The organism is Rhizobium mesosinicum (assembly GCF_019511345.1).
GTDB lineage: Bacteria > Pseudomonadota > Alphaproteobacteria > Rhizobiales > Rhizobiaceae > Rhizobium > Rhizobium mesosinicum.
Genome location: NZ_JAEUAK010000012.1, coordinates 1 through 57,671 on the forward strand (window position 1 = coordinate 1; position 57,671 = coordinate 57,671).

49 protein-coding genes and 2 pseudogenes (1 of these 51 running past the window's edge) are annotated in these 57,671 nt (G+C 61.2%); 32 read left to right on the forward strand and 19 right to left on the reverse strand.

What is annotated here, in order from left to right; translation table 11 throughout:
- A partial coding sequence (locus JNB85_RS24995) for an RNase H family protein (protein WP_220337017.1) occupies positions 1–411 on the forward strand: 411 nt, incomplete at its 5' end.
- Between the two features lie 35 nt (positions 412–446).
- On the opposite strand, the gene JNB85_RS25000 is transcribed toward JNB85_RS24995, so the two are convergent.
- Positions 447–2,759, reverse strand: a complete 2,313-nt coding sequence (locus JNB85_RS25000; protein ID WP_220337018.1) for an NADP-dependent malic enzyme — start codon at positions 2,757–2,759, stop codon at positions 447–449.
- 294 nt (positions 2,760–3,053) lie between these two features.
- Between JNB85_RS25000 and JNB85_RS25005 the strand changes: the two genes are divergently transcribed.
- Positions 3,054–3,866, forward strand: coding sequence for a UDP-2,3-diacylglucosamine diphosphatase (locus tag JNB85_RS25005; RefSeq protein ID WP_220337020.1), 813 nt, complete (start codon positions 3,054–3,056; stop codon positions 3,864–3,866).
- Positions 3,867–4,038: 172 nt separating this feature from the next.
- On the forward strand, positions 4,039–5,259 hold the full coding sequence (locus JNB85_RS25010; protein WP_220337022.1) for an MFS transporter: 1,221 nt from the start codon (positions 4,039–4,041) through the stop codon (positions 5,257–5,259).
- Here JNB85_RS25010 and dgcA read toward each other — a convergent pair.
- Positions 5,211–6,194 carry an N-acetyl-D-Glu racemase DgcA gene (gene dgcA / locus JNB85_RS25015; protein ID WP_220337024.1) on the reverse strand — a complete coding sequence of 328 codons (984 nt, stop codon included), beginning with the start codon at positions 6,192–6,194 and terminating at the stop codon, positions 5,211–5,213. The genes JNB85_RS25010 and dgcA overlap by 49 nt on opposite strands.
- A gap of 101 nt (positions 6,195–6,295) precedes the next feature.
- Here dgcA and JNB85_RS25020 point away from each other — a divergent pair, with 101 nt between their 5' ends.
- From JNB85_RS25020 to JNB85_RS25035, 4 genes are all read left to right on the forward strand, one after another.
- Positions 6,296–7,465, forward strand: a complete 1,170-nt coding sequence (locus JNB85_RS25020; RefSeq protein WP_220337027.1) for an ABC transporter permease — start codon at positions 6,296–6,298, stop codon at positions 7,463–7,465.
- A gap of 1 nt (position 7,466) precedes the next feature.
- A complete protein-coding gene (locus tag JNB85_RS25025) occupies positions 7,467–8,315 on the forward strand; it encodes an ABC transporter ATP-binding protein (protein ID WP_220337028.1) in 849 nt (282 codons plus the stop codon).
- Positions 8,316–8,324: 9 nt separating this feature from the next.
- Positions 8,325–9,695, forward strand: a complete 1,371-nt coding sequence (locus JNB85_RS25030; protein WP_220337029.1) for an MlaD family protein — start codon at positions 8,325–8,327, stop codon at positions 9,693–9,695.
- Between the two features lie 77 nt (positions 9,696–9,772).
- A complete protein-coding gene (locus JNB85_RS25035) occupies positions 9,773–10,387 on the forward strand; it encodes an ABC-type transport auxiliary lipoprotein family protein (RefSeq protein ID WP_220337030.1) in 615 nt (204 codons plus the stop codon).
- A gap of 63 nt (positions 10,388–10,450) precedes the next feature.
- On the opposite strand, the gene JNB85_RS25040 is transcribed toward JNB85_RS25035, so the two are convergent.
- Together JNB85_RS25040 and JNB85_RS25045 are read right to left on the reverse strand one after the other, a co-directional pair.
- Complete coding sequence (locus JNB85_RS25040) at positions 10,451–11,317, reverse strand: D-alanyl-D-alanine carboxypeptidase family protein (RefSeq protein WP_220337033.1); 867 nt, start codon at positions 11,315–11,317, stop codon at positions 10,451–10,453.
- Between the two features lie 209 nt (positions 11,318–11,526).
- Positions 11,527–18,492: an apolipoprotein A-IV repeat region-like domain-containing protein gene (locus JNB85_RS25045; protein WP_220337034.1), complete on the reverse strand. Its 6,966-nt coding sequence runs from the start codon at positions 18,490–18,492 to the stop codon at positions 11,527–11,529.
- A gap of 464 nt (positions 18,493–18,956) precedes the next feature.
- On the opposite strand from JNB85_RS25045, the gene JNB85_RS25050 reads away from it, so the two are divergent.
- Positions 18,957–19,328: an Hpt domain-containing protein gene (locus tag JNB85_RS25050; RefSeq protein WP_220337036.1), complete on the forward strand. Its 372-nt coding sequence runs from the start codon at positions 18,957–18,959 to the stop codon at positions 19,326–19,328.
- Between the two features lie 201 nt (positions 19,329–19,529).
- Complete coding sequence (locus JNB85_RS25055; RefSeq protein ID WP_183746765.1) at positions 19,530–19,850, forward strand: 2Fe-2S iron-sulfur cluster-binding protein; 321 nt, start codon at positions 19,530–19,532, stop codon at positions 19,848–19,850.
- Positions 19,851–20,253: 403 nt separating this feature from the next.
- Here the strand turns inward: JNB85_RS25055 and JNB85_RS25060 are convergent, their stop codons facing one another.
- Positions 20,254–20,883, reverse strand: a complete 630-nt coding sequence (locus JNB85_RS25060) for a DUF922 domain-containing Zn-dependent protease (protein WP_220337038.1) — start codon at positions 20,881–20,883, stop codon at positions 20,254–20,256.
- 312 nt (positions 20,884–21,195) lie between these two features.
- Between JNB85_RS25060 and folP the strand changes: the two genes are divergently transcribed.
- The 5 genes from folP (at position 21,196) to JNB85_RS25085 (ending at position 24,169) form a co-directional block, all read left to right on the forward strand.
- Positions 21,196–22,089, forward strand: coding sequence for a dihydropteroate synthase (gene folP, locus JNB85_RS25065; RefSeq protein WP_220337040.1), 894 nt, complete (start codon positions 21,196–21,198; stop codon positions 22,087–22,089).
- Between the two features lie 70 nt (positions 22,090–22,159).
- Complete coding sequence (gene folB, locus JNB85_RS25070; RefSeq protein WP_220337042.1) at positions 22,160–22,528, forward strand: dihydroneopterin aldolase; 369 nt, start codon at positions 22,160–22,162, stop codon at positions 22,526–22,528.
- A complete protein-coding gene (folK, locus tag JNB85_RS25075; RefSeq protein WP_220337044.1) occupies positions 22,509–23,048 on the forward strand; it encodes a 2-amino-4-hydroxy-6-hydroxymethyldihydropteridine diphosphokinase in 540 nt (179 codons plus the stop codon). Before folB ends, folK begins: the two co-directional genes overlap by 20 nt.
- A 175-nt stretch (positions 23,049–23,223) precedes the next feature.
- Positions 23,224–23,718, forward strand: a complete 495-nt coding sequence (locus JNB85_RS25080) for a hypothetical protein (RefSeq protein ID WP_220337046.1) — start codon at positions 23,224–23,226, stop codon at positions 23,716–23,718.
- Positions 23,719–23,725: 7 nt separating this feature from the next.
- On the forward strand, positions 23,726–24,169 hold the full coding sequence (locus JNB85_RS25085; RefSeq protein ID WP_220337048.1) for a DUF421 domain-containing protein: 444 nt from the start codon (positions 23,726–23,728) through the stop codon (positions 24,167–24,169).
- Between the two features lie 10 nt (positions 24,170–24,179).
- On the opposite strand, the gene JNB85_RS25090 is transcribed toward JNB85_RS25085, so the two are convergent.
- The 4 genes and pseudogenes from JNB85_RS25090 to JNB85_RS25105 all read right to left on the reverse strand — a co-directional run bounded on the left by JNB85_RS25090 (position 24,180) and on the right by JNB85_RS25105 (position 27,028).
- Positions 24,180–24,755, reverse strand: coding sequence for a cysteine hydrolase family protein (locus tag JNB85_RS25090; protein ID WP_220337050.1), 576 nt, complete (start codon positions 24,753–24,755; stop codon positions 24,180–24,182).
- Between the two features lie 21 nt (positions 24,756–24,776).
- Positions 24,777–24,992 (reverse strand): annotated as a pseudogene (locus tag JNB85_RS25095) (hypothetical protein); the annotation flags it as partial.
- Between the two features lie 54 nt (positions 24,993–25,046).
- The gene (locus tag JNB85_RS25100; RefSeq protein ID WP_220337051.1) at positions 25,047–25,847 is read right to left on the reverse strand and encodes an SDR family NAD(P)-dependent oxidoreductase; all 801 of its coding nucleotides are present in this window, start codon (positions 25,845–25,847) and stop codon (positions 25,047–25,049) included.
- Between the two features lie 11 nt (positions 25,848–25,858).
- Positions 25,859–27,028, reverse strand: a complete 1,170-nt coding sequence (locus JNB85_RS25105; protein WP_220337053.1) for a zinc-dependent alcohol dehydrogenase — start codon at positions 27,026–27,028, stop codon at positions 25,859–25,861.
- A gap of 162 nt (positions 27,029–27,190) precedes the next feature.
- Between JNB85_RS25105 and JNB85_RS25110 the strand changes: the two genes are divergently transcribed.
- Positions 27,191–27,367, forward strand: coding sequence for a hypothetical protein (locus JNB85_RS25110; RefSeq protein WP_220337055.1), 177 nt, complete (start codon positions 27,191–27,193; stop codon positions 27,365–27,367).
- Positions 27,368–27,450: 83 nt separating this feature from the next.
- Here the strand turns inward: JNB85_RS25110 and JNB85_RS25115 are convergent.
- Both JNB85_RS25115 and JNB85_RS25120 read right to left on the reverse strand, forming a co-directional pair.
- Positions 27,451–27,706 (reverse strand): annotated as a pseudogene (locus tag JNB85_RS25115) (NADPH-dependent oxidoreductase); the annotation flags it as partial.
- Positions 27,707–27,811: 105 nt separating this feature from the next.
- Positions 27,812–28,363 carry a PEP/pyruvate-binding domain-containing protein gene (locus JNB85_RS25120; protein WP_220337056.1) on the reverse strand — a complete coding sequence of 184 codons (552 nt, stop codon included), beginning with the start codon at positions 28,361–28,363 and terminating at the stop codon, positions 27,812–27,814.
- A gap of 9 nt (positions 28,364–28,372) precedes the next feature.
- Here JNB85_RS25120 and JNB85_RS25125 point away from each other — a divergent pair, with 9 nt between their 5' ends.
- Entirely contained in the window at positions 28,373–28,510 is a 138-nt protein-coding gene (locus JNB85_RS25125; protein WP_220337057.1) for a hypothetical protein, read from the forward strand.
- A 62-nt stretch (positions 28,511–28,572) separates the two neighbouring features.
- On the opposite strand, the gene JNB85_RS25130 is transcribed toward JNB85_RS25125, so the two are convergent.
- From JNB85_RS25130 to JNB85_RS25140, 3 genes are all read right to left on the reverse strand, one after another.
- Complete coding sequence (locus JNB85_RS25130; RefSeq protein WP_220337058.1) at positions 28,573–29,652, reverse strand: YcjF family protein; 1,080 nt, start codon at positions 29,650–29,652, stop codon at positions 28,573–28,575.
- Complete coding sequence (locus tag JNB85_RS25135; RefSeq protein ID WP_220337059.1) at positions 29,649–31,124, reverse strand: YcjX family GTP-binding protein; 1,476 nt, start codon at positions 31,122–31,124, stop codon at positions 29,649–29,651. The genes JNB85_RS25130 and JNB85_RS25135 overlap by 4 nt, the downstream gene beginning before the upstream one ends.
- Before the next feature lie 86 nt (positions 31,125–31,210).
- Positions 31,211–31,705 carry a SixA phosphatase family protein gene (locus JNB85_RS25140; RefSeq protein WP_220337060.1) on the reverse strand — a complete coding sequence of 165 codons (495 nt, stop codon included), beginning with the start codon at positions 31,703–31,705 and terminating at the stop codon, positions 31,211–31,213.
- Positions 31,706–31,982: 277 nt separating this feature from the next.
- On the opposite strand from JNB85_RS25140, the gene dksA reads away from it, so the two are divergent.
- Positions 31,983–32,402 carry an RNA polymerase-binding protein DksA gene (gene dksA, locus JNB85_RS25145; protein ID WP_007826301.1) on the forward strand — a complete coding sequence of 140 codons (420 nt, stop codon included), beginning with the start codon at positions 31,983–31,985 and terminating at the stop codon, positions 32,400–32,402.
- Positions 32,403–32,528: 126 nt separating this feature from the next.
- On the opposite strand, the gene JNB85_RS25150 is transcribed toward dksA, so the two are convergent.
- Positions 32,529–33,617, reverse strand: a complete 1,089-nt coding sequence (locus JNB85_RS25150) for a flagellar biosynthetic protein FliO (RefSeq protein WP_220337062.1) — start codon at positions 33,615–33,617, stop codon at positions 32,529–32,531.
- A 286-nt stretch (positions 33,618–33,903) separates the two neighbouring features.
- On the opposite strand from JNB85_RS25150, the gene cckA reads away from it, so the two are divergent.
- A complete protein-coding gene (gene cckA, locus JNB85_RS25155) occupies positions 33,904–36,507 on the forward strand; it encodes a cell cycle histidine kinase CckA (protein WP_220337063.1) in 2,604 nt (867 codons plus the stop codon).
- A 323-nt stretch (positions 36,508–36,830) separates the two neighbouring features.
- Here cckA and JNB85_RS25160 read toward each other — a convergent pair whose 3' ends face one another.
- Both JNB85_RS25160 and JNB85_RS25165 read right to left on the reverse strand, forming a co-directional pair.
- A complete protein-coding gene (locus JNB85_RS25160; protein ID WP_220337066.1) occupies positions 36,831–37,757 on the reverse strand; it encodes a pseudouridine-5'-phosphate glycosidase in 927 nt (308 codons plus the stop codon).
- Between the two features lie 30 nt (positions 37,758–37,787).
- Positions 37,788–38,732, reverse strand: coding sequence for a carbohydrate kinase family protein (locus tag JNB85_RS25165; protein WP_220337068.1), 945 nt, complete (start codon positions 38,730–38,732; stop codon positions 37,788–37,790).
- Between the two features lie 229 nt (positions 38,733–38,961).
- On the opposite strand from JNB85_RS25165, the gene recA reads away from it, so the two are divergent.
- From recA to JNB85_RS25180, 3 genes are all read left to right on the forward strand, one after another.
- The gene (recA, locus tag JNB85_RS25170) at positions 38,962–40,050 is read left to right on the forward strand and encodes a recombinase RecA (RefSeq protein ID WP_183746827.1); all 1,089 of its coding nucleotides are present in this window, start codon (positions 38,962–38,964) and stop codon (positions 40,048–40,050) included.
- A gap of 156 nt (positions 40,051–40,206) precedes the next feature.
- Positions 40,207–42,861: an alanine--tRNA ligase gene (gene alaS, locus JNB85_RS25175; protein ID WP_220337070.1), complete on the forward strand. Its 2,655-nt coding sequence runs from the start codon at positions 40,207–40,209 to the stop codon at positions 42,859–42,861.
- A 194-nt stretch (positions 42,862–43,055) separates the two neighbouring features.
- On the forward strand, positions 43,056–43,907 hold the full coding sequence (locus JNB85_RS25180; protein WP_220337071.1) for an AraC family transcriptional regulator: 852 nt from the start codon (positions 43,056–43,058) through the stop codon (positions 43,905–43,907).
- A gap of 7 nt (positions 43,908–43,914) precedes the next feature.
- Here JNB85_RS25180 and JNB85_RS25185 read toward each other — a convergent pair whose 3' ends face one another.
- Together JNB85_RS25185 and JNB85_RS25190 are read right to left on the reverse strand one after the other, a co-directional pair.
- Entirely contained in the window at positions 43,915–44,544 is a 630-nt protein-coding gene (locus JNB85_RS25185) for a glutathione S-transferase family protein (RefSeq protein ID WP_220337074.1), read from the reverse strand.
- A 251-nt stretch (positions 44,545–44,795) separates the two neighbouring features.
- Positions 44,796–46,007 (reverse strand): NADP-dependent isocitrate dehydrogenase, encoded by a 1,212-nt coding sequence (locus JNB85_RS25190; RefSeq protein WP_220337076.1) that lies wholly within the window; start codon positions 46,005–46,007, stop codon positions 44,796–44,798.
- Between the two features lie 191 nt (positions 46,008–46,198).
- On the opposite strand from JNB85_RS25190, the gene JNB85_RS25195 reads away from it, so the two are divergent.
- The 11 genes from JNB85_RS25195 to JNB85_RS25245 all read left to right on the forward strand — a co-directional run.
- On the forward strand, positions 46,199–46,741 hold the full coding sequence (locus JNB85_RS25195) for a hypothetical protein (RefSeq protein WP_220337079.1): 543 nt from the start codon (positions 46,199–46,201) through the stop codon (positions 46,739–46,741).
- A gap of 111 nt (positions 46,742–46,852) precedes the next feature.
- Positions 46,853–48,889, forward strand: coding sequence for an FUSC family protein (locus JNB85_RS25200; RefSeq protein WP_220337081.1), 2,037 nt, complete (start codon positions 46,853–46,855; stop codon positions 48,887–48,889).
- 18 nt (positions 48,890–48,907) lie between these two features.
- Positions 48,908–49,738 (forward strand): RNA methyltransferase, encoded by an 831-nt coding sequence (locus JNB85_RS25205; protein ID WP_220337082.1) that lies wholly within the window; start codon positions 48,908–48,910, stop codon positions 49,736–49,738.
- Positions 49,719–50,522, forward strand: a complete 804-nt coding sequence (gene murI / locus JNB85_RS25210; RefSeq protein ID WP_220337084.1) for a glutamate racemase — start codon at positions 49,719–49,721, stop codon at positions 50,520–50,522. The genes JNB85_RS25205 and murI overlap by 20 nt, the downstream gene beginning before the upstream one ends.
- A 96-nt stretch (positions 50,523–50,618) precedes the next feature.
- Positions 50,619–51,794, forward strand: a complete 1,176-nt coding sequence (locus JNB85_RS25215; RefSeq protein ID WP_220337086.1) for an MFS transporter — start codon at positions 50,619–50,621, stop codon at positions 51,792–51,794.
- A 108-nt stretch (positions 51,795–51,902) separates the two neighbouring features.
- Positions 51,903–53,417, forward strand: a complete 1,515-nt coding sequence (locus tag JNB85_RS25220) for an ATP-binding protein (RefSeq protein ID WP_220337088.1) — start codon at positions 51,903–51,905, stop codon at positions 53,415–53,417.
- Between the two features lie 227 nt (positions 53,418–53,644).
- On the forward strand, positions 53,645–54,262 hold the full coding sequence (gene rpsD / locus JNB85_RS25225) for a 30S ribosomal protein S4 (protein ID WP_183746862.1): 618 nt from the start codon (positions 53,645–53,647) through the stop codon (positions 54,260–54,262).
- A 70-nt stretch (positions 54,263–54,332) separates the two neighbouring features.
- On the forward strand, positions 54,333–55,262 hold the full coding sequence (locus JNB85_RS25230) for a glutaminase (protein ID WP_220337090.1): 930 nt from the start codon (positions 54,333–54,335) through the stop codon (positions 55,260–55,262).
- A 59-nt stretch (positions 55,263–55,321) separates the two neighbouring features.
- Positions 55,322–56,188, forward strand: a complete 867-nt coding sequence (gene ttcA, locus JNB85_RS25235; RefSeq protein WP_220337092.1) for a tRNA 2-thiocytidine(32) synthetase TtcA — start codon at positions 55,322–55,324, stop codon at positions 56,186–56,188.
- A gap of 44 nt (positions 56,189–56,232) precedes the next feature.
- Positions 56,233–57,063 carry an inositol monophosphatase family protein gene (locus JNB85_RS25240; RefSeq protein WP_220337094.1) on the forward strand — a complete coding sequence of 277 codons (831 nt, stop codon included), beginning with the start codon at positions 56,233–56,235 and terminating at the stop codon, positions 57,061–57,063.
- Between the two features lie 17 nt (positions 57,064–57,080).
- On the forward strand, positions 57,081–57,671 hold the 5' portion of the coding sequence (locus JNB85_RS25245; RefSeq protein ID WP_220337096.1) for an inositol monophosphatase family protein. 234 nt of this gene lie beyond the right edge of the window; 591 of the gene's 825 nt are visible here — the first part of the coding sequence; its start codon is at positions 57,081–57,083; its stop codon lies beyond the right edge, outside the window.

Genomic DNA, 57,671 nt, shown 5'->3' on the forward strand with positions numbered 1-57,671 from the left:
GCGTTCGTCGCCTACCGCGACGGTGTGGAAACCGCGTCCGGCTTCGGCAGCGTTGAGGATGCCGCCAATAATGCGATGGAACTGACCGCCGTGCTCGAGGCTGCAATCTGGATCAGCCGCACGGCACCGGGCGTAGCAGCAGTCATCTGGTCCGATTCCGTCTACGCGGTCGAAGGCTGCAACAGCTGGCGACCTATCTGGAGGAACAATGGCTGGAAGAAAGGCAACCGAGGTGGCAAGGCCAGAAACCGGGCAATATCAGATGCGGAACTCTGGAAAGCCGTTGATGGCGAACTGTCCAAGAATCCCCTGATAAGCATTGCCTGGTGCAAGGGCCATTCCGGCATCGAAGGGAACGAACGGGCGGATGAGCTGTCGGATCAGGGACGCCGAACAATACGGCGCGCCTGATATTCCAGTGCCAACGGTCTCGCTTCGCAAACTGCTCAGGCCGGCTGCGATGCCTCGACGACAGCAAGCGCCGCCATGTTGACGACACCGCGCGAGGTAACAGATGGCGCCAGGATATGGGCGGGCATCGCCGTGCCGAGCAGGATCGGGCCGACATGCAGGCCGTCGGTCATCGACTTGACGACGCCGAGCGTGATATTGGCCGCATCGAGGTTCGGGAAGACCAGCAGGTTGGCTTCGTCATGCAGCGTGGTGTGCGGCATGACGCGGCGGCGCAGCTCATCGGAGATCGCGCTTTCACCATGCATTTCGCCGTCGACTTCGAGATTGGGAGCAGCTTCGCGCACCAGCTGCAGCGCATTGCGCATCTTGGTGGCGCTTTCGGATTCGCGCGAGCCGAAGTTCGAATGCGAGACGAGAGCGGCGCGCGGCGTGATGCCGAAGCGTTTGATTTCCTCAGCTGCCAGAACCGTCGCCTCGGCGATTTCTTCGGCCGTCGGGTTGAAGGTCACGTAGGTGTCGGTGAAGAAGGTCGCGCCGCGTTGCGAGATCAACAGGCTAAGAGCCGAGAAATCGCGCACGTTCGCGCGCTTGCCGATAATCTGGCGCACATCCCGCAGGTGCTTCTCGTAACGGCCTTCGAGGCCGCAGATCAGTGCGTCGGCCTCGCCGCGCTTGAGCGCCAGCGCACCGATGACGGTCGCGTTGGTGCGCACGATGGTGCGGGCTGCTTCGGGAATGACGCCGCGGCGGCCGACGAGCTGCAGATAGAGATCGACATATTCGCGGAAACGCGGATCGTCTTCTGGGTTGATGACATCGAAATCCTGCAAGGGGCGGATGCGCAGGCCGTAGCGCTTCAGGCGCGTTTCGATGACCTGCGGACGGCCGATGATGATCGGCTCGGCAATGCCTTCTTCGAGCAGCACTTGGGCGGCGCGCAGCACGCGCTCGTCTTCACCTTCTGAGAAGATCACGCGCTTGCGCTCGGCCACCTTCGCCGCCGTGAAGATCGGCTTCATTACGAAGCCGGAGCGGAAGACGAAGCGGTTCAGCTGGTCGAGATAGGCATCGAAATCCGTGATCGGGCGGCGTGCTACGCCGCTTTCGGCAGCGGCCCTGGCGACAGCTGGTGCGATGCGCAGGATGAGGCGCGGATCGAAGGGCGAGGGGATGAGATAGTCGGGGCCGAAAACAGGGGTTTCGCCGGAATAGGCGCGGGCGGCAACGTCCGACGGCTCCTCGCGGGCAAGGGCCGCGATGGCGCGCACGGCGGCCATTTTCATTTCCTCATTGATCGTCTCGGCGCCACAGTCCAGCGCACCCCTGAAAATATAGGGGAAGCAGAGGACGTTGTTGACCTGATTCGGGAAGTCGGAACGGCCGGTGCAGATCATCGCATCTGGCCGCGCGGCGCGGGCGAGATCCGGCATGATTTCAGGCGTCGGATTGGCGAGAGCCATGATCAGCGGCTTGTCGGCCATCTGCGCCAGCAATTCCGGTTTCAGCACGCCGGCGGCTGAAAGACCGAGGAAGACGTCGGCGCCGCCGATATTGTCAGCGAGGGTGCGTGTGTCGCTCTTCTGCGCGTAGATAGCCTTCCACTCGTCCATCAGCTCGACGCGACCTTCATAGACGAGGCCTTCGAGGTCGTGGACCCAGATGTTTTCGCGCTTGGCGCCGAGCGTCACGAGCAGGTTGAGACAGGCAAGTGCTGCCGCGCCGGCGCCTGAGGCGACGATCTTGACCTCATCGATTTTCTTGCCGGCGAGTTCCAGGCCGTTGAGGATGGCGGCGGCGACGATGATTGCGGTGCCATGCTGGTCATCGTGGAAGACCGGGATCTTCATCTTTTCGCGCAGCTGCTTCTCGACGCGGAAGCATTCCGGCGCCTTGATGTCCTCGAGGTTGATGCCGCCGAAGGTCGGCTCGAGCGAGGCGACGGTAGCGACCATCTGGTCGACATCCGGCGCGTCCACTTCGATATCGAAGACGTCGATACCGGCGAATTTCTTGAAGAGGACGGCCTTGCCTTCCATGACCGGCTTGGAGGCAAGCGGGCCGATGTTGCCGAGGCCGAGCACGGCGGTACCGTTGGAGATAACGGCGACGAGATTGGCGCGAGACGTATATTCGGCGGCCTGCTCCGGATTGTCACGGATGGCGAGGCAGGGAGCGGCGACACCCGGGGAATAGGCGAGCGCCAGATCGCGCTGATTGCCGAGCGGCTTGGTCGCCTGGATTTCCAGCTTGCCGGGGCGGGGATAGCGGTGGAAGAAAAGCGCCTGCTCGTCGAGGCTACCGCCCGTCAAATTCTTTTCCGATTTGGATTTTTCCTGGTGATCCATCGCCGCCTCCAGCGTTGTTCGAAGTCTTTTGGAGACTTCTCCATACATCAATCGACCGGTCGGAACAGTACGGAAATGGCTGCGGCGGAACTTTTTGACCTGCTGGCAACAGTGATCTGACGGAAGGCCTTCCCCGCTCGGATTTCAGCATTCAGACCGGGAAGGCTCTAACCGGTGGATTGAGTGGCTTTGCAGGGCTTTCCTGCGGTTTGTCATCTTCCTGATACACGAGTCTGATTTTGGAAGACCCACACGAAGAACGATGGGACACGAGCGGAAAGGCTTGTGATAGACATGATGGAACCCCGGCGCTTCCGCACCCTCTTCATTTCCGACGTGCATCTCGGCTCGAAGGCCGCCAAGGCGGATTTCCTGCTGGATTTCCTGAGATATCACGAAGCCGACACGATCTATCTCGTCGGCGATATCGTTGACGGCTGGCGCCTGAAGCGCAGCTGGTATTGGCCGCAGGTCTGCAACGACGTGGTCCAAAAACTCTTGCGCAAGGCGCGCAAGGGTACGCGTGTGGTCTATATCCCCGGCAATCACGACGAGTTCCTGCGCGCCTTCCCAGGCACGCATTTCGGCGGCATCGAAGTCGTCGACCGCATCATCCATGACGGCGCTGACGGTAAGAAATATCTGATCCTGCATGGCGACGAATTCGACGTCGTCGTGCGTAACGCTCGGCTGCTCGCTTATCTCGGCGACTGGGCCTACGACACGGCTATCCGCATTAATGTCGTGCTGGCTGCCGTGCGCCGTCATCTCGGCATGCCTTACTGGTCGTTTTCGGCCTGGGCCAAGCTGCAGGTCAAACACGCCGTCAACTTCATCGGCGAGTTCCAGCGCGTGGTAGCAGAAGAAGCCCGCAAGAGCGGCGCCGACGGCGTCATCTGCGGCCATATCCATCACGCCGTGATCGAGGATATGGATGGCATCCGCTACATCAACACCGGCGACTGGGTCGAAAGCTGCACGGCGATCGCCGAGCATGAAGACGGCACGTTCGAACTCATCACCTGGCGCGCGCTGACCAGCAACGTGCCGACACTGACTTCAGTCGAATTACTCGAAGAGGGCAACCTCACCCCACAGGCTGCCTGAATAATGCGCACGTACCGCATCGGCGGCCATCGCCGGTGCACCAGGAATTTAGCCGTTGCCGTGTGGCGACAGGCCCTATTTATTTTTTAAATCGTTTCGAGAGGGCTATTTCTCGCAATAGTCGCACTCGAATGGATATGTTAGGCAACGCAAAGTTTCCTTCAGGTCCATCATGATTCCCGCACAAAATCCCTCGACGAGTGAGGGAGCGCCTCCGCGCTTCCGGCAGCTCAGCGCGCTTTGCTACAGCGCGCCACTGCTGGTCAACGGTATCGTCCTGCCCTTCTTTCCCGTCTGGCTTGCCACTCACCAGTTCAACGATCATCAGATCGGCACGATCCTCGCCGTGCCGATGGTGGTGCGCGTTCTCGTGGCACCGATCGTGGCAGTCTTTGCCGACCGCATGCAGGAGCGGGCGCATGTGCTCCTATGGTCGGGCACCCTGTCGCTGCTGACGGCCATCGCGCTCTACTGGACGACGAATTTCTGGCCGGTGCTGATCGTCTTTGCGCTGCAGGGCGCCACCTTTGCCCCTTATGTGCCTGTCGTCGAATCGATCGTGATTTCGGGTGTGCGCCGCTGGGGGCTCGATTACGGTTCGATGCGCGTCTGGGGCTCGATCGCCTTCATCATTTCCACGCTCATCGGCGGAGAACTGGTCGGCCGCTGGGGCGGCGGCATGGTGCTGCCGGTCATGATCTTCGGCTTCCTGCTGACCATTACGATGGCGGTCTTCTGTCCGCGCATCGGACCGACGCGCCGGCGCGGCCAGCCGATCAATCTTCCGGCAACGACAGGCAGCGGGCTGCGCGAGCCGCACCTGCTGCTTTTGCTGCTCGGTGTGTCGATCCAGCAGGCAAGCCATGCGCTGCTCAACGCCTTCTCCTCGATCTATTGGCACCAGCTCGGTTTTTCGGGCACCGAAGTCGGAGTTCTCTGGAGCGCCGGTGTCGCCTCCGAGGTAACGGTCTTCTTCCTGTCGCGGCGCCTCAACCGGCGTTTCGATGCCTGGACGCTAATCCGCTTCGGCTGCGCCGTCAGCATCTGCCGCTGGGTGTTCTTCCCGATGGAGACGAGCTTCATCGGTTTCTTCGCGCTGCAATGCCTGCACGGCTTTACCTATGCCTTCGTGCATACCGGTGTGCAACGGCGCATCGTCGCCACCGTGCAGGAGACCCAGGAGGCCTCGGCCCAGGGCGCTTATTTCTTCTATATCGGCATGGCTTCAGGCCTGATGACGATCGCCTCCGGCTATATTTATTCCGCGCTCGGCCTCGACAGCTTTTATGTCATGGCCTGTGTCGCAGCCTTCGGGCTCGGTCTCGTCATCATCGCCTACTACCTTCAGCCCCAGAGGCTGCCTTCGGGCGGGAAGACCAGGGAACCGGCGTAAGTCAGCCCAGGTTCGCGGTCGCGCGCAAGCAGCAATGGCCCGTCAAGATCGACGAAATCGGCATCCTGGGCCAGGAGCACCGCCGGTGCCATCGCAAGCGATGTGCCGACCATGCAGCCGATCATGATGGAGAAGCCGAGCCGCTGGGCTTCCTCCTTCATTTCCAGCGCTTCCGTCAGGCCGCCGGTTTTATCCAGCTTGATGTTGATCGCATCATAGCGGTCGGCAAGGCTTGCGAGGTCGCCAGTGTGATGGACGCTTTCATCGGCGCAGACGAGGACGTGGCGGGCGATCTCGGCCAGCATGTCGTCGCGTCCGGCCGGCAGCGGCTGCTCCACCAGCACAATATTGGCTTCGGCAGCGATGCGAAGATGATGCTCCAGCCTGTCTTCCGGCCAGCCCTCATTGGCATCGAGAATGATGGCGGCATCGGGCGCGGCGGCGCGCACCGCCCGAATGCGGCTCTCGTCATCGTCAGTGCCCACCTTGACCTTCAAAAGCGGGCGCTGCGCATGTTCACGCGCCTGGGCCGCCATGACATCGGGTTCGCCGAGCGAGATCGTATAGGCCGTGGTCAGCGGCTTCAGCTTGCGCAGATCGAGCCGGGAGGCGACGCTTTTGCCTGTGAGCTTGGCTTCGAGATCCCAGAGCGCGCAATCGACGGCGTTGCGGGCTGCTCCCGGCGGCATGGCATGCAGCAACTCGGTCCGCGAAATGCCGTCCTCGATCAGCGGGCGGGCCGCTTCGATCTGTGCCATGACGCTCTCCATCGTCTCGCCATAGCGGCGATAGGGAACACATTCGCCCAGCCCCCTGGCGCCTGCCTCCGTCAGTGTGCAGGTGATCACGTCGGCCGAGGTCTTTGCCCCGCGCGCGATGGTGAAAGTTCCGGCAATCGGGAATGAATTCATCTGGATATCAAGGTGGCGCGGCATATTTGCTCTCCTGCCAGCATGGAAATTGCGCGTCGCATCTGTATATTAACGCGCCGGGCGGCGAATATAATGTTCGCGAGTCGCGACTGTCGCTGCAAGCATTGAAAGACACAAGTATTTTGAAGCCCGAGAAACGCAACGCCGCTTCCCTGCATGTGGACGACCGAGCCGAGGGCTCGGCCCGGCATGTGCATCTTGAAGGCAATTGGCGCAGCGCCAACATCCATCTCGTCCTGCAGGATTTTGAGAAGCTCGCGCGCAGCAATAGCGGCGACCTGACGCTTGATCTTTCCGACGTCACCGATATCGACACGGCCGGCGTCTGGTTGCTTTGCCGGCTGAAGAAACAGCAGGAAGACGCTGGAGGAACGGTTCGCTTTGAAGGCACGAACCAGCACATCGACGAGCTGATCGCCACCTTCTCCAAGGAGCCAGAAAAGCAGGAGCCAGAGCAGAAGGAGAAGCTTTCGGTCGTCGAGCGGATCTTTGCGCCGATCGGGCGGATGACCTTCGATGTCTGGGACAATGTCGCCGCCTCCATGTATATCCTGGGGTCGGCGGTGCGCGGCGCGCAGATGAAGTTCGGCCGCGGCAGCGGCGTTTCGCCGGCCTCGATCGTCAACCAGATCGACCATATGGGTGTGCGGGCCGTTCCGATCATCCTGCTGATGTCCTTTCTGATCGGGGCGATCATCGCGCAGCAGGGCGCCTTTCAGCTTCGTTATTTCGGCGCGGAAATCTTCGTCGTCGATCTCGTCGGCATTCTGCAGCTGCGTGAAATCGGCGTGCTTTTGACCGCCATCATGATCGCCGGCCGCTCGGGCAGCGCGATCACCGCCGAGATCGGCTCGATGAAGATGCGCGAGGAAGTCGACGCGCTGAAAGTGATGGGCCTCAACCCGATCGGGGTACTGATCTTCCCGCGGCTTGTGGCACTGACCGTTGCGCTGCCGCTTCTGACCGTAATTGCCAACTTTGCATCGCTGGCGGGTGCCGCCGCCGTCGCCTATGCCTATTCCGGAATTACTTTTGCCACCTTTCTGTCGCGCCTGCACGAGGCTGTGACGCTCTCGACCGTGCTTGCCGGCATGATCAAGGCGCCGTTCATGGCGCTCGTCATCGGCATTGTCGCGGCGGTCGAGGGCCTGAAGGTCGGCGGCAGCGCCGAATCGCTCGGCCAGCATGTGACGGCTTCGGTCGTGAAAGCGATTTTCGTCGTTATCCTGATGGACGGGCTTTTTGCGATGTTCTATGCAGCGATCGATTTCTGACATGGCGGGCGACGTGGATCAGCAACCGATCGAGACGACCAAGAACGGCAATCGGGATGTCGTGCTGTCGGCGCGCGATGTCACCGTCGGCTTCGGCTCCAAGGTGGTGCTCGACAAACTCAATCTCGATATTTACCGCGGCGAGATCCTCGGCTTCGTCGGCGCTTCGGGCACCGGCAAATCGGTTCTGATGCGCACCGTGCTTCGCCTGCTGCCACGCCGCTCCGGCACCATTAAAATCCTCGGCCAGAATTTTGACGAACTGAACGAGCCGGAGCGCAATGCGCTCGACATGCGTCTCGGCGTCCTCTTCCAGCAGGGCGCGCTTTTCTCCTCGCTGACGGTGAAGGAGAATATCCAGGTGCCGATGCGCGAATATCTCGATCTCCCCGTCACGCTGATGGATGAGCTCGCGCATCTGAAAATCCGTATGGTCGGGCTCGCCGCCGACGCGGCCGACAAATATCCTTCCGAGCTCTCTGGCGGCATGATCAAGCGCGCAGCGCTCGCCCGCGCGCTGGCGCTCGACCCGGAGCTCGTCTTCCTCGACGAGCCGACATCCGGCCTCGATCCCATTGGTGCAGCGGAATTCGACGAACTGATCGCCAATCTGCGCGATAGCCTGGGACTAACCGTCTATATGGTCACCCACGACCTCGACAGCCTGTTTTCGGTCTGCGACCGTATTGCCGTGCTCGGAAAGAAGCGGGTAATGGTGGAGGGCACGATCGACGACATGCTGGCCTACGACGATCCGTGGGTTCAGGCCTATTTCAAAGGTAAGCGGGCGCGTTCGATCGTGCCGCAGGAAGACGCGCCTGTAAGGGCGCAGCATGACAGCGGGAAGTGACCGGAGACGATGGAAACCAGAGCCAATTATACGATCGTCGGCTTTTTCACCGTTCTGGTGATCGCGGCCGCATTCGGCTTCGTCTACTGGATGGCTGAATATGGTCGGAGTGGCCCGATGGCCGAGCTGATCGTGCGCATCCCGGGCTCCGCCAACGGCCTCAGCGTCGGTTCCCCCGTTCGCTTCAACGGCATTCAGGTGGGCTCGGTGCAGACGCTCTCCATCGATGCGGACGATCCGCAATATTCGCTGGCTTTCACCGAGGTGCGCTCGGATGCGCCGATCTATCCGTCCACCAAGGCTGCCCTTGAAATCCAGGGTTTGACGGGTGCGGCCTATATCGAGCTTTCCGGTGGCCGCAAGGAAGACAAGAACATTCTCCAGCAGGCGCTGGAAAGCGGCAAACGCGCCGTGATCGTTGCCGACCAGTCGAGCGTGACCAACCTGCTTGCAACAGCCGACAAGATCCTCGACCGCGCTAACGATGCCGTTGGCGATGTGCAGGGCTTCGTGCGCGACGCCCGCGGGCCGCTGACCAAGACCCTGCAGAATGCCGAAACCTTCTCGGATGCGCTCGCCAAGAATTCCGGCAATATCGACAATTTCCTCCAGAGCGTCGGCGACCTCTCCAACACGGTGCGCAATGTCTCGGGCCGCGTCGACTCGACGCTTGCCGCCGTCGAGGATCTCGTGAAGGCGGTCGATGCGCAGAAGATCAATACGATCCTGTCCAACGCCGAGAAGGTCAGCCGCGACGTGGCCGATGCCTCGGGCGATCTCAAGAGCCTCGTCGCCAAGGTCGACCAGACGGTCACGACCTACAACGAATTCGGCAAGCAGGCCCAGCAGACGCTTGATCGCGTCGATACGCTGGTCGCGGCTATCGACGCCAATAAGGTCAAGGGTTCGGTAGACGATATCGCCCAGGCAACGAAGGATGCGCGCTCTGCGGTCGCCTCGATCCGCGATGTCACCGATACCGTCAAAGGCCGCAAGAAGGACATCGACCAGACGATCCAGGACGTTCAACAGATGGCCAACAAGTTGAACTCTGCTTCGACCCGCGTCGACGGTATTCTCATCAAGGTCGATGCGCTGCTCGGCACCGACAATACGAACTCGCTCTTTACCGAAGCGCGCGCGACGCTCGAATCCTTCAAAAAAGTTGCCGATAACCTCAATTCGCGTATCGGACCGATCGCTGACAATCTGCAGCGGTTCTCGGGCAGCGGCCTCAGTGACGTCCAGACGCTCGTCAACGAGCTGCGCGGCACGGCCAATAATCTGAACAATGCCATCAGCAATTTCGACCAGAACCCGCAGCGGATCATCTTCGGCGGGCCGACGGTCAAACAATATGACGGGCGCACTCGGCGCTAGCGCAATTCCAGAAAATATGCAGCGGTTTTACGTCCGGAATTGCGGGAAAGAAAAACACAGGTCAGGGGTAGCGTAATATGGGTCTTTCGCATGTGATGTCACGCCGTTCCTGGATCCGCGGAACGGCGATTATTTTGCCGCTGACGGCCGCACTCCTGGCAGGATGCGGGACGGCGGCGAAGAACGACACCTATGATCTCTCGGCAGCCGCAGTCGATGGCACGGGTCCGTCGGCCAAGAACAAGCAGATCCTGATTGCCGATCCGACGGCCCTGAAGGCGCTGAACAGCGATCAAATCGTCATCCGTGTTTCACCCTCGGAAATTCAATATCTGTCGCGCTCCCAATGGAGCGATACGCTGCCGCGCATGGTGCAGTCGAAGCTCGTCGAAGCCTTCGAAAACTCCGGCAAGCTTGGCGGCGTCGGAAAGCCGGGCCAGGGACTGGCGATCGACTATCAGGTGGTCAGCGACATCAGATCCTTCGAGATCGACGCCTCCTCCGGCAACAGGGCTGTGGTGGAGATATCCGTCAAGATCCTCAATGACCGTAACGGTGCGGTACGCGCCCAGCAGGTCTTCCGCGCCACGGCCTCGGCCGGAGGCGACAATGCCGGCTTTGTGAAAGGGCTGGACCACGCCTTTACGGCAGTGACCGACCAAATCGTCGGCTGGACGCTGAAATCGATCTGAACCTTCATTTTCAATGATAAAGCTCGAAACCGTCAGCCAGCTTTGGGCTTTCTCGTTCTTGGCTTACTTTGTCGGCTGGGCATCCGTCATCGTCGGGCTGCCGTCTGTTGCCGACGCCGTCGCGCTTGAGGCCGAGGGCAGGTAGCTGTCGAGCAGGCCGGCCATCTTGTCGTCGCGCAGGCTGGCCGTCTTTTCGCCCATGACGACGCCGACGACGCGGCGGCCATCTTTGGCGGCTGATGTGACGACGTTGTAGCCGGAAGCGTCGGTAAAGCCCGTCTTGATGCCGTCGACGCCGTTGTAGCGGTACATGAGGTTGTTGTGGCCGCGCAGTTTCATGCCGCGGAACTGGAAGCCGCGCATGGAGAAGAGTTTGAACTCTTCCGGGAAGTCGCGCATGAGGGCAACGCCGAGGGTCGCCATATCGCGCGCCGTGGTGACCTGTTCAGGATCCGGCAGGCCCGACGGGTTCTTGAAGACGGTGTTCGCCATACCGAGCTGGCGGGCCTTGTCCGTCATAAGCGTGCCGAAGGCCTGCTCGGTACCGCCGAGCTGTTCGGCAAGCGCCACGGCCGCATCATTGGCCGAGAGAACGACGATGCTTTCCACGGCTTCCTTGACTGTGACCTTGCGGCCGGCGCCGATGGCGAGCTTGAAGGGCTCCTTGCTCTCGGCATTTTCCGACATGGTGATCTTCTGATCCCAGGTCAGGCGTTTCTCATGAAGTGCCTGGAAGGTGAGATAGAGCGTCATCATCTTGGTGAGCGATGCCGGGTAGTTCAGATCATCCTGGTTGGACGCTTCCAAGACCTGTCCGGACTGCACGTCAACGAGGAAGCTTGCCTGGCCGGCTTCGGCCCGAATGAACGCACCCAGAAGGAATACGGACGAAAGGGCGGCGGCCCTGAGCCGGAAGGTCGTCTTGGTCATCAATGTCTGCTGTCTCTGTCGTAGCAAGCGATTGGCTTTGGCAACCGGCTTGGCAAATGGTCTGGCGGATCGCGGTCTGACGTATCATCTTGGCGAATGCGGATCGGGAATGTTTGTGACGGAATGAAGGAGCCGAAGCAATAAAAAAGGGCCATCCACAGATGACCCCTTTTGTCTCACCGTGTTGGGTCCGCCCTTCAGGCCGGAATTCAGCTCAGCCGGCCAGCGGCATGGGCCAACATCGTGTAGACCTTGCCGGTATCCGACGTGAGATAAGACTGCGTGACGGTGCGGTTCGGATCGGTGCGCGCGACATCGGCGAGCAGCTTCTCGAAATCACCTATATAGCGGTCGACGGCGGTGCGGAATTCCGGTTCGCGGTCGTACTTGCGCTTGATCTCGTCGAAAGTCTGCTGGCCCTTCAGCGTATAGAGACGGCGGGTGAACACGTCGCGCTCGCCGCGCTGATAGCGGCGCCACAGATCGACTGAGGCGTCGTGATCGATGGCGCGGGCGATATCGACCGAGAGCGAGTTCAGCGATTCAACGACATGGCGCGGGTTGCGGCTGTCATTGGCGCGCTGAGCAGGAGCAGGGGGCGGAGCGGCTGCTTCCGCTGCCGGGCGGGTCGGGGCCGCACGCGGTGCCTCCTCGGCCTCTTCACGCGATGCGCCGCGCAGCAGATCGCTGATCCAGCCGCCGCTGCTCGCTTCCGTGCGCGGCGCTTCCTGCCTGACTGGAGCAGGGGCAGGCGACGGCTGGGGAGCCTGAGCGACCGGACGCTGCTGAGCGGGGGTCGGAGCGGGCGCAGGGGCTGGCGTCGGTGCAATGGTGCCGCGCAGGCCCATGGATTCGATCGACTGGCGTGCCGTCGGGGCCGGCTGCGGGGCAGGCGCCGTCGGGATCACCGGCTGAGTGACACGCGGCGCAGGCTCGGCCTGGGCGAGCGTGCGGGCGACCGGCTCGGAGAGTTCCAGACGCTGGCTCGAGCGGCCGACGATCTGCGAAATATCCTGCAGAGCCTTGATCTGCTCGGAGACGGCGCGGCGCATGGCGGACGCGCTTTCCTTGGCTTCTTCCGGCAGATCGAAGGCGCCGCGCTTCAGCTCCGCGCGCGTGGCATCGAGCTCGTTGCGGATATCGGCAGCGGAGCGGCGGATCTCTTCCGTTGCACCCGAGAAGCGGCCGACAGCTTCCTCGATCGCATCGCGAAGCGACTCGCGCAGGTTCTGCGCCGCGTTGTCGGAGGCGCGGCCGGCCTCGCCGAGCATGCGCTCGACTTCCGACAGCGAGGCCGTAAGGCCGCCACGCAGGCGGTTGGTGAGATCGCCGGAGCGACGTTCGACATTGGCAAAGCTGCTGTCTATCGTCGCATTGGCTTCCTCGCCGGCGCGGTTGATCGCTTCGCGCATCGTGGATGCGGCTTCCTCTGCGCGCTTCTCGGTGTCCGAAAGCACGCGGCCGATGTCGGCAAACGAAGCCTGCACGCTCTGGCGCAATGTGCCAGTGACCTGGTTGGAGCGCTGCTCGGCGCGCTCGAAGACCGCTTCGATCATTCCGCCGAGGCCGCGCATGGTCTTTTCGATTTCGCCCGAACGCTGCACGAGGCCGGCTGCCAGCGTCTGCAGGGCAGTCTCACGCTCTTCCAGCGTCGAAACGAGGCCGGACTGGGCGGCGGCGAGAAGCTGCGAGGCCTGGCCAAGAACCTTCGAATGGTCGTCGAAGCGGCCGATGATGCTGCCGACCTGGGCAAGCGTCTGACCGGAGATATCCGAGAGGCGATCGACCTTGCCTTCGAGAAGGCGGGTCGAAGCCGAGACCATTTCGGCGGCCTTGGCGGCAGAGTCGGTGAAGCGTGTCGTCGTATCGCCGAGACGGCTGTCGACGCCGCTCAGTTGATCGGCGGCGCGCGTCATCATGTCGGCCATTACGGCACTGCTTTCCGACAGGCGCTGGACGAGGCCGTTCACGTTGTTCGTCAGGCTGTTCTCAATGGTAGCGACAGCATTGGCGACGTTTTCGGCACGCGCGGCGACAGCCTGGGTGAGTGCGTCATTTTCGGCACGCAGGCGGTCGGCGCTGAGGTTGGCCGCCGCGGTGATACGGGCTGCGGCTTCCTGGCCGGCATCCATGTAGCGGTCGATGAGCGGCCGTGCCGTCTCATCCAGGATGCGCGTCAGCTCGGTGGAACGGCCGGCAAGCGTGGAATTCAGGTCGCGGGTACGCTCTTCGAGCGTTGTGCGGATCGAATTGCCACGTGCTTCCAGTGCCTTGTCGATATCGCTGAGGGTGGTGTCGATTTCGCGGGCACGCTGCTCCAGGCTGGAGCGGATGATGCTGCTGCGGGCCTCCAGCGCGCGGTCGACCTCGGCCATGCTGGATGTGATCTGGCTGCCGGCGTCGGTCAGCGTCGAGCGGATCGAATTGCCGTGCGCTTCCAGCGTCTGGCCGGCATCGGCGAGCGCATGATTGATGGCGCTGACCTGGCTGCTGACGATGTTTTCCGCTTCCGCGACCTTGCTGACAATGACGTTACCGGCCTCGGAGAAGGTCTGGGCAACGGCGGCAGCCTGGCCGGCGAGGCGGTTCTGCGCCTCGGCGACACGGTTGACGATCTGCGCGGAGCGCTCGTCCATGGCGTCGGCGAACTGCTGGCCGGTGCGGCTGAGCAGTTCCGAAGACTTGGCGGCTTCGCCATCCATGCCTTCGGCGGCTTCGGCAACGGCGTTGCGCAGACTTGCAGCGAGACCGGCTGCCTTGCCCTCAATCGTGCGGTTGACGGCATCGAGACCAATGGTCAGGGCGCGGTCCATCGTAGAAAGACGCTCTTCGATGCGCGCGGTGCCGCGATCCATCATGTCGCTCAGAGCCGAGGTCCGGCCGTCGATCGACTGGGCCATGGTCGCACTGCCGCTGTCGAGCGTTTCGGCAAGTTGTGCCCTGCGGCTATCCAGAGCCTGGGTGAGATTGGCGCTGTGGCTGTCGAGAGCTTGCGTGAGGTTTGCGCTGCTGTTGTCGAGGGCCTTGGTGAGGTTGGCGCTGCCGGCGTGCAGCGCATCCGTCAGGCTGGCGGCGCGGCCGTCGAAAGCTTCCGTCAGGCTGGCGGTGCGGCTGTCGAGCGCCTCGGTCAGGTTTGCGGCGCTGGTGCCGAGCGTTGCGGCGATGCGCTGGGCTGCGTCGTCGCCGATCGAACCCAGACGGGAGATCCCGTCATCCAGGAGGCCGGAGAGATGGCTGCCTGCGGCATCGACCTTGTCGACCACGCCGCCGACGCCATCGGCAATACGGGCTTCGATGGCGGCAAGGCTGGCTTCGACGCGGGCGCCGGTCTCAGTGAAGCGGCCGGTGAGGTTGTCGACGGAGTGGTCGAGATGGCCCGAGAAATCGGCGGCCGAACGCGAGATCGTGTTGGCGGCTTCCTGGAAGCGGCCGGCGATCTGCCCGGCACCTTCGCGCATGCGATCCTCAAGCGTCTGTGCACTCCTATCGATCGCATTGCGGATCGCAGCTTCCCGGTCTTCCAGGGACATTTCGAGCATGCTGATGCTCGTCGCAACCGACGTGCCGATCGAAGTCGCCTGTTCGGAGAGCGTGTCGTTGATGAGATTATGGGCCTCAGTCAGCGTCAGCGTGATTGCATTGGTGCGGTCGTCAAGCGTAGCGCGGATACGATCATGCGCGGCGGCGAGACCGCCTTCGACGTTGTTGGCGGCATCGTTGGCAAGGGCGGCCATACGCTGTTGAGCGTGGGTAAGACCGTCCTCGATGCGGCCTGTCATGCTGCCGATGATGCCTTCCATGCGGACGCTGCCGGCATCGAGGGCTTCGGACAGGGTGGAGGTGTGCTCGGCGAGCGCCGTTTCCAGACGTGCCTGATTGTCCGTATAGGCGGCGCGGATCGCTTCCGTGCGGTCGGCAAAGGCGCCGGCAACACGCTCTTCGGCGTTTGCAACGGTGGCCATGATGGCATTGCTGCGGTTTTCGAGCGCGGATTCGAAGCGGCTCTGGCCGTCATCGAGCGAAATGGCGAGCGCCATGGTCTTTTCATCGAGCGTATCGGACAGGCGGTCGGCACTGTTCGTGACGGCGTTGACGACGGATTCGGCGCGGCTGGCGAGTGCTTCCTCGATGCGGAGCTGACTTTCGCCGAGCGATGCGACGATCCGGTCATGCGTGCCGGTGGCCGCATTGACGAAAGCATCGGTACCCGCCGTCAGCGTGTCTTCCAGCCGGCTCTGGCTTTCGTTCAGCGAGATGGCAAGCGCCATCGCCTTTTCGTCGAGCGTTTCCGAGAGGCGGTCATGCGTGCCTGATACGGCGCCAAGCAACGCTTCCGAATGGGTCGACAGCGTTTCCTCGATACGCGAGTGCGTCTCGTTCAGCGAAATGCCGAGTGCCATGGCCTTTTCGTCGAGCGTTTCGGCGAGGCGGTCATGCGTGCCCGAGACGGCATTGATCAACGCTTCCGAATGGGTGGAGAGCGTGTCTTCGATGCGCGACTGCGTTTCGTTCAGCGAGATGCCGAGCGCCATCGCCCTTTCATCAAGCGTATCGGCGAGACGGTCATGCGTGCTGGAAACGGCGCTGAGCAGCGCCTCCGAACGGGTCGCCAGCGTCTCATCGATGCGGGCCTGGCCTTCGTTCAGCGAAATGGCAAGCGCCATCGCCTTCTCATCGAGCGTCTCGGCGAGGCGGTCATGCGTACCGGAGACGGCATTGATGATCGCCTCCGAGCGGGTTGCAAGCGTATCGTCGATACGGGCCTGGCCTTCGTTCAGCGAGATCGCCAACGCCATTGCCTTTTCGTCCAGCGTATCTGAAAGACGGTCATGGGTACTGGAGACGGCGTTGAGGAAGGACTCCGACCGGGCCGCAAACGTATCCTCGATACGAGCCTGGTTTTGCTGCAGCGTTTCAGCGAGGCGGTCATTGGTGCCGGAAACCGCATTGATGAGCGATTCCGAATGGGTGGAGAGCGTGTCTTCGATGCGCGACTGGGTTTCGTTCAGCGAGATCGCCAGCGCCATCGCCTTTTCATCAAGCGTTTCGGCGAGACGGTCATGCGTACCCGAGACAGTATTTATGATCGCTTCGGAACGGCTGGTGAGCGCCTTCTCGAAGCGGGTGTGGTGGTCGGCAAGTGCGCCGATCAGCGCTCCGCCACGTTCGGCCATCACGCCGTCAAGGTCGGTATGCGCAGTCTTTAGCGCATCGGCGATTTCGGCGGCGCGGGCGGCGAGAACGCCGCTCAGCTCTTCGGCGCGGCCACCGAATGCCCCTGTGACCTTTTCAGTGCCGCTGTCGACGGCAGTGGCGAGTTCGCTCGTGGTTGTCTGCAGTGTATCGCGGAACTCGGCTGTCCGGGCGGCGAGGTTGTTCTGCAGTTCGGAAGTGCCGGCTGCGAGCGCCAGCGAGATTTCCGACGTGGCGTTGCTCAGCGCCGAGCCAAGCTCGCCGGTGCGGGCCGTCAATGCGGAGGTGATTTCATCCACGCGGCCGGAGAGCGTGCCTTCCAGCACTTCCTGGCCGGTCGCAAAGGCGGTTGCCAGCGCCAGCGACTGGTCGGTCACCGCCGTGCCCAGGCGATCGATATTGGTGCTGAGGAGGTTTTCGATCGACTCTGCGTTGCCAGACAGCGTCTCGTTGATGCGGGCGAGGCTTTCGATGAGCTTGGTGTCGAGCGAGCCGGAGCGCTTGTCGAAGGCATCGGTGAATTCGGCGACACGTTCGTCGAAGGCGGCCGAAAGCTGGGCGACGGTCCCCTGCAGGCGTTCCTCGAAGAAGCCGGAGCGCACGTCGAGATCCATGACGGCGTCGTCGGCCGTCGACTGCAGGCTCTGGCGGAAGCTTGCGCCCTTTTCGTCGAGTGCGGCGTTCAGCCTGGAGAGCACGTCGTCGAGCGTGCCGGTGATCGTGCGTTCGCCTGATGTCAGGCTCTGATTGATCTCGCGGGTGCGGGAAACCAGGATTTCGTTGAGCTGCTGGGTGCGCTCATGAAGGGCGGCATTCAGCCGCTCGGTGCTCGCATCCATCGTCGAGGCGCGTGTCTCGAACTGGGTGAGCAGGCGTTCGCCATGTTCGTTAATCGTGTTGGTCAGCGCGTCCAAGCGGTTGTCGAATTCATTGCCGATCGCAAGGCCGGATGCGGTCAGCGTATGGAGCAGCGTATCGGTCTTGGCGGCCAGCAGCGTGCCGAGCGACTGTATGGCGCTGTCCGACTTTTCCATGATCGCCGCAGCGCGCGTATCGATCAGCGAGGCGAAGGCTTCGCCCGAGGTCGCAAGGCGGATGGCGATCTCTTCCGTCGCAAGCGACAGCTCTTCCTTAAGCTGGTCGTGGACGCCGGCGATGGAGGAGCGGATGCGGTCGGCATGGTTGACGATCGCTTCACGCTCGGAGCCGAGCTCGTGAACGAGGCCGCGCACGCGCAGTTCGTTGTCCGCATAGGAACGCTCCAGCGCATTCACTTCGGAATGCACGAGCGTTTCGAGTTCGGAAGCCCGCGCGATGGTGCGCTCGATGCCTTCGTTCATGGCGGAGACTTCACGGCGCACGGCCTGGCCGACCGTCAGGATGCGTTCAGACGCAATGGTTTCCGGCTCGGAAAGGCGCAGTGCAACTTCGGCCATGGAGCGGGCGGCATTGCGCATGTCCTGGGCGCGCGCGATCATGATGGCGAAGGCATAGAACATCATGACGGGCACGACGATGCCGATGATGCCGGCAATTACGCCCGGCAGGGCGGCAAGATCGGTCAGCGAGCGGATCTGGGCGATCTGCGGCGCATAGAGCATGAACATCAGCCCGAGGCCGATGACGACCCATAGGATGGAGACGAGAGCGGCCGTGCGCAGGGCAGGGCGGCTGGAGCCGTTTTCCAGCGACTTCAGAAGCGAAGCGGGCGAATTGCGGCTGGCATCGTTGGCGGGAGAGAAGGCCGGTGCCCGCGGAGCCTGCTGGTCGCCTGTTCGGGCAGCGCGGCCGCGGCGGCGTTGTGCTTCTTCCTGGGACTGATTACGGGCATTGGATGGGTCGGTCACATTAGCCTCCGGGGCATGGGGCGCGTTGCCGCGGCGAGACGGCACGTTCTCCTGGCCGAAATCGATCTGAAGCGCTTCGTCCAATGCCTTGAACGCCTTATCCTCGATCGATTCATTGTACTTGTTATTCGCCATTCCGATATGCCTCGTAATTCCCGGCCGGTCCGGCAGCGCATCCGGGCCACCGCCTGCGCCCGGAAAGAACCTTCGCCATTCCAGCCTTCCATCCCAAGACGGACGGATAAGCATGTCATTTCAGAGTAGATAGCCGATTTTTCAAACGAAAGGTATCAAAACACTACCATTATCCACTCTGTCGGCAAAGGCGCGCGGCATGAGCCCGCCTCAACAGTATCGTAGTGACACATCTGGGCTTCCCACACAATTAATGAACCCTTGCGTTTCCGCTCCTCTTAACCTGTTGTTAACACCTTTAAATTTCGGAAGCGCCCTAAAAGCCGATATTTTAGCGATGTTTAAGGGACATTAACCATATGGCCAGATTTTTATCCCGAATGCGCCCGAATTTAACGGGATAGCCATTCTCCAACCGCACAACGATAGCAAGCGCGGAGTTCTACGACGGGAGAATTGGCAAAATGGCAGCAGTGAGTATCGCATTCGAAGCACCTGACAATTCTGCGGGACCTTCGCCTTCCAAGATCCGGCCGATCGACCTCGTCCATCTTGCGCGCCAAACCATGGGCGACAAGACGGTGGAAATCGAAGTTCTCCAGATGTTTGCACGCCAGGCCCGCGCCTGCCTGCAGGAGATCGCAAGCGGCGAGTCTGGCAAGGTGGGTGCTGCGGCACACCGTCTGAAGGGAGCCGCAAGCTCCGTCGGCGCCTTCCGGGTTTCGCAGTCGGCGGAAGCCGTGGAAGAGAACAATGGTGACGTCGCCGCCATGGCGGCATTGGGCGCAGCCGTCGTCGACGCCGAGAATTTCATTCTGAAACTCTGCCGTGGATAAGGCAGGACAGGTCGGGAAGAACCTAGGCCCGCTGTTTCATTAGGGAACGGCGGGTCTTTTTGCGACCTCTTCGATGACGCATTGAGAACGGCGGAACTTCGACCGATCTGCAAGGTTCACGGGGGTCGGCAATGTTGACTGACGCGCCGAATTGTCGGAAGAAATCCGCCCACCTATTACGAAAGACCGGAAATAATCCCGATGCCCAAACTTACCATCGTCGCCTTTGACGGAACGCGCTTCGATCTTGAGGTCGATCAAGGCTCCACCGTGATGGAGAATGCGGTCCGCAATTCCGTGCCCGGCATCGAGGCAGAATGCGGCGGCGCCTGCGCCTGTGCGACCTGTCACGTCTATGTCGACGAGCAGTGGACCGAGGTCGTCGGTCCGCCGGAAGCGATGGAAGAGGATATGCTGGACTTCGCCTTCGACGTGCGCCCGACCTCGCGCCTTTCCTGTCAGATCAGGATGAAGGCTGCCTATGACGGTCTCACCGTGCACGTGCCGGAACGGCAGGCTTAGAGCTGCAAGCAAACCACCGGGGTTGGCTGAAACGGGCCGTCTGATCGACCGGCCGATTCCGTTTGAGCCGACAGAATGCTTCAATTGAACCAGGAAAGGCTCTAACTCCCAAAATCGCAGCTCTTTCCAAAAAGAGAGCCTCGCACGCCGGAGGCGGGCGAGGCGAGGCGGGCGCATTACCTACGGATGAGGGAGGAACACCCGCGGCTTTGGAACGCGCCAGGAGAACACAGTCACGAAAGCCATCTGCCTTACTGCACTTTCGAATATAGTCATATTACCGCGTTCCGGTTGAGTCCACCAGAATGAAAAATGACCAGTAAAAGGCTGGGACGTCCACAAGCTTCGCACAAGTTTCATTGGGCAGCTAACGATCTCTGCTCGCTTCGAAGGCAAAAAGAGCCTATCTTTCGCCGCCCTTGCCCTTGAGTCTGTTGTTGAGCAGTCTCAACATGCGATTCTGAAAATTGACCGCCTCGACGCGGTCGAATCGGGCCTGCAACTTGTCATGCTCCTCTATCCCGCGAGCCGAAGCATCGGAAACGAGCTCCTGCATGGCCTCGCAATTGCGCTGCGAAGGCAGCGCCTTGAGTTCGCGCTCCATGACGTGCGCCTGGGTGCGGGCAATCTCCGCATGGCGCTCCTCGTGGCGCCTGATATCGCTCGACAGCGCATCCCAGATCATCGACAGCTCGCGGCTCGCGCCCTTGCGGTTGCCCCAGCGCGGCATGATGATCTGTGTGTGGACGGTAACCTTGACGTTGCCGACGCGGCAGCGGCCATTTTCCTGAATATAGGTCGCCTCGCCGCCGAAGCGGATCTTGGTGGCGCCGGGATGGCGGGCGGAAGAGCCGTTCGCCGTTGGGCCACGGCGGCTCAGTTCGTCGTCGAGCTCATCGGCCGTCTTCCCCTTGATATCGAAGTAGGAATAGCTTTTCGTGGCAACGACTTCGGCCGCCGCAGGGCTGCAGAGAATAACGGCAATCATGGAAAAAGCGATGGGAAGGCGCATAATACGCACTACAAGCGGCATTCTGAGCTGAACCTGTGTTGAAGTTTGGCGGAGCTTGGGGCATAGCCACCGCAAGCGCAATATCGAATAGCGGCTTTTTTCGCGCAAAGCATGTCGCGCAAAAAAACGCCGCGGCTTTGCGATAGCGATGCGCGAAAAATACGAAGACTTAAAGCCTGGCGCGCGGATCCAACAACATCGGTCCGAAAATCCGAATTGATTTTCCGGAAAGTCTGATGCGTAGACTCAATGAGTTAGAGCGTTCTCAGTGCGTCCGAATGGACGTACGACGCTTTAGAGACCGCGCCAAGCTATAGCGATGGGATTAGGCTGGTGAAACGGCTCGATAGCAGTTTCTGGCGTGTGGCCCACGGCCGCGAGATCGAGCTGAACAAGCGCTCGGTGATCATGGCGATCGTCAACGTGACGCCGGACTCCTTCTCCGACGGCGGGCGCTACGATACCGTCGACAGGGCCGTCCAGCATGCGTTGCAGGCAGTCGCGGAGGGCGCCGAAATCCTCGATATCGGCGGTGAATCGACGCGGCCGGATGCAGCCTCGGTCAGTCCGGCGGAGGAACAGGCGCGCGTTCTGCCCGTCATCGAGGCGCTCAGCGGACGCACCCAAGCATTGATTTCCATCGATACCTACCGCGAGGAAACGGCGCGGTTTGCCGTCAGCGCCGGCGCCCATATCGTCAACGACGTCTTCGGCCTGCAGAAGGAGCCTGGTATCGCCGCGCTGTCGGCTGAGACTGGGGCAGGGCTCTGCATCATGCATACAAGCCGCGAACGGCACAAACTTGCCGATATCATAGATGACCAGGTCTTCTTTCTCGAGCGTTCGCTGGAAATCGCTTCCGCTGCCGGCGTCCAGCGCGACCGCATCGTGCTCGATCCCGGCTTCGGCTTTGCCAAGGAGACACCGAAAGAAAATCTTGAGCTGATGGCGCGTTTCGAAGAGCTGCATCGCTTCGGCCTGCCGCTTCTCGCCGGCACCTCGCGCAAACGCTTCCTCGGCGCGCTCACCGGCCGGGAGCCGGCGGAGCGCGATGCGGCGACGGCTGCAACGAGTGCGCTTCTGAGGCTGCAGGGGGCAGCTGTTTTTCGGGTACACAATGTCGCAATCAACAGGGATGCGCTTGCCGTCGCCGATGCTATGCTGGCCGCCAGGGACGACGCTTTTAGCGCGCGCCACGGTCTTTCAGATCCGCATGCCATGCGTTAAGCCGTTGTTTGACACATGTCGTCGCAAAACCGCTGTGCATTTTTGCTCGGCATGCTTTAGGGAGGCCGTCATGAGCACCTATACGATCCTGATGCAGAACTGTGCCTTCTTCGCCCGTCACGGCGTGCATGCCGAGGAGGAATTCCTCGGCCAGCGTTTCTTCGTCGATGCCGAACTGGAGGTGGAAGCGGGCAGCGCACTGGAAAACGATTCCATCGACGAAACCGTCCATTACGGCACCGCCTTCACCATCATCGAAGAGATCGTCGTCGGCAAGCGGCGCTACCTGATCGAGGCGCTGGCGCTCGATATCGCCAGGGGCCTTTGTAAGAAATTTCCCCAGATCATCAGGGCCAAGATCACGGTGCGCAAGCCGAATGCGCCGATTCCTGGCGTGCTCGATTTCGTGCAGGTGACCGTTGAGCATCGCACCCGATAATTCATTCCGCCTCGCAACGCTCGGTCTCGGGGGCAATATCGGCGACCCGGTCAAGTCCATGGCGTCAGCGCTTGCGGTGCTGGACGCCCATCAAGATTGCCGTGTGGCCATCGTCTCCCGACTTTACCGCACGCCGCCATGGGGCAAGACCGACCAGTCCTTTTTCTTCAATTCCTGCGCGGCAGTGGAAACACGGCTTGCGCCGGAAGCGCTTCTCGATCTCTGCCTGTCGATCGAGCGGGAGATGAAGCGCGAGCGCATCGAGCGCTGGGGGCCGCGCACGCTCGACATCGATGTATTGACTTATGAGGGCGTCGAGCAGGATGCGCCGCGGTTGAAACTGCCGCATCCGCGCATGACGGAGCGGGGCTTCGTGCTGATGCCGCTTGCAGACATCGCGCCCGAACTCACTGTCCGGGGCAGGACGGTCGCCGATTGGCTAGCCGGCGCCGACACCGCTGGGATCGAGATTGCGGACGAGAGCCGCGATTGGTGGCACAAGGCCGGAAGGGCCATTTAGCGCAGGCTGCAGGACCTTAACACCCCTCGTGAGCGCCGTCATGCGAAGCCCTTTCCTCGTGTTCGCAACGTCTTGTCGCCTGCACCGGCCGCGCTAACTCCCAATGGCGACTGAGCCGGAGGTAGCATGAGGCAATTCAACAGCGGCCGGAAAGGCTGCTCGTTCAGGTACTGACATGCCGAAAACGAGCAGCAGCCTTCCGGAAGGCATCGAAGATCATACTCGCTTCCAGCAGCGCTTCTGGTTCGCACAGCGTTGGGCATGGATTGGTTTTGCCGCCATTCTCGTTGCCGCGCTTTTCGGAGCGCTTGGCCGCGGCGGGCCTCTCTCCCAACGGGAATCGAAGCTTGCCGGCGGCAGCCTCGAACTTCCGATCATCACGCGGTGGAATGCGCCCGACGAGCTGCGCGTCTTTTTCCTACCATCTTCTTCGGACCGCAGGCTCGTTGTCGATCCCGATTTTCTGACGATCTTCTCCATCGAAAGCATCGCCCCGCCGGAGAAAGCGACGGACTACGAGAACGGGCGTATCGGCTATGCCTTTCCTGCCGATGCAACCGCGGCGAGCCAGGTGATCCTGAGGCTTCAGACGCAGAAGCCGGGGCTGTATTCCTTCCGCATCGGTATTGGCCAGAACGTCGTCGAACGTTCGGTCATCATCTTGCCGTGAGGTGTTGATGGACGCAGTCGTTCGCGGTATCGCCATCTATTTCACCCTGCTGGTCATCATTCGTCTGTCGGGGCGACGTACGCTCGCTCAAATGACACCGTTCGACCTCGTCATCGTGCTGGTGATTTCGGAGACGACACAGCAGGCCATGCTGGGCGACGATTATTCGATCACCAATGCCGTGCTCCTGATCCTCACGTTGTTTACGACTGATATCGCGCTTTCCTATCTGAAGCGCTGGTCGCGCCGCACAGCCAGATTGATCGACGGCGTTCCGACCGTCCTGGTTACCAATGGGGTCTACGACGAGGCAGCCCTAAAGGGATCCAGACTTCAGCCAGACGATGTGATGGAAGCCGCAAGGACGCAGCAGGGCATCGAGAGTGTTAAAGATATCCGGTTTGCGATTCTCGAGGTGAGTGGAAACATAAGCATCATCCCGAAGGAGTGAAGGAAGGGGGTCAGAGACCGGAGAGGAATGCATCGGTTTCGGTAATTTCCACCTGTACCGAAAAGCGACCGCCCAGCAATTCGAGTGTGGCATCATGCGTTTCGTCGGCGCTGCTGCAGACGGCGTCTTTCAACAGGACCACGCGATAGCCGAGATCGATTGCGCCGAGTGCTGCGGCGAGTACGCAGATATCCGTTTCGCCGCCGGTAATGACGATGGTTTCGACCTTTTCCTGCGTGAGCGTTTCATGCAGCCGCCCGTCAATCCAGGGAGAATAGGTTCGCTTGTTGAAGATGCGGGCAGGCGGTACCAAAGGCTTCAGATCGGCAACGATATCCACGAGTTCCGGCAGTAGCTGTTCGCCGGTCATCATCGGCCATTTTTCGTAATAGTTCCTCCACATGCCCGGCATGGCATCAGCGGTCGGCGGAGGAACGAAGCGGGTGAAAATCGTTCGCTCCGCATGCCGTCCCGCGAGTTCGACGATCTGGGGCGATACCGTCGCCATCCATGGAACATGCCATGGTGTCTGTTCCGCGAACATTTTCTGCATATCGATGCAGAGATGGATCCAGTGGCCGGGCATGAAGTCTTAGGCTTTCTGCATTCAGGGCGAATTGATGGTGGGCAGGAAATCCTCGACCTGTTTGCGGTCAGCGGCAGAAAGCGGCTCCACTTGTTCCTTCCAAAAGCGTTCGGCCTCCGGCGGATCTTTTTCCCACTGGCGCACAGTGGTGATGTTATCGTCGATCTTGGAGCGGCGGTGTCCGCCGAGGCGCAGATATTCCTTGGCGAGCTTCAGGCTTCTCGTTTCCGTATCCGTATTGGTCGCGTTCATCTCATTGATCTCCCTTGCTTTGTGTGGTCTGGGCAGGCCTCACTTTTCACCAGAACCGGGCTCCGCCATTTTCGCATGCTGGTGGGCAAGCATGCTGGCGGGGGTGACGTTGGCGACGGCGGCTTGCAGCTTGTTCTTCCAGCCGCTGACGACATCGCCTTCGCCATCCAACATGGCGTCGTAGCCGATGCGGGCTACGTCGGCCGGGTCATCTTTCTTCGATTGGCCGATCGACGTATCCAGCAGATCCGCCCGCTTGAAGAATTCTGTTTCGGTTGCACCAGGCATCAGGCAGCTCACCGTGACGCCGCTTTCCTTCAGCTCTTCGCGCAGGGCGAAGGAGAAGCTGTTGATGAAGGCTTTCGTAGCATTGTAGACGGCCTGGTAAGAGCCCGGCATGAAACCGGCGATCGAACCGGTAAAAAGGATGCGTCCTTCGCCCCGCGCCCGCATATGATTGCCGATCTGCTGGACCAGATAGATCGTGCCGGTAATATTGGTGTCGACAACCTTCCTCGCCTCCGCGAAATCCTGATCGAGGAATCCCTTCCCGAGACCGCGACCTGCATTCGCCATCAGCAAGTCGACCGACCGGCCATCGGCTTCGACGCGTTCCATTAGCTTATCGACGCCCTGAATAGTGGACAGATCGGTATCGACGGCCTCGACGGCCACCCCGAATTCCTTGAGGTTTGCGGCCGCCTGGACAATGCGCGCTTCATCCGCGGCGATGATGAGGTCATAGCCATCCTGTGCCGCGCATTTGGCAAGTTCATAACCGATGCCGGTGGACGCCCCCGTAATGACGGCGAGGCCCTTGATCGAAGCAGTGTCAGCCATGTCGCTTCTCCTTATGGCTTAAGGACAACCTTGATGCAGCCATCCTTTTTGTCGCGGAAAGTCTTGTAGAGGTCGGGGCCATCCTCCAGGGATGCCCGATGAGTAATGACGAAGGACGGATCGATTTCGCCCTTCTCAATGCGCTCCATCAGCAGCGGCAGGTAGCGTTGCACCGGCGTCTGGGCCATCTTGAAGGTCAGGCCGCGGTTGATCGCCGAGCCCATCGGGATCTTGTCGAGAAATCCGCCATAAACGCCGACGATAGAGACGGTGCCGAAGTTCCGGCAGCAATGGATAGCCTGGCGAAGGACATGCGGTCGGTCCGTGCCCATGAAGGTCGCGACCTTGATTCGATCGAGCCTCGAATCCCAGCTTGCGGCCGCCTCGGCTTCAGTCCCGACGGCATCGATACAGGCATCCGCACCGCGGCCATTGGTCAGGTCCATGATCTTGTCGTAGATGTCCTCATCCATGAAATCGAGGACGACGGCGCCGGAAGCTTTCGCCAGCGCCAGCCGCTCCGGTACGGTATCGACAGCGATGACGCGTTCGGCGCCAAGCATGAACGCAGATCTGATCGCCATCTGGCCAACAGGGCCGCAACCCCAGACGGCGATCGTATCGCCCGGTTGAATATTGCAGAAATCGGCTGCCATATAGCCTGTGGGGAAAATATCGGAGAGAAAGAGGACCTGTTCGTCCGTCAGCCCATCCGGAACCTTGATCGGGCCGATGTCGGCATAGGGCACGCGCAGATATTCTGCCTGTCCGCCGCTGTAGCCGCCGAGCAGATGCGAATAGCCGAACAGACCGGCCGGCGAATTTCCCCACAGCTTGCGCACCTTGGACGAGTCGGGATTGCTACGCTCGCATCCCGAGAAGAAGCCGCGTTTGCAGAAGAAACATTCGCCGCAGGAGATGGTGAAGGGCACTACGACACGATCGCCGACCTTGAGTTTGGTATTGTCCTTGCCGACCTCGACAACCTCGCCCATGGTTTCGTGCCCCATGACATCGCCGCTGTGCATTTCAGGCATAACGCCGTCAAAAAGGTGAAGATCGGAGCCGCAGATCGCGCAGGCGGTAACCTTGATGATCGCGTCGCGGCCATCCTGAATTTTGGGATCGGGGACGCTTTCGCAGCGGATGTCGTGTTTGCCGTGCCAGGTAAGAGCCTTCATCGCAGTTCTCCGTTTTTGTTTTCGTAGAACTGTGCAGACGCCGAAATGATCCTGTGGAATTCACGAAATATTAAAAAGCGGAACGATGCCTCGCTTCCGCAGTTTTCTTATCGAGACGGCAGTCAAGCCGCTCTCGCAAACAATACCAAAGGAGAATCTATCATGGCAAACCAAGGCGGTTCACACGAACAGCACGTCAAGGCAGGCCAGCAGAGCCACAAGAATACCGGCTCGCAGCAGGCCTCCTCCAACAACAACCAGTCCAGTTCGGGTACCCGCGGCGGCACGCATGAGCAGCATGTGAAGGCCGGTCAGCAGAGTCACAAGAGCTCTCACTAAAATCTGACCAATATGGAAAGAAGCCTGCAGAAGCGGGCTTTTTTCATGTCTTCCCTTCAACCGCAAACCACGTCGCCGGGCAGTTAGTTTCTCTCGCCCGGATAATGGTTCTGCTTGGGCAGGTTCGCCAGATGAACCTGTTTGCGGGTGAGCATGTCGGCCGCCGTCGCGACCACTTCGGGTATCTCTTTGAGATCGACAAAATTTGTGCTGGCCATGGCTTCGCCCACCCGATAGGCGACGGCATTGGCAGGTATGGTGAAGCCGACATCGTTCAGTGCCTGATGGAGCTCGGCCGAGACGTGATGGGGCGCCGTCCTCATTGCCGACGACCGCTACGCCGTTCGCACACAACCCGGACCGTGCTCATGGGTTCCCCACGCCAAAAAAGCAAAAGCGGCGGAAAACCGCCGCTTCAGGAAAACCCGGTCTGCGATAATGACCTTACTCGATCGAGCCGACAGCCATTTCATCGACCTGACGGGTCAGCGTCAAGCCGATGACGGGAATCATCTGGCTTTCGACCTTGACCGAAACCGTGACGTTCATGGTCTTGTCGTCGCGCACGCGGGCAATCATCGCACCGTTTAGCTTGGCGCGGTTGATGCCGACCACGACGGTATCGTTGGTAACGGCGCCGGAAACGACATCGAGGCCTTTACCTTCGGCGCCGTCCAGGAACTTGCCCTTGTAGGTGGAGCCGGACTGCGAGATGACGGCGCTCATCGGCTGCTTAAAGACGCCGACGCGGCAGGTGCCGTCGAGCTTGATGCCGGCGGCGGAATCATCGGCCGGCGAGCCGACGAGATTGCAGGTGAATTTGGTGCCCTTGTACTTGCCGGCGACGATCTCGCCAGGCCCCTTCCAGGTGCCGGCGACGGATTCGAAGAAGGCCTTGTCGCGGGTTGCCGCAGTAGCTTGAGGAGCGACGTCTGCGACCGGAGACAATGCCGCGGCGGCCAGGCCGCATACAAACAGAAACTTGCGCGAATACATGGATTTTCCTTGGCAAACACCACTCTGGAACTGGCAGGCAGTTTTGCCGGAGAATGGTTAACCCTTCCTTTCCGGGGCGCCGAAATGCGCGGAAATGCAGGGTTTCCGCAAGGCAAGACTTTTGAGGAAGTAGATGTAGAACATTGAATATGCTGCGATTTCCGCAGATTGAATAAGAAGGCATGAATGTGTCTAAATCCGGCAAATTATTAAGAATTGCCGTTGCGCGCCGTCATCGACGGCGTCAGGTCCGCGATGAAATCGCCGATTCCCGGCCGTTTCAGCGCCCGGAAGGTCAGCGGACGGCAGAGATCCATGGCGGCAATGCCGATCCGCGCCGTCATCAGTCCGTTGATGACGCCTTCGCCGAGTCGAGCCGAAAGCTTGGAAGCGAGCCCATGGCCGAGCACCTGCTGCACGAGGCTGTCACCGACGGCAATCGAGCCGGTCACGGCAAGGTGGGCGAGCACGTCACGCATCAATCTCAGCATGCCTAGCGTGCCGGGACGGCCGCCGTACAGTTCGGCCATGGCGCGGATCAGGCGGGCAGCCTCATAGAGGACATAGAGCAGGTCGACGATGGCGCGCGGGCTGACGGCCGTGACGATCGAGACACGCTTGGAGGAATTGACGATCAGAGCGCGTGCCCGTCGATCCAGCGGTGCCAGCAATTCGCGCTCGGCAAGCGCAATCAGATGCGGAGCGTCGATGATTTCGCCTTCGGTTTCCTTCAGCGCGGCGCGGCCCTTGGCGGTTTCCGGCTTGTTGCCGAGCAGGCCTGTCAGGCGAGCGACGACCGCGCGAGCCTTGGCGGGGCGGGTTTCCAGGACCGCGGCATCGGCCTCAGCCTTGATGGTCTGCACCGCGGCAAGCCGCATCATGCCTGTCGTCTCCCTGATGACGATGGCAATGACGGCGAAAATGCCGATCGTGAGAACAGCAAGCGCCGCATAACCCAGCCAATCGGCGCGGCTGAAGAGATCGCGGATCAGCCGGTCGGTCCAGAGGCCGAAAGCGAGCGAGAGGAGAATACCGAAAGCGCCGGCGGCGATGCTGGCAAAGGAGGCACGGCGCTTGCGCGGAGTGGCGACAGGTACCGGGCTCAGATCCTGTTCCGGATTAAGGAAGGGATCTTCGTCATCCGGCGTCAGCACCACCTCACCGGAAAAGCTTGCGGGCTTGCGACGTTCCCTGCGCGGGGCTTCGAGCGCCGAATTCTCTTCCTCATAGGTGAAGGCGGCAGGCGTGCGGCGCGGCTGATTGGGCTCATCGATCGGCGGCTTGCTCATGCGAGTCGGTCTCCGAACAGGAACTGCATGGCACGGTCGAGGCGGATATGCGGCACGGAGAGTTTGATGCCGCCGCCGATTTCCTCGAGCTGCGGCGGGCGGAAGCGCACGACATTGACATCGGGCAACTCGACCGAGGCGTCGCCGGCTTCGATGCGCTCGAACAGGGATTCGGGATTTTCCGGCAGATCGCCGGGGAAGATCGCCGTCTTGCGCTCCCCGTCGAAGATTTCGCCGGCGATCTTTTCACCGTCCATGGGCGTTCCGACGATGACGGGCAGGTCGTGTCCGTCGCGGCGCACCGTTGCCTCCCGCGTGGCGCGTACGGAGGCGAGCGCCATGACATCGATGCCGGCGCCGGCCATGCCGATGCGCTCGATGGCGCGATCGACGAGGCGGCGCGTCAGGCGATCCAGCCTGTCGTGGCTTTCGTGGTGCAAATGGTCCGCCTTGGTGGCGGCCACCAGCACGCGGTCGATGCGCCGGCCGAGCAGCGACGACAGGATTGAATTGCTGCCGGGACGAAAGCAGGCGAGCACATCCGTCAGCGCGCGCTCCAGATCCTGCACGGCCTCGGGACCGCGGTTCATGGCCTGCAATGCATCGACCAGCACGATCTGCCGGTCGAGTCGTGCGAAATGCTCCCGGAAGAAGGGTTTGACGACGACGGACTTATAGGCCTCGTAGCGGCGGTCCATCATCGCCCAAAGCGAGCCGCGCTCGGGCCTTCCATCCGGGGGTAGGGCAAGCGGCGCGAAAGTCAGCGCGGGCGACCCTTCGAGATCGCCGGGCAGCAGGAAGCGGCCGGGCGGAAGCGTGGAAAGCGAGCGTTCGTCGGCCTTGCAGGCCTTCAGATAGTCGCCAAAGCGGGTAGCGAGATCGCGGGCGACCATTTCATCAGCGGAAGCGGTGATATCTGTCGCTTTCGTCAGCGCCAGCCAGGCGCTCGAAAGCTCAGAGCGGATGCCGCTTGCAGCAAGGGCAATGGTTTCCTCGCTGAAGGTTCGGAAATCCTTGCCGAGCAGCGGCAGGTCGAGCAGCCATTCACCGGGATAATCGACGATATCAATCGACAGGCGGCCGGGCGAGAACATGCGCGTCCAGGAGCTGGCGCTCTGATAGTCGAGCGTGATGCGCAGCTCAGAGATCGCCCGGGTGGAATCCGGCCAGATGCGCTCCTTCACCAGCGCTCGGATATGATCCTCATACTGGAAGCGCGGCACGGCGTCATCAGGCTGCGGCTCCAGGCGCACAGCCGAAACGCGGCCGGACTGCACGGCTTCGAAGAGCGGCAGGCGGCCCCCATGCAGAAGATTGTGGACCAGAGAAGAAATGAAGACCGTCTTGCCGGAGCGGGAAAGACCGGTGACGCCGAGCCGGATCGTCGGATTGACGAGACCGCTTGCGCGGTCTGCAAGATTGTCCAGCGCGATCAGCGCATCGTCGGCGAAGGATGTCAGGCGTGGCGGCAAATCGGAATCCCTGATGGCACTGTCCGCAATATAGGCCCCACATATAGGAGACCGCCGCTGCCTGAAAAAGAAGCGGCGGAAAAGCTCTAATCGATGACGAAATCGATGAGACGCCAAGTCAAAGCGGAAGCATCATAATCGATGACGGCAAGACCCGATGTGGGAAAACCTGACGGCAGAGAGGAGGCCATTGCTTCATGGCCGATCAGTGCCTGCAGGGCCTGTTCCATGGTCGGATTATGGCCGACGAGCATGACGGCGCCAACGTCCTGCGCGTCGATGATTTCGAGATAGGTATCGACCGAGGCGTTGTAGAGCGTGTCGACGAAGCGCATGTCGAGCGTTTCGTCCATGGCCCGATGCACGGCTTCGGCGGTGTCACGGCAGCGAAGCGCGGTGGAACTGATCAGGATATCAGGACGGTAACCCTTGTCGGCGGCGCGGTCGGCGACGATCTCGGCATCGCCGTAACCCTTCTGGTTCAGTGGCCGGTCGAAATCGCGCTGTCCCGGCTCGGCCCAGGCGGCTTCGGCATGACGCAGCAGGTAGATCCGGTGGGGTGGAGGCAGGAGGGCGGCCATGGGCAAATCCAGCTTCGAACGGAGCCTTTTCAGTAGCGGTTGCAGTCCGGCAACGTCAACCGCCCGCAGGCTTCCGAGGGCGCAAAAGGGGTGCTCAAACACCGAGTTTTGAAGGCGAAGCAAAAATCGCCATTCGGAATAACGATGCGAAAATAGTCTGTTAGCTTAAATTTATGACAGATTTAAAAATCTGTTTGCCTGTCTTATTTGGCTTGAATCGCGGATAGCCCTTGGGATATACACCCGGCCAGATGAGATGTTCTTCAGGAGAATCGCGTTGAGTGAGAAGATCGATCTTAGCAATTATGTACCCTCGGAAGACGAGGAGTTCATGAATACGAACCAGCGCGCTTACTTCAGAGCCAAGCTGGTTGCCTGGAAAAACGATATCCTTAGAGAAGCGCGCGAAACACTCGACCATCTGGCTGAGGAAAGCGCAAACCACCCCGACCTCGCAGACCGTGCATCCTCTGAAACCGACCGGGCGATCGAACTTCGCGCCCGCGACCGACAGAGAAAGCTGATCTCCAAGATCGACGCAGCCCTGCAGCGCATCGAAGACGGCACTTACGGTTACTGCGAAGAAACAGGCGAGCCGATCGGCCTGAAACGCCTCGACGCCCGCCCGATCGCCACGCTGTCGATCGAAGCGCAGGAACGCCACGAGCGCCGCGAAAAGGTTTACCGGGACGAATAATCGCTCCCGGAATAATCACTCCCCAGACGGAAACAAAAAGGCACCCCGAGACGATCGCGGTGCCTTTTTTGTTTTGGCGGTCTTTGCTCCGGGTCATACGGGCCAGCTTTTACTTGTCCCGCCCGCTCACTTGTCACGATTGACGCTCATTTCGCCGAAGATGCGGGCAACTTCCTTCTGAAGGGCGGCATCCGCACCTGTGATCGGCGCCATTTCGGGGTCTCGGCGCGGCATTGAACCGGACTGAGGGGAGCCGGATTGCGAAGAACCGGGCTGCGAGGCAGTGCGAGCCTGCTGGGCATTGGGTGAGGGAACCACGCGCTCGGCGGCAGGATTGGCTGAAATTTCCTCATCGAGGATGCGCTGGAAATCGCGGCGAATGTCGGCTGACTGCAAACCGCCGTCTTCCGTTGCGACACGGGGGCCGTGCGAAACGGCGGAAACGCTCTGGGCCGGTGCGGATACCTGCGGTTCGATGCGCTGCTGCGGCAGTACGCGCTGACGGGCTGCATCGAGAATATCGGCGGCGTTGCCCGCATCCTGCACGGGGGCGGGGCGTTCGGGCTGCCATGGCTGAATCGGCACCGGGCGCTGCGGATCGCCACGTTCGGCCGTGAGCGTCGGAATCGGGCTCGGCTGGACGGGTGCCTGCTGAGCGAACGTCTGCTGCTGGCTGGCCATCGGCGGGGCGACGGCCGGAGTGACCGGCACTTCGGTCCGATGACGAACGGGCTCGGCCGGCGGCGCGATGACCGGAGCGGGCTCCGGCCTGTGGGTTTCGAAATCGGATTCACCGTTTCTGGCCACAGGCGGTGCGACCGGGACTGGGACCGGTTTTGGCCGTGGTTGCGGGGCAGGCGGCGGTTGGATGAGCGCGCGTTCTTCGGCCTGCAGCGGACGGAACTCGCCTGCCGTTTCCGCCTCCTGCTCCGGCAGGATGCGGCTTTCGATGACGATGTCGGTCGGACCGCCGATCATGACGAGGTGTTCGACATTGTCGCGGCGCACGAGCACGAGGCGGCGACGGGCATCGACGGCTGCTGCATCGAGCACCTGAAGGCGCGGCTGGCGGTTGCGCCCGCCGCGAACGAAGGGCGAGGGCGCACGGTTGCGCAGGAACCAGAGAATGGCGATGAGCAGGATGAGCGCAATACCGACGCCGCCGGCGGCAAGCAGGAAGCGGCTACCATAAGCTCCTACAACATCATCGAACATAGGCACGCACTCCATTTCGCATTATGGCACAAGAGACGACTTTTCCGTTCCTTAGGCAAGAGCCGCCGGCTCTGTCCAGGCACCAACGAAGGCGTTTTCGTGTCATGCAACTTATTTGGCCGGGCGAGCTTGGAGGCAAACTGGCGCGTTTGCCTGTGAATTCAAGCAGTCTGACGAAAGCTGGTGTTTTTGCGGGCGCAGCAAGTTGATAAGAAGGAAAGACTGCCTGATTCCTGTTTCGCGGCGGCGTTGCGAGCGCGGCAGGGAGGGCTTATGCGAGGAATAGATGACGAAATCGCGTCAGGTCGACGACTATAACGCACCGCTCGTGGATCATGGGGGGCGTTCCGGCACGGCGATACGCATCATTCTGCTGGCGATCGTTCTGATCGCGGCGGCGGCAGGTTTCGTCTTCTTCAAGGATTCGCTCGGCAACGAGCTGGTTCTCGGCTGTCTCGGCGTTCTCGCCATGGTCGGCATCTTCTTCCTCGTCTCCTCCGTCATCGGCTTCATCGAGGTCATGCCGCAGCGCCAGTCAGACAGTCTGGCGCGCGCTTTTCTCAACAGCCATCCCGACGGAACGCTGATAACAGACGAGAAGGGCCGCATCGTTTATGCCAATGCCGCCTATGGCGCATTGACCGGCGCACGCAAGGCGACTGAAGTTCAGACGCTGGAGACGCTGCTGTCGCGCCACCGCGAATCGAACGAGGCGCTCTATCGGCTGGTGAACGGCCTGCGCGAGGGCCGGGAAGGCCGCGAGGAATTCCGCCTCCTGCGTGCCGTCGGGCCTGGAAGCAGCGCCGGCGCCCACTGGTATCGCCTGAAGGCGCGGCAGCTGACACCCGAAGAAGGTGGCGACAAGCCGCTGCAGATCTGGCAGATCACCGACATCACCGCCGAGCGCGAGGACCAGGAACGCTTCTTCAAAGAGCTGCAGAACGCCATCGATTATCTCGACCATGCTCCGGCCGGTTTCTTCTCTGCCGGACGCAAGGGAGAGATTTTCTACCTGAATGCCACGCTTGCAGAATGGCTGGGTCTCGACCTCACCAAATTCATCCCGGGCTCGATGAATATCGGCGATCTCGTCGCGGGCGAGGGGTTGGCATTGATCCAGTCCGTACAAGCCGAGCCGGGTCTGAAGAAGACCGTCACACTCGACCTTGACCTACGCAAATCAAACGGCCAGAGCCTGCCGGTGCAGATCATCCACCGCGTCACCTCCATGCGTGACGGGGCGCCGGGCGAGAGCCGGACGATCGTGCTGACGCGCGACAAAGACGGCGAGAACGGACAGTCGGCTTCGGCGGCGGCCATGCGCTTCACGCGCTTCTTCAACAATACGCCGATGGCGATTGCCTCTGTCGACGGCAATGGCAAGATCCTGCGCACCAACGCTCCATTCCTGAAGCTCTTTTCCAATGTCGTGTCACGTGACGATCTGGAGCGAGGCGCGCTTCTGGAGACAATCGTTCAGGACAGCGACAGGCCGCAGATTGCCGCAGCGCTTGCCGCCGCCAAGGACCGGCAAGGCGATATCGCGCCGATCGATTCCCGCACGCCGACCGACGACGCGCGCTTCTTCCGCTTCTATGTGAATGCCGTAATCGATCAGAGCGACGAGGCGCCCGAGGAGGCGGCCATCGTCTACGCGGTCGAAGTGACCGAGCAGAAGGCGCTGGAAGCGCAGATGGCACAGACACAGAAGATGAATGCGGTCGGCACGCTTGCGGGCGGCATCGCGCATGACTTCAACAACGTGCTGACGGCGATCCTGCTTTCTTCAGACCATCTGCTCCTGCAGGCGCGACCTGCCGATGCGAGCTTTGCCGATCTGATAGAGATCAAACGCAACGCCAACCGCGCGGCGGTGCTTGTGCGCCAGCTTCTCGCCTTCTCGCGCAAGCAGACGATGAGGCCGACGGTGTTGAACCTGACCGACGTCGTCGGCGATCTGCGCATGCTCGTCGATCGCCTGCTTTCAGGCACCAATGTCAAGCTCGACGTGGAATATGGCCGTGATCTCTGGCCGGTCAAAACCGATCTTTCGCAATTCGAGCAGGTGCTGATCAATCTCTGCGTCAATGCTCGCGACGCCATGCCGGAGGGAGGCACGCTGACGCTGCGCACCCGCAACCTCCCGGCAGCGGAAGTTGCCGCCTTCAACTATTCCTACATGCCGCATGAGGACATGGTGCTGGTCGAGGTGACCGACACCGGCACCGGCATTGCGCCCGAGATCATGGACAAGATTTTCGAGCCCTTCTTCACGACCAAGGATGTGGGCAAGGGCACGGGTCTCGGCCTCGCCATGGTCTATGGCATCGTCAAGCAATCCGGCGGCTATATCCAACCGGAATCGGAAGTCGGCAAGGGCACCACCTTCCGCATCTTCCTGCCGCGCCATATCGTCGAGCCGGCGGTTGCCGCAGAGGGAGAAGCTGCAGATCAGGCCGTTGCGGCCGGCGGTGCGCAGATCGTTGAACCGATACAGCCGAAGCAGCCGGAGGACCTGACGGGCTCGGCGGTCGTCCTTCTCGTCGAGGACGAGGAAGCGGTGCGGCGCGGCGGCAAGCGCATGCTGGAGACACGCGGATATACAGTCCACGAGGCTGGGTCCGGCGTCGAAGCTCTCGAAATCATGGAAGAGCTGGACGGCAAGGTGGATATCGTCGTCTCCGACGTCGTCATGCCGGAAATGGACGGACCGTCGCTGCTGCGCGAATTGCGCAAGAAATATCCGGACCTGAAGTTCATCTTCGTATCGGGTTACGCAGAGGACGCCTTCGCCCGCAACCTGCCGCCCGAAGCGAAGTTCGGCTTCCTGCCGAAGCCGTTCTCGCTGAAGCAGCTGGCCGTGGTGGTCAAAGAGACGCTGGATAGCTGACGCCTAGTGATTTTCTGGTCGGACAGGGCGCGTGTGGGGCACCCTTATGGCCCGCAGATCATCTCCCCAAAAGGGAGTACTTATACTTGTCAGGACCATCACCGCCTAATATGGACGCGCCAGATGCGCCGCGCTGGTTTCGATCCGGGATCTTCTGTTTCAGTATTTGTTAATCCCGATGATCCCCACGACTTGATCCTCGATAAGCGCGATACCAACCTGCTGGATTCTTTGGCGAGATCCTTTGTTGTACGCCTTTTGCCGACATCATCTCGAAGCGCGTGACCCGCACAAGAGGCGGGACCAGCCCGCCTCATCAAAAATTACTCGCCGAGCGCCACGGCAATCTCCGCCGCCAGCCGCGCGTTGTTCTCCACGAGCGCAATATTCGTCTTCAGGCTCTGGCCGTCGGTCAGGTCGAAGATCGTGCTCAAGAGGTAAGGCGTTACCGCCTTGCCGGTGATTTCATCGCGCTCGGCGCTGTCGAGCGCGCGTTCGATATAGATTTCCATTTCCTCGCGGGCGATTTCGTCGGCTTCCGGGACAGGGTTGGCGATCAGCATGCCGCCTTCGATGCCGAGCTGCTCGCGGGTCGTTTGGAAATTGGCGATTGCGGCCGGACTGTTTAGCGTCAGCGGGCTGCGGATACCCGAGGAGCGCGACCAGAACGCCGGGAATTCGTCGCTCTCATAGGTGACGACAGGCACGCCGCGGGTTTCCAGCACTTCCAGCGTCTTCGGAATATCGAGGATCGCCTTGGCGCCGGCGCAGACGACGATGACGCCGGTGCGGGCGAGCTCTTCAAGGTCGGCGGAGATATCGAATGTCTCTTCGGCGCCGCGATGCACGCCGCCGATGCCGCCGGTCGCGAAGACCTTGATGCCGGCGCGGGCAGCCGCAATCATCGTGGCGGCAACAGTCGTGGCACCGGTGCGGCGTTCGGCGATCGCGAAGGCGATATCGGCGCGCGAGACCTTCATGACATCCTTCGCCCGGGCAAGCTGCTCCAGCTCGGCGGCTTCGAGGCCGACATGCAGCGTGCCGTGGATGACGGCGATGGTAGCGGGAACCGCGCCTTGATCGCGAATGATCGATTCGACGCTGCGCGCCATCTCGATGTTGCCAGGATAGGGCATGCCGTGGGTGATGATGGTCGATTCGAGTGCCACGATCGGGGCGCCGCGCTGCTTGGCGGCGGCCACTTCCTTGGAATAGGAGATCGGCAACAGGGGCGAGAAGGGTTTGGTCATGATCCGTATCCGTTTATCGATGTTGCCGCTTCATTGCAGAATTCTCGCCGCCGGGACAAGCGAAAGCATGTCGCGGAGCAATTCAGGCGAAAGATTTTCGTTCACGGCATGCGGTGACTGCACGGTGAGAGCCGCTGCCGCTGCGCCATGGCGGACCGCCTCTTCGAGCGGCTGGCCAAGCATGAGAGCCGCGAGCGTACCGGCCGCGAGCGAGTCTCCCGCACCCGTGACATCGGCGACATCGGCCGAAATCGGCGGCTGCAACGTAAGCGCGCGTCCATTCTTGAAGGCCACGAGTTCGCGCTGGCCGCGGGTGACGACTGCGCCCCCAACGCCGATGTCACCAAGCAGGGACGGCCAGCGGGCAACATCCTCCGGCCGATCGCCGACAAGGGCTGCAGCCTCGGCCTCGTTGAGGAACAGATAGTCGATGCCTCCGAGGCAGGGCAGGAGACGCACGATCTTGGCCGGTGAAATGGCGATTGCCGCCACCGGCTTGCCGAGCACCTTGGCCCTTGCGACGATCGCAGCGGCCGTGTCCTCGGGCAGGTTGGCGTCGAAGAGGATGAAATCGGTGGCGGCGAAGGCATCGCGCACCCATCGGATCGACAGCCGCCGCGGCACGAAGAAGCGGTAAAGCTCCATGTCCGCCAATGCGATGACGAGATTGCCGTCCTTCTCGATGATCGCCGTATAGCTCGGCGTCTTGCGGTCGAGGAAGACGAAGGGGCGGTCGTTGATTCCGGCAATATCGGCCGCCTCGCTCACCATCTCGCCGATCGGATCGCCGCCACGCGGCGAAATCATCGTCACCTCGAAGCCGAGCCGGGCGAGATTGCGCGCCGCATTGAAGCCGCCGCCGCCCGGTTCCTCGAACCACGTTCCGGGGTTGCTGGCGCCCGGCGCCGTCTCGCCGGCAATGCGGCCGCGGCGATCGATATGAGCGCCGCCGAGAACGAGAATCTTGCCGCTCATTTCTGCACTCCCGAAGCGAATCGAATGGGAGCCAAAGCAGCCGCATTCACCTGGTGAAGCACACTAAGCCGTTGCTTTGCATCGATAAAACAAAAATAGAACACGGGCCGTTTTACCTTTTTCTTTCAATTATTTGCAACCCCATTGCGAAATAAGAACAAATGGGGTACAAACTTCGCATCAGCGGCGACATTGCTTGAGCAGCGTCAATAACCTAAAGGTGGATCGAATGTCTCAGAATTCATTGCGGCTCGTAGAGGACAAATCGGTGGACAAAAGCAAGGCGCTCGAAGCGGCACTCTCACAGATCGAGCGGTCGTTCGGCAAGGGCTCGATCATGAAACTCGGCTCGAACGAGGGCATCGTCGAGATCGAAACGGTTTCCACTGGGTCACTCAGCCTCGACATCGCGCTCGGCATCGGCGGTCTGCCGAAGGGACGCATCATCGAAATCTACGGCCCGGAAAGCTCCGGTAAGACGACGCTCGCTCTGCAGACCATTGCCGAAGCACAGAAGAAGGGCGGCATCTGCGCCTTCGTCGATGCCGAACATGCACTCGACCCGGTCTATGCCCGCAAGCTCGGCGTCGATCTGCAGAACCTCCTGATCTCCCAGCCGGATACCGGCGAGCAGGCGCTCGAGATTACCGATACTCTGGTGCGCTCCGGCGCCATCGACGTTCTCGTCGTCGACTCGGTCGCCGCGCTGACGCCGCGCGCCGAAATCGAGGGCGAAATGGGCGACAGCCTGCCGGGCCTGCAGGCCCGTCTGATGAGCCAGGCGCTGCGCAAGCTGACGGCTTCGATCTCCAAGTCGAACTGCATGGTGATCTTCATCAACCAGATCCGCATGAAGATCGGCGTCATGTTCGGCTCGCCGGAAACGACGACGGGCGGTAATGCTCTGAAATTCTACGCCTCCGTCCGCCTCGACATCCGCCGCATCGGCCAGGTCAAGGAGCGCGAAGAGGTGATCGGCAACCAGACGCGCGTCAAGGTCGTCAAGAACAAGATGGCGCCTCCCTTCAAGCAGGTCGAATTCGACATCATGTATGGCGAAGGTGTTTCCAAGACCGGCGAACTCATCGATCTCGGCGTCAAGGCCGGCATCGTCGAGAAGTCTGGTGCCTGGTTCTCGTATAACAGCCAGCGCCTCGGCCAGGGCCGCGAGAATGCCAAGATCTTCCTGCGCGACAATCCGGATCTCGCCCGCGAGATCGAGACGGGTCTGCGCCAGAACGCCGGCCTGATCGCCGACCGCTTCCTTCAAAATGGCGGCCCTGATGCCGGTGATGACGCGGGTGATGGCGATATGTAATTTTCGTCTCTACCGTTGAAGCAGATTTCCTGCCGGCCGCATTCCCTAACGAGAATGCGGCCGGTTTTGTTTGTTCGCTGGACAGTGGCTAGGTCGAACGATAAAAGCCGATGGATTTAATTTTACCTGCCTGCAGGCAGCATCGAAGGGCATGAAATGAGCGGTGTAAACGATATCCGGTCGACCTTCCTCGACTACTTCAAGAAGAACGGCCACGAGATCGTTCCATCGAGCCCGCTCGTGCCGCGCAATGACCCGACGCTGATGTTCACCAATGCCGGCATGGTGCAGTTCAAGAACGTCTTCACCGGTCTCGAAAAGCGTCCCTATTCCACGGCAACGACCTCGCAGAAGTGCGTGCGTGCCGGCGGCAAGCATAACGATCTCGACAATGTCGGCTATACTGCGCGCCACCTGACCTTCTTCGAAATGCTCGGCAACTTCTCCTTCGGCGACTATTTCAAGGAGAATGCGATCGAGCTTGCCTGGAAGCTCGTCACCGAAGGTTTCGACCTGCCGAAGAGCCGACTGCTGGTAACCGTCTATTCCGAGGACGAGGAAGCCGCGACTCTCTGGAAGAAGATCGCCGGCTTTTCCGACGACAAGATCATCCGCATCCCAACCTCAGACAATTTCTGGCAGATGGGCGATACCGGCCCCTGCGGTCCGTGCTCGGAAATTTTCATCGATCAGGGCGAGAATGTCTGGGGCGGCCCCCCCGGCTCGCCGGAAGAAGATGGCGACCGGTTCCTGGAATTCTGGAACCTCGTTTTCATGCAGTTCGAACAGACCGAGCCCGGCGTGCGCAACCCGCTGCCGCGTCCGTCTATCGATACCGGCATGGGCCTGGAGCGCATGGCCGCCGTTCTGCAGGGCGTCCAGAGCGTCTTCGACACGGACCTGTTCCGCACGCTGACCGGCACGATTGAAGATGCTGTTGGCGTCAAGGCCGAAGGCAGCGCCAGCCACCGCGTCATTGCCGACCACCTCCGTTCATCTGCCTTCCTGATTGCCGACGGCGTGCTGCCCTCGAATGAAGGCCGCGGCTACGTGCTGCGCCGTATCATGCGCCGCGCAATGCGCCACGCCCAGCTTCTCGGCGCCAAAGAGCCGCTGATGTACAGGCTGCTGCCGACGCTGGTACAGGAGATGGGCCGTGCCTATCCGGAACTGGTGCGCGCCGAAGCGCTGATCTCCGAGACGCTGAAGCTTGAGGAGAACCGTTTCCGCAAGACGCTGGAGCGCGGCCTGTCGCTCCTGTCTGACGCAACGGCTGATCTTTCCAAGGGCGATATGCTGGATGGCGAGACTGCCTTCAAGCTCTACGACACCTACGGCTTCCCGCTCGACCTCACTCAGGATGCACTGCGCGCCCGCGAAATCGGCGTCGATATTTCGGGTTTCACCGATGCGATGGAGCGCCAGAAGGCCGAAGCACGTTCGCACTGGGCCGGCTCCGGCGAGAAGGCCACCGAAACCGTCTGGTTCGAGCTCAAGGAGAAGCACGGCGCGACCGAATTTCTGGGCTACGACACCGAGACCGCCGAAGGCGTGGTGCAGGCAATCGTCAAGGACGGTGTCGTCGCAGCCGAAGCCAAGGCCGGCGACAAGGTGCAGATCGTCGTCAACCAGACGCCATTCTATGGCGAGTCCGGTGGCCAGATGGGCGATACCGGCGTGATCTCTTCCGATCACGGCAAGATCGAGATTTCGGATACGCAGAAGAAGGGTGAGGGCCTGTTCGTGCATATGGGCACCGTGATCGAAGGCGTGATCAGGGCCGGCGATGCTGTTGCGCTGACGGTGGATCATGCCCGCCGCTCGCGCCTGCGCGCCAATCACTCGGCCACCCACCTGCTGCATGAGGCGCTGCGCGAAGTGCTCGGCACTCACGTTGCCCAGAAGGGTTCGCTGGTCGCGCCCGAGCGCCTGCGCTTCGACGTTTCGCATCCGAAGCCGATGACTGCAGAAGAGCTCAAAATCGTCGAAGAGATGGCCAATGAGATCATTCTGCAGAATGCGCCTGTCACCACCCGCCTGATGAGCGTCGACGATGCCATCGCGGAAGGCGCAATGGCGCTCTTCGGTGAAAAATACGGCGATGAAGTACGCGTCGTTTCTATGGGTACGGGCCTTCATGGCGCGAAGAAGGACAAGCCTTATTCGGTCGAACTCTGTGGCGGCACGCATGTATCAGCGACCGGCCAGATCGGTCTCGTGCGCATCCTCGGCGAAAGCGCCGTCGGTGCCGGCGTTCGCCGTCTCGAAGCCGTCACCGGTGAATCGGCGCGCGAATATCTCGCCGAACAGGACGATCGGGTGAAGACCCTCGCTGCCTCGCTGAAGGTGCAGCCGTCGGAAGTTCTCTCGCGCGTCGAGGCGCTGATGGACGAGCGCCGCAAACTCGAAAGGGAACTGGCGGACGCCAAGCGCAAGCTCGCCATGGGCGGCGGGCAGGGCGGTTCTGCCGATGCCGTGCGCGACGTCGCCGGCGTCAAGTTCCTCGGCAAGGCCGTGGCCGGCGTTGACCCCAAGGATCTCAAGGGCCTAGCCGACGACGGCAAGGCCAGCATCGGCTCCGGCGTCGTGACGCTGATCGGCGTATCCGACGATGGCAAGGCGAGCGCGGTCGTGGCCGTAACGCCCGATCTCGTCAGCCGTTTCAGCGCTGTCGATCTGGTGCGCGTCGCTTCTGCCGCTCTCGGCGGCAAGGGCGGCGGCGGCCGTCCCGACATGGCGCAGGCCGGCGGCCCCGATGGCGCCAAGGCTGACGAGGCGCTCGAGGCCGTTGCGGCGGCACTTGCAGGCTGAGCTTCTGATATGGGTCGATTGCAAAGGCGGGACATGTTCCCGCCTTTCGTTTTAAGCGAGTGCCTCTACCATTCTGCGTGGGCTTTTCCCGAAAAGGATGAAAGCACACGCTCCTGCATTTCATGGAAAGTCCGCAGGATTTGTCAAATCGGACTGTGCTTTCCTGCAGCCGATCGATTTGCATGAGGTTTGACATGGTGGGTGAAATGGCATGGGCGCTCTACGAAGACCGTCTGAGACGAGTCTCGGCCTATATCCACGATCATCTGGACGAGGATCTGGACATGGAGCGGCTCGCCGAAATCGCCTGCCTGTCGAGCTATCACTGGCACCGGATCTACAGGGCGATTTACGGCGAGACGCTGGCGGCAACCGTCAAGCGGCTGCGGCTGCATCGCGCGGCGGGCGATATCGTCCGCACGGGTCTTGATGTCAGCGAGATTGCGAAGCGATCAGGCTATCCCAATCTCCAGTCCTTCAACCGCATCTTCAAATCGGTCTATGGAATGCCGCCGGCACGCTACCGGAAAGAGGGAAGCCACACACAGTTCGAACCCTCAATCTCCGGAAAGGCGACAGCCATGTTTGATGTCACCCTGAAAACCATCCCGCCGCTCGAATTGGTCGGCGTTCCCCATACCGGCTCCTATATGGAGATCGGCAAGGCCTTCGAGACATTGTTCGGAACATTGTATGCGCGAGGGCTCGTAAAACCCGACATGCGGATGATCGGTGTCTATCTCGACGATCCCGATCTCGTACAGCCGGAAAACCTGCGCTCCATCGCCTGCGTGACTGCCGGCGAAGAGACCGCCGCCAACGCGCCGCTGGAACGGCGCATGGTTGAAGGCGGCGATTACGCCGTGCTGCATCACAAGGGACCTTATGCCGATATGTACAAGGCCTATCAGTGGCTCTACGCAAAATGGCTGCCGGCATCCGGCCGTCAGATCCGGGATCGCGTCATGTTCGAGGAATATCTCGACAATCCGCGCGAGGTCGCGCCGACCGAATTACGCACCGACATTTACATGCCGCTTGCCTAAGCGGTGATCAGGCCGCCTGCATCGCCTTCGCCGCCTCTTCGTCCAATGCCGTCGCCCGCTTATAGGCATCGCGTTCGGCAAGGCGGCCGAAATAATCGACAAAGGCCTGACGCTTTTCGATACCGCCGAAGGCAAGGCCCCAGCCGATATGCGAGCCGACATAGACGTCAGCTGCCGTGAACCGGTTGCCGGTGATATAAGGAGAGGCGGCCGAAACCGCCTTTTCCAGCGTTCCCATGACATCGCCGAAGGAGCCGCAGCCGGCCATGCGCAACCGCTCCTGCGGGATTTCGAAGCCAAGCGCTTTCAGCATGACGGAGGTTTCCAGCGGCCCGGCGGCGAAAAACATCCAGCGGTAATAATCGGCGCGTTCACCGTGCTGGGGGGCGAGGCCTGCTTGCGGAAATGCTTCTGCAAGATACGCACAGATCGCCGCACATTCCGTCACAATCGTCTCGCCATGTCGGATCGCCGGTACCTTGCCCATCGGGTTGACGGACAAATAGTCCGGCTCCTTCATCGTCCCGCCGAAGGTCAGGATTTCGGTATGATATGGTACGCCGGTTTCTTCCAGCATCCACCGTGCTATCCGGCCGCGCGACATCGGGTTCGTGTAGAAGGTGATTTCCTCGGTCATCCTGCTCTCCTCTCTCCCATGCTCTTTTCGTAGCATTGGCGCGGGAGATTTCAACCTTTTGGCGCAGGCTGCCTCTTCGCGGCGGCTCGATGAACGACCTCCGTCGCCGGTGGTACATCAGCTCCAGGGGGTTCGGCGGGAGGGGATCGCCAGCGCTGACGGTAATGCTGGGTCTGCGTCTCGATTATCGGCCCGGCGACAAAAAACCCGGCACAAAGGCCGGGCTTTCCGATGCTTCATCCGAGCAGGGCTCAGGCCATGGCAGCCTGCAGGTTCTGGTCGATCTTGTCGAGGAAGGCAGTGGTCGAGAGCCACGGCTGATCCGGGCCGATGAGCAGCGCCAGATCCTTGGTCATGAAACCGGCTTCGACCGTGTCGACGCAAACCTTTTCCAGCGTCGAGGCGAACCTGGCGAGTTCGGCATTGTCGTCGAGCTTGGCGCGGTGGGCGAGGCCGCGGGTCCAAGCGAAGATCGAAGCGATCGAGTTCGTCGAGGTCTCCTGGCCCTTCTGGTGCTGGCGGTAATGGCGGGTGACCGTGCCGTGAGCAGCTTCGGCTTCAACCGTCTTGCCGTCAGGCGTCAAAAGAACCGAGGTCATCAGGCCGAGCGAGCCGAAGCCCTGGGCGACCGTGTCGGACTGAACGTCGCCATCGTAGTTCTTGCAGGCCCAGACGTAGCCGCCGGACCACTTGAGCGCGGAAGCGACCATGTCGTCGATCAGGCGGTGTTCGTAGGTGATGCCGATTTCGTCGAACTGCGCCTTGAATTCGGCTTCGTAGACTTCCTGGAAGATGTCCTTGAAGCGGCCGTCATAGGCCTTGAGGATGGTGTTCTTGGTCGACAAGTAGACCGGCCACTTGCGCATCAGGCCGTACATCATCGAGGCGCGGGCGAATTCGCGGATCGATTCATCGAGGTTGTACATGGCCATGGCGACGCCGGCGCCCGGTGCGTTGAAGACTTCCTTCTCGATGACCGTGCCGTCTTCGCCGACGAACTTGATCGTCAGCTTGCCCTTGCCGGGGAACTTGAAGTCGGTTGCGCGGTACTGATCGCCGAAAGCGTGACGGCCGACAACGATCGGCTGCGTCCAGCCCGGAACGAGGCGGGGAACGTTGCGGCAGATGATCGGCTCGCGGAAGATGACGCCGCCGAGGATGTTGCGGATCGTGCCGTTCGGGCTCTTCCACATTTCCTTGAGGTTGAATTCCTTCACGCGGGCCTCGTCCGGCGTGATCGTCGCGCACTTGATGCCGACGCCGTACTTCTTGATGGCGTTGGCGGCATCGACGGTCACCTGGTCGTTTGTGGCGTCGCGGTTTTCGACCGAGAGGTCGTAGTAATCGATGTCGAGGTCGAGATACGGATGGATCAGCTTGTCCTTGATGAGCTGCCAAATGATGCGAGTCATTTCATCGCCGTCGAGATCGGCGACAGGATTGGCGACCTTGATCTTCTTCATGTATCTGCCTCGTAAGCTTAAGAAAGGGACAGCTGTCCCGGGTGGGTGATGTGGTCCGGAGCGCTATAGCATTGTGAGCCGGGAACGCAAAGCCGAACGGGCGGGACCGTGACGTTTTTGCCGCCATTGCCATGTGCCGGAAAATGGCTAGTCTCGCCGGCATAAGCTCCCGAGTCCCCGGACATTTTGCCATGAAAAAGATCGCCGTTCTGTTCGTTGGCCTCGTTGCCGCCCTGTCTGTCGCACCTGGTCTTTCGCTTGCGGCCGATGCCACCGCGCCGGTCAAGGAAATCATTGATGATACTAAGAAGAACTGGGCGAGCGACGTCAGCGACTGGATCGATATTTTCGAAGAAAGCACGCTCGATCGGCTCTACAGCAAGGACTTCGGCGACAAATACAAGGCTGCCGCCAAGAACCCGGCAGCCGACGAGGATGGCATTTCGCCCTTCGACTACGACGTGATCGTCAACGGCCAGGATGCCTGCCCGCTGCAGGACCTCTCCATCGAAAACGGCCAGCCGGCAAACGGCACGACCGAGGTGACGGTGAAGTTCAAGGCGGCGACCTGCTTGGAAGGCACACCCAACAGAGATGCCTTTACCACTGTGCGTTTCGAGGTGATCGAGGAAGCGGGCAAACCCGTCATCGACGATATCATGATCCAGGGCGAAGAGGGGAACGGGCCGATCTCGCTCAAGGAAACCATGGTGCAAATCGCCAACGGCGAATGATACGCCGGCTGTTCGTAGCAAACCAAGCCAGGGTGTGATTTGATTTTTGCTGAGGCGGCGGTATCTCGCTCTCGGGTTTGTCGCATCCGGCGTGCGTGAGGACTGGCAAGGGTGATTTCCGGCTTTGAGTTCCGAGACTGGCTGCTTGCCAATGACCCGGCGCTGTCGCGCCTGCGCATGGGGTCACGGGTCACGCTGTCGATCCTGCTGTCCTTCGCAGTCCTGATTGCGATCCACGTGCTCATCGTGCCGCTGCCAACCGCGTCCTATGGTCTCGGCATCGTGCTGTCGATCGAAGGCGGGGTCGCGGTGCGTGACAAGGGCTCGGCGAGCCAGCTCATCACCAGGCTGCTCGGCTGTCTTGCAAGCCTCGTTGTCGTCGGCATCGCAGCGGCGCTGGAGTCGCAGCGCGTTCTATCGGATTTCATCTTCCTCGTGGTGATCTTCCTTGCCTCATCCGCGCGCGTCTACGGCCCGCGCGGCTTTGCGATCGGCATGTTCGCCTTCACCTCCTATTTCCTGGGCTCTTACTTCCACCCGACGATCGAGGAACTGCCTGTCGTCCTGATCGGCCCCGTTGTCTCGGCGCTTGTCAGCCATTGGGTGAGGGCGGTGCTTCTGCCCGACAATTGGCGCCGCGACCTGCTGCGATCGCTCGAGAGCGTACGGGGCCGCATCAACCAGATCCTCTTCAAGCTCGCTGCCCTTGCAGCGGATGGAAAGGTCGATGAGGCCGACCGGCAGGAACTGCGCCAGCTGGAAGACCGGCTGAAGGAAGTGGTGCTGATGGCCGAAAGCTTCATTCCGCGCCCGCCGGGCGGCGTCTTCGATGGTGCTTCACCGCCGGCCGCGGAACTAGCGATCCGGCTGTTCGACGCGCATCTGGCGACGGAAAGCGCCATCGTGTTGAGCTATCAAAGTGCGCCGGCTTTCGCTCTGGTCCATGCTGTGATCGATGACGACAAGGCGGTACTTTCGGCTGAGGAAAAGGCGGTCGCCGACATGGAGGGCCGGCCGCAGGGAGAGACCGTGCGTGCGCTCCTCTGGCTGGCCGCTGCGCGCAGGCAGCTCGTGGAAACGATCGATGCCGGACGCAGGTCGGATTTCGCCGAAATCGCCTCGGTGGAAGAGTCCAGCGCACCTGCCAGCGTCGATTTTTCGTTCAGAAACCCGCTGATGCGCTCGGCCCTGCAGATCACGCTGGCAGCGGCAATTGCCATGACGCTCGGGCTCGCCTTGTCGCGCGAGCGCTGGTTCTGGGCTGTGCTCGCCTCCTTCCTCGTCTTCACCAACACCAATTCGCGCGGGGATACCGCCATCAAGGCACTGCAGCGTTCGATCGGTACGCTGTTCGGCATCGCCTTCGGCCTGGTGCTGGCGACATTGCTGACGCACCACTTAGCTGCCGCCATCGCGGTTTCCATCGCCTGCGTCTTCCTTGCTTTCTATTTCCTGCAGATTTCCTATGCGACGATGACCTTCTTTATCTCGATCGTGCTCTGCCTGGTTTATGGAATGATGGGTGTCCTGACCTTCGATCTCCTCAAGCTGCGACTGGAGGAGACGCTGATTGGCGCGGTCGCGGGAACGCTGGTCGCCTTCCTCGTCCTGCCGGCGCGCACGCGCGGTGCGCTCGATACGGCGGTCGCCAAGTGGTTCGACGCCCTGAGGGAGCTCCTGTCGGCCATATCGGACAAGAAGAGCCAGCCGGAACTGATCGTCATCTCGCAGAAGGTCGATGCCTGCTACCGTGACATCACGCTTTCAGCGCGCCCGCTCGGCTCGACCTGGTCCATTGTCACCAGGCCGGGACAAATTCGCCGGACACTGGCGATTTTTCTCTCGGTTACCTATTGGTCGCGCATTCTGGCCCGCAATAATACTGCCGACGCCGTCGATGAGGATCTCAAGCGACAGATCACCGCAGATATCGAACTTCTGGACCGGTTTGCGCCGCGCGGCTCGGAGTGTTTCCTCGTCACCCGCAAGCAGATGCGGCACGTCAGCCGTCACCTGCCACTGTGGCGGGAAGGGGCGCGGCTCGCCGTCGAAATGATCGGCTCGACCATCGAACGGCTCTATCCCACGGAAACGCAGGACTTGCCGTTTACGGCCGGCAAAGCTATTGCGCCCGTAAATCAGGAATAGGAAGCACAAATAAGCACCATGGCGGGCACCAACAGCGAGCGTCAACTTCTGGCCGAAGGGCCTGTTATCATTCTGGTCGAGCCGCAGATGGGCGAGAATATCGGCATGGTGGCGCGCGCCATGGCGAATTTCGGCCTTGCCGATCTCCGCCTCGTCAACCCGCGCGACGGATGGCCGAACGAGAAGGCGCAAGCCGCAGCCTCCAAGGCCGATCACGTCATCGAAGGCACGAAGGTTTTCGAGACCCTGGAAGAGGCGATTGCCGATCTCAACTTCGTCTATGCGACGACGGCGCGCAGCCGTGACAATTACAAGCCCGTGCGCTCCCCGGTCTTTGCCGCCGGAAACCTGCGCAGCCGGTTCAGGGCAGGCGAGGCGACCGGTATCCTGTTTGGCCGCGAACGCTGGGGGCTGACCAACGAGGAAGTGGCGCTTGCCGACGAGATCGTCACCTTTCCGGTCAATCCGGCCTTTGCGTCCCTCAACATCGCCCAAGCCGTGCTCTTGATGTCCTATGAATGGATGAAATCGGGCATGGAGGATCTGGAGGCGGTGCCGTTCCAAGCACTCGAGCAGCGGCCTTCGACCAAGGAACAGCTCTTCGGCCTGTTCAACCAGCTGGAAGAGGCGCTGGATTCCCGCAACTACTTCCATCCGCCCTCGAAAAAGCCGAAAATGGTCGACAACCTGCGCGCAGTTCTCTCCCGCCGGGCCTTCACGGAACAGGAAATCAGCGTGTTGCGCGGCGTCATCTCCTCTCTCGACCGTTTTTCGCGCAATAGTCCGCGCAAGGGCGGTTTCACCAGATCCCGCAAGGAAGCGCCCACCGATGACAGCGCCGACGAATGAGCTGAAACCCGTCCTCGTCTTCGATTCCGGCATCGGCGGGCTGACCGTGCTGCGCGAGGCGCGCGTGCTAATGCCGGAACGCGGCTTCATCTACATCGCCGACGATGCCGGTTTTCCCTATGGCGGCTGGGAAGAGCAGGCGCTGAAGGAGCGGATTATCGGCCTCTTCGCCAAGCTGCTCGAAGATTACGATCCCGAGGTCTGCATCATTGCCTGCAATACGGCCTTCACGCTTGTGGGTTCGGATCTGCGCGCTGCCTTTCCGCAGATGACCTTCGTCGGTACAGTGCCGGCCATCAAGCCTGCTGCCGAGCGCACACGCTCCGGGCTGGTTTCGGTACTGGCGACCCCCGGCACGGTCAGGCGCGCCTATACGCGCGACCTCATCCAATCCTTCGCGCAGCAATGCCATGTGCGGTTGGTCGGCTCCGAAAACCTGGCGCGCATGGCGGAAGCCTATATCCGCGGTGACGCCGTTTCTGACGAGGCAGTGCTCACCGAGATCGATCAGTGTTTTGTCGAGAAGGATGGGCGCAAGACCGATATCGTCGTGCTCGCCTGCACGCATTATCCCTTCATGGCGAATATGTTCCGAAGGCTTGCTCCCTGGCCGGTGGACTGGCTGGATCCGGCGGAAGCCATTGCGCGACGCGCTCGCACGCTGGTACCGCATGTTGCGGACGCCGTTCACCCTGATAATTTCGACTTTGCCGTCTTCACGTCGGGCAATCCGGATTTTGCCACGCGGCGGCTGATGCAAGGTTTCGGTCTGAGCACGCGATAGGGCACTGCGCGCTTTATTTCCCCTGCCTCATCACGCAAGATCCCCGCGGGGAATCGCGAGCAGGTATTTGCCGCTCAAGATGCAAAGGGATGCGCCGTGCCGCTGCAAAGACTTGTCATGCTGATCTTCTTTCTGCAACCGATCGCCTTTGGCGCGTGGTTGCCGCGCATTCCCGATATCCAGGCGAAGCTCGAACTCGGCACTGCCGATCTCGCGGTAGCCCTTCTGGGATTGCCTGTTGGTACGCTGATCACGCTCCCGTTTGCCGGCCGGATTGTCTCGCGCATAGGCGGGCGGATGGCGATCATCTATGGGTTCATCTTCTTTCTTGCCGTGGTTTCGCTGCCGGCCTTCGCGCCCAGTGCCTTGCTTCTGTTCCTTGCCCTGATGATCGTCGGGGTCGCGCTTTCGACGGTGGAACTCGGCATGAATGTCGAAGCCGATGTCACGGAGAAGGCGACGGGGCTGATCATCATGAGCCGCTGCCATGGCTTCTGGAGCTTCGGCATCATGGTCGGCAGCCTGATCGGCGTCGGCGCCATCGCCATCGGGCTTTCGCCGCACTGGTCGATCCTGATCACGGCGCTCATCGTCCTGCCGATCGCGCTGATTGCCAGCCTGCGTCTGCCGAAATTGCCTAGAAGTCACCATGCGGAGAATTCGCAGACGAGGGCCGGCCTCAAGCCGCCTGGCCTTGCCCTGCTCGGAATCTGCGCCTTTGTCTTCGGCGTGACGATGACCGAAGGTGCCATCGCCGATTGGTCGGCGGTCTACCTCCGCGATGTCATGAATGCCGAAGGTGCGCAGACCGGCCTCGGTTATTCGATTTTCGCTTTCATGGTCGCGGCAGGGCGCTTCAGCGGTGATTACATGAAAGGCCGTTTCGGCGCGGTTGCCGTTGCCCGCGGCTGCGGCGTCGCCTCGCTTGCCGGCATGCTCGTCGTTCTCCTTGCGCCGGTGACGCCGTTTGCGCTGCTTGGCTTTGCAGCCGTCGGTGTCGGCGTTTCGGTCGGATTTCCGCTTGCGGTGACCGCCGTCGCTTCGCTGACCGACCGACCGCCTGCTTCAAGCGTTGCGATACTCTCCTTCGCGGCGCTCAGCGGTTTTCTCATCGGGCCGCCGATCATCGGCTTTCTCGGCGAACTCCTGGGCTTGCGCGTGGGGCTCGCGGTCCTCCTGGTACCACTCTTCGTCAGCCTGCTCTGCACTCGTTTGCTGATTCCGACTCAGAACGACATGGCGGGCGCTCTCGTCGAGCGCGAGGCGGTGTAGAGCGTCTTTCCAGGCCTGACTTTTCCCTGTGGGTTTTTAAAGGTTTGACGATAACAGCGCCCGCGAATCTGCTAGAGACGGGGCTGGAATTTGTAAGGGGAATTGGACGTGCAGGTTGGCATCGATATGGGAATGGCGTCCGGCAGCCCGGCGACGCTCGATATCGAGGAATTGCTGGCGACGCGTCTGCTCGTGCAGGGCAATTCCGGCTCCGGCAAATCGCATTTGCTGCGCCGCCTCCTGGAGCAATCAGCCCAATGGGTACAGCAGGTCATCATCGATCCCGAAGGTGATTTCGTCACGCTGTCCGACCGGTTCGGCCATATCGTCGTCGATGGCGAGCGCACGGAGGCCGAGCTTGCCGGCATTGCCAACCGTATCCGCCAGCACCGCGTTTCCTGCGTACTGACGCTGGAAGGACTCGATATCGAGCAGCAGATGCGTGCTGCCGCGGCCTTTCTCAACGGCATGTTCGATGCCGATCGTGAATATTGGTATCCGGTTCTGGTCGTGGTCGACGAAGCGCAGATGTTTGCGCCCTCGGTCGGCGGCGATGTCTCGGAAGATGCGCGCAAGGCCTCGCTTGGCGCCATGACCGACCTGATGTGCCGTGGCCGAAAGCGCGGGCTTGCCGGCGTCATCGCCACGCAGCGTCTCGCCAAGCTTGCCAAGAACGTCGCGGCTGAGGCCTCGAACTTCCTGATGGGCCGCACCTTCCTCGACATCGACATGGCGCGTGCGGCCGATCTGCTCGGCATGGATCGCCGCCAGGCGGAAATGTTCCGCGATCTGAAGCGTGGCAATTTCGTCGCCCTTGGACCGGCACTGTCGCGCCGTCCGCTGCCGATCCAGATTGGTTCGGTCGAGACGTCGGCGCGCTCCTCCAGCCCGAAGCTGATGCCGCTGCCGGATGCGCCGCAGGATGTCGAAGATCTGATCTTCACGCCCGATCCGGAAGAGTTCCAGCGGCCGATCGTGCGGCGCGCGCCGCCGGCGCCTCGGCCCACGACGGACATTCTGGCCGAGCTTTCCCGCTCGACACCCGCAGCCAGCCACGTGCAGGCAACCGAGGCGAGGGCATCTCAGCCGGAAATATCGGCCGAGGAGCGCGAGGAACGGCTCGCTGGCGTGCTCGCCGAAATCCTCGACGATCCAGGCTCCGGCTTCCGGACGGATGCAGTTCTCTATCAAGAATTCCTGGTACGGCTGCGCATGCGCCGCGTTCCCGGTCCGCCGATCGCGCTCCCTGATTTCCGTCGGCGTGTGGCGATCTCACGTTCGGGCGTCGATGCTGAGACGGCTGCATCGGAAACCTGGTCAACTGCGCTTTCGCTGTCGGCCTCCGTCACCGACGATCTGCAAGGCGTGTTTCTCATGCTTGCCAAGGCTGCCGTCTGCGGCGAGCCTTGCCCGTCGGATGCGCGGATCGCACGCGCCTACGGCACGTATTCGGCCCGGCGTGCGCGGCGGCTTCTCGGCTATTTCGAGGAGCAGGGAAGCATCGTCGTGCATACGGATTTTTCCGGCAAACGCATTGTCGCTTTCCCCGACATCGGTTGCCAGACGGCACCCGGTGATGCCAACGCCCCCGATGACAGCAATGGTCGGGAAGCGGCGGAATAAAAGGCCTCTGGGCGCCTTGCCTCTGTTGACATTTTCATGACGCCCGACTAAAGACCGCCGCAGCACCGGGCAGCAATGTCCGGTGTTTCATTTGACATGTCCCGTGGATCAGATCCGTTCGCGTAATGGAAAGATCCTGTCGGGTCTCGGAAACGGGATCAAAGGAGGGCGTGTTTCCTTCGCGCGGTTTGGCAACAAACCGTCATAACACTTTGAAAGGAAATACGATGAGCAAGCGCGAATCGTCCAAGTACAAGATCGACCGCCGTATGGGCGAAAACATCTGGGGCCGTCCGAAGTCCCCGGTGAACCGCCGCGAATACGGCCCAGGCCAGCACGGCCAGCGCCGCAAGGGCAAGCTTTCCGACTTCGGTGTGCAGCTGCGCGCCAAGCAGAAGCTGAAGGGTTACTACGGTGACCTGCGCGAGAAGCAGTTCCGCGCGATCTTCGCTGAAGCCTCCCGCCGCAAGGGCGACACCTCGGAAAACCTGATCGGTCTTCTGGAGTCCCGTCTCGACGCGATCGTCTACCGCGCCAAGTTCGTTCCGACGGTCTTTGCTGCCCGTCAGTTCGTCAATCATGGCCACGTGACGGTCAACGGCGTGCGCGTCAACATCGGTTCTTACCGTTGCAAAGCCGGCGATGTCATCGAAGTTCGTGAAAAGTCCAAGCAGCTCGTTACGGTTCTGGAATCGGTTTCGCTCGCAGAGCGCGACGTTCCTGAATATGTCGAAGTCGACCACAACAAGATGGTTGCCACTTTCGCACGTGTTCCGACGCTGTCCGACGTTCCGTACCCGGTTGTCATGGAACCGCATCTGGTCGTCGAATTCTATTCGCGTTAATAGACGCGAGGCGTTTTCGCATTCTGGAAAAGCCGCCTCTCGGGGCGGCTTTTTCGTATCCGGAGGGAAGATGGTGGATTTGCAGGCAGTCCTCGACAGCATTTATAAGGAGCTGACGCCCCGCATCGGCGAGGGCAAGGTCGCGGATTACATTCCCGAACTTGCCAAGGTCGATCCGAACCAGTTCGGCATGTCGATCATTACCGTCGATGGCAAGCTCTATAGCGTCGGCCACGCCGATGTCGCCTTTTCCATCCAGAGCATTTCCAAGGTCTTCATGCTGACGCTGGCGCTCGGCAAGGTGGGCGAGGGACTGTGGAAACGCGTTGGCCGCGAGCCTTCGGGCTCTGCCTTCAATTCTATCGTCCAGCTTGAGCATGAGCACGGCATCCCGCGTAACCCCTTCATCAATGCCGGCGCGATCGCCGTCAGCGATGTCGTCATGGCCGGCCATGCGCCGCGCGAGGCAATCGGCGAGCTGTTGCGCTTCGTACGTTACCTCGCCGACGACGAATCCATCACCATCGACGATAAGGTGGCGCGTTCGGAGACGGCGACAGGCTACCGCAATTTTGCCCTTGCCAATTTCATGCGTTCCTATCGCAACCTCGACCATCCGGTCGATCATGTGCTCGGCGTCTATTTCCATCAATGCGCACTCTCCATGACCTGCGAGCAACTGGCCCGCGCCGGCCTGTTTCTGGCGGCACGCGGCAGCAATCCGCTGACCGGCCATTCGGTCGTGTCGCCGAAGCGCGCGCGGCGCATCAATGCGCTGATGCTGACGTGCGGTCATTACGACGGATCGGGCGATTTCGCCTATCATGTCGGACTTCCCGGCAAGAGCGGCGTTGGTGGCGGCATCTTTGCGGTGGCGCCGGGCATTGCCTCGATCGCGGTGTGGTCGCCCGGCCTTAATAAGGTCGGCAATTCGCAGCTTGGCGCCGTGGCGTTGGAGATGCTCGCAGCGCGCACCGGCTGGTCTGTTTTTGGCGATTGAGGCTGGGTTGAGCTGACGGTTTCTGTTAAGCAGGGCGGGCACATCAGACAGGCAAGAAGATGAATATCGCAGCCAATATCGCCGATGACTTTGAGACGGCTGAAACGGGCGTCGGCCATGCGCTGTTCGCCGATGCGCCGCACTCGGTCTCCTTCAACAAGCTGCGCAAGCGTCTCCTGCGGCAGGTGCGCCAGGCATTCGACGATTTCGACATGCTCAAGGGTCAGAAACGCTGGCTGATCGGTATTTCCGGCGGCAAGGATTCCTACGGACTGCTCGCGCTGCTCCTTGATCTTCAGTGGCGCGGGCTGCTGCCGGTGGAGCTGATCGCCTGCAATCTCGATCAGGGTCAGCCGAATTTCCCGAAGCATGTGCTACCGGAATACCTCTCCAAGATCGGCGTCAAACACCGCATTGAATATCGCGATACCTATTCGATCGTGAAAGAGAAGGTGCCGGAAGGATCCACCTATTGTTCGCTCTGTTCGCGCCTGCGCCGCGGCAATCTCTATCGCATTGCCAAGGAAGAAGGCTGCGACGCGCTCGTCCTTGGCCACCACCGCGAGGATATTCTCGAAACCTTCTTCATGAACTTCTTCCATGGCGGCCGGCTCGCCGCCATGCCCGCGAAGCTTCTCAATGACGAAGGCAATCTGATGGTGCTTAGGCCACTTGCCTATTGCGCCGAGGACGATATGGCGAAATTCGCGACTGCCATGCAGTTCCCAATCATTCCCTGTGATCTCTGCGGCTCGCAGGACGGTTTGCAGCGCAACGCGATGAAGGACATGCTCGCCGATATCGAACGCCGCATGCCCGGTCGCAAGGACACGATGCTGCGCGCGCTCGCGCATGTGAACCCTTCGCACCTGCTAGATCCGAAACTTTTCGACTTTTCTGCGCTGAACGTCACCCAAACGTCGTAATGGACTTGCTATGAGCCTCAGCAGTTCCATGCAATGAGTCCAAAATGATTTTCTCAGACAATGACATAGAGTTTCTCGGCGATTGCCTCCGGCATGTCGCCGAAGAAGAGATCATGCCGCGCTTTCGCAATGCTGCCGCGACCAGTGTTTCCGAAAAGACCTCGTCCGTCGATCTCGTCACGCAGGCCGACCTTCGTTCCGAGGCCTATCTGACGGCAGCAATCCGCGAGCGCTTTCCAGCCGCACTCATCGTCGGCGAGGAAGCCTATGAGGCGGATCGTTCGGTCGTGCCGGCGCTTGCCGATGCCGACCTTGCCTTCGTCATCGACCCCGTCGACGGCACCTTCAACTTCGCCGCCGGCCTGCCGGTCTTCGGAACGATCCTCGCCGTGACGGTCAAGGGAGAGACGGTTGCCGGCCTCATTCACGATCCCGCACTCGGCGATACCGTCGTTTCGCTCAAGGGTGCCGGGGCTTTCCAGCACAAGCGCAATAGCGAGCCTGTCCGGCTGAAGGTTGCCGAGCCGATCGAGCTTGGCCGCATGGTCGGCGCCATGTCCTTCAGCCATATGGACGAGCCTGACCGTTCGCGCGTTGCCGGCAACATGGCCAAGACCCGCATGACCTTCGCTTTCAATTGCTCGGCCTACGAATATTGGATGGTCTCCTCGGGTAAGCTGCATTTCATCGGCCATCCGAAGCTAATGCCGTGGGATCATCTGGCCGGCGTGCTGACGCATCAGGAGGCCGGCGGCCATACCGCGAAATTCGATGGGACGCCTTACAGACCCGGCGAAATTTCCGGCGGCATCATCTCGGCTCCTGACAGGGAAAGCTGGCAGATGATCAGAAACGAGATCGTCGGCTACCGATAAACCGAAAGGAACGCGCTATGACGACTGCCATAGACACGATGAAGCTTGCCGATCTCCTGCGGCAAGCAGCGAAAGCCGAGATCCTGCCGCGTTTTCGCCGGCTGAGCAGCAGTGATGTGCGCGCCAAGACGGAAGCGACCGACCTCGTGACCGAGGCGGACGAGCAGGCCGAAAGGATGATGAAGGCCGAGGCCGCAGCCCTTTGGCCGCAAGCGCTCTTCATTGGCGAAGAATCGGTTGCCGCCGATCCAGCACTTCTCGACAGGCTTGAAGGCGCCGATCTCGCCATCGTCGTCGATCCTGTCGACGGCACGTTCAACTTCGCGTCTGGCATTCCCGCTTTCGGCGTCATGGCGTCGGTCGTCTCCAAGGGGGAGACGGTTGCCGGCATCATCTACGATCCGATGGGCGACGACTGGGTGATGGCTGAGAAGGGCGGCGGCGCCTGGCTGCGGCGGCCGGACGGCGAGGCGCAGCGGCTACGGGTGGCACAGCCGGTCGCGCTCGACCAAATGGTCGGCATGGCCTCCACCGGCTACCTGCCGCAGGAGAAGCGAGCCGAGATCCTCGGCAATCTCGCCAAGGTGCGCTTCCTCATCAACTACCGC

What these genes read in the sequence shown, in the direction of transcription:
- JNB85_RS25000 (WP_220337018.1), bottom strand. Translation starts at nt 2,759, where the DNA reads ATGGATCACCAGGAAAAATCCAAATCGGAAAAGAATTTGACGGGCGGT.
- JNB85_RS25005 (WP_220337020.1), top strand. Translation starts at nt 3,054, where the DNA reads ATGATGGAACCCCGGCGCTTCCGCACCCTCTTCATTTCCGACGTGCAT.
- JNB85_RS25010 (WP_220337022.1), top strand. Translation starts at nt 4,039, where the DNA reads ATGATTCCCGCACAAAATCCCTCGACGAGTGAGGGAGCGCCTCCGCGC.
- dgcA (WP_220337024.1), bottom strand. Translation starts at nt 6,194, where the DNA reads ATGCCGCGCCACCTTGATATCCAGATGAATTCATTCCCGATTGCCGGA.
- JNB85_RS25025 (WP_220337028.1), top strand. Translation starts at nt 7,467, where the DNA reads ATGGCGGGCGACGTGGATCAGCAACCGATCGAGACGACCAAGAACGGC.
- JNB85_RS25030 (WP_220337029.1), top strand. Translation starts at nt 8,325, where the DNA reads ATGGAAACCAGAGCCAATTATACGATCGTCGGCTTTTTCACCGTTCTG.
- JNB85_RS25035 (WP_220337030.1), top strand. Translation starts at nt 9,773, where the DNA reads ATGGGTCTTTCGCATGTGATGTCACGCCGTTCCTGGATCCGCGGAACG.
- JNB85_RS25040 (WP_220337033.1), bottom strand. Translation starts at nt 11,317, where the DNA reads ATGACCAAGACGACCTTCCGGCTCAGGGCCGCCGCCCTTTCGTCCGTA.
- JNB85_RS25045 (WP_220337034.1), bottom strand. Translation starts at nt 18,492, where the DNA reads ATGGCGAATAACAAGTACAATGAATCGATCGAGGATAAGGCGTTCAAG.
- JNB85_RS25050 (WP_220337036.1), top strand. Translation starts at nt 18,957, where the DNA reads ATGGCAGCAGTGAGTATCGCATTCGAAGCACCTGACAATTCTGCGGGA.
- JNB85_RS25055 (WP_183746765.1), top strand. Translation starts at nt 19,530, where the DNA reads ATGCCCAAACTTACCATCGTCGCCTTTGACGGAACGCGCTTCGATCTT.
- JNB85_RS25060 (WP_220337038.1), bottom strand. Translation starts at nt 20,883, where the DNA reads ATGCCGCTTGTAGTGCGTATTATGCGCCTTCCCATCGCTTTTTCCATG.
- folB (WP_220337042.1), top strand. Translation starts at nt 22,160, where the DNA reads ATGAGCACCTATACGATCCTGATGCAGAACTGTGCCTTCTTCGCCCGT.
- JNB85_RS25080 (WP_220337046.1), top strand. Translation starts at nt 23,224, where the DNA reads ATGCCGAAAACGAGCAGCAGCCTTCCGGAAGGCATCGAAGATCATACT.
- JNB85_RS25085 (WP_220337048.1), top strand. Translation starts at nt 23,726, where the DNA reads ATGGACGCAGTCGTTCGCGGTATCGCCATCTATTTCACCCTGCTGGTC.
- JNB85_RS25090 (WP_220337050.1), bottom strand. Translation starts at nt 24,755, where the DNA reads ATGCCCGGCCACTGGATCCATCTCTGCATCGATATGCAGAAAATGTTC.
- JNB85_RS25100 (WP_220337051.1), bottom strand. Translation starts at nt 25,847, where the DNA reads ATGGCTGACACTGCTTCGATCAAGGGCCTCGCCGTCATTACGGGGGCG.
- JNB85_RS25105 (WP_220337053.1), bottom strand. Translation starts at nt 27,028, where the DNA reads ATGAAGGCTCTTACCTGGCACGGCAAACACGACATCCGCTGCGAAAGC.
- JNB85_RS25110 (WP_220337055.1), top strand. Translation starts at nt 27,191, where the DNA reads ATGGCAAACCAAGGCGGTTCACACGAACAGCACGTCAAGGCAGGCCAG.
- JNB85_RS25120 (WP_220337056.1), bottom strand. Translation starts at nt 28,363, where the DNA reads ATGTATTCGCGCAAGTTTCTGTTTGTATGCGGCCTGGCCGCCGCGGCA.
- JNB85_RS25130 (WP_220337058.1), bottom strand. Translation starts at nt 29,652, where the DNA reads ATGAGCAAGCCGCCGATCGATGAGCCCAATCAGCCGCGCCGCACGCCT.
- JNB85_RS25140 (WP_220337060.1), bottom strand. Translation starts at nt 31,705, where the DNA reads ATGGCCGCCCTCCTGCCTCCACCCCACCGGATCTACCTGCTGCGTCAT.
- JNB85_RS25150 (WP_220337062.1), bottom strand. Translation starts at nt 33,617, where the DNA reads ATGTTCGATGATGTTGTAGGAGCTTATGGTAGCCGCTTCCTGCTTGCC.
- cckA (WP_220337063.1), top strand. Translation starts at nt 33,904, where the DNA reads ATGACGAAATCGCGTCAGGTCGACGACTATAACGCACCGCTCGTGGAT.
- JNB85_RS25160 (WP_220337066.1), bottom strand. Translation starts at nt 37,757, where the DNA reads ATGACCAAACCCTTCTCGCCCCTGTTGCCGATCTCCTATTCCAAGGAA.
- JNB85_RS25165 (WP_220337068.1), bottom strand. Translation starts at nt 38,732, where the DNA reads ATGAGCGGCAAGATTCTCGTTCTCGGCGGCGCTCATATCGATCGCCGC.
- recA (WP_183746827.1), top strand. Translation starts at nt 38,962, where the DNA reads ATGTCTCAGAATTCATTGCGGCTCGTAGAGGACAAATCGGTGGACAAA.
- alaS (WP_220337070.1), top strand. Translation starts at nt 40,207, where the DNA reads ATGAGCGGTGTAAACGATATCCGGTCGACCTTCCTCGACTACTTCAAG.
- JNB85_RS25180 (WP_220337071.1), top strand. Translation starts at nt 43,056, where the DNA reads ATGGTGGGTGAAATGGCATGGGCGCTCTACGAAGACCGTCTGAGACGA.
- JNB85_RS25185 (WP_220337074.1), bottom strand. Translation starts at nt 44,544, where the DNA reads ATGACCGAGGAAATCACCTTCTACACGAACCCGATGTCGCGCGGCCGG.
- JNB85_RS25190 (WP_220337076.1), bottom strand. Translation starts at nt 46,007, where the DNA reads ATGAAGAAGATCAAGGTCGCCAATCCTGTCGCCGATCTCGACGGCGAT.
- JNB85_RS25195 (WP_220337079.1), top strand. Translation starts at nt 46,199, where the DNA reads ATGAAAAAGATCGCCGTTCTGTTCGTTGGCCTCGTTGCCGCCCTGTCT.
- JNB85_RS25205 (WP_220337082.1), top strand. Translation starts at nt 48,908, where the DNA reads ATGGCGGGCACCAACAGCGAGCGTCAACTTCTGGCCGAAGGGCCTGTT.
- murI (WP_220337084.1), top strand. Translation starts at nt 49,719, where the DNA reads ATGACAGCGCCGACGAATGAGCTGAAACCCGTCCTCGTCTTCGATTCC.
- rpsD (WP_183746862.1), top strand. Translation starts at nt 53,645, where the DNA reads ATGAGCAAGCGCGAATCGTCCAAGTACAAGATCGACCGCCGTATGGGC.
- JNB85_RS25230 (WP_220337090.1), top strand. Translation starts at nt 54,333, where the DNA reads ATGGTGGATTTGCAGGCAGTCCTCGACAGCATTTATAAGGAGCTGACG.
- ttcA (WP_220337092.1), top strand. Translation starts at nt 55,322, where the DNA reads ATGAATATCGCAGCCAATATCGCCGATGACTTTGAGACGGCTGAAACG.
- JNB85_RS25240 (WP_220337094.1), top strand. Translation starts at nt 56,233, where the DNA reads ATGATTTTCTCAGACAATGACATAGAGTTTCTCGGCGATTGCCTCCGG.